56 protein-coding genes (2 of these 56 running past the window's edge) are annotated in these 55,172 nt (G+C 70.1%); 39 read left to right on the top strand and 17 right to left on the bottom strand.

Annotated features, from left to right (window positions below):
* The 7 genes from ACZ6O0_RS29585 to ACZ6O0_RS29555 all read left to right on the top strand — a co-directional run.
* Window positions 1–102, top strand: partial view of a hypothetical protein gene (locus ACZ6O0_RS29585; protein WP_465768267.1) — the 3' portion only. Its footprint begins 708 nt before the window's first position; 102 of the gene's 810 nt are visible here — the last part of the coding sequence; its start codon lies off the left edge, out of view; its stop codon occupies window positions 100–102.
* Window positions 81–1,694, top strand: a complete 1,614-nt coding sequence (gene murJ, locus ACZ6O0_RS29580) for a murein biosynthesis integral membrane protein MurJ (protein WP_465768266.1) — start codon at window positions 81–83, stop codon at window positions 1,692–1,694. The genes ACZ6O0_RS29585 and murJ overlap by 22 nt, the downstream gene beginning before the upstream one ends.
* On the top strand, window positions 1,691–2,716 hold the full coding sequence (locus ACZ6O0_RS29575) for a glycosyltransferase family 4 protein (protein ID WP_465768265.1): 1,026 nt from the start codon (window positions 1,691–1,693) through the stop codon (window positions 2,714–2,716). Before murJ ends, ACZ6O0_RS29575 begins: the two co-directional genes overlap by 4 nt.
* Before the next feature lie 21 nt (window positions 2,717–2,737).
* Complete coding sequence (locus ACZ6O0_RS29570; protein ID WP_465768264.1) at window positions 2,738–4,456, top strand: CTP synthase; 1,719 nt, start codon at window positions 2,738–2,740, stop codon at window positions 4,454–4,456.
* Window positions 4,453–5,103, top strand: coding sequence for an NUDIX domain-containing protein (locus ACZ6O0_RS29565; protein ID WP_465768263.1), 651 nt, complete (start codon window positions 4,453–4,455; stop codon window positions 5,101–5,103). The genes ACZ6O0_RS29570 and ACZ6O0_RS29565 overlap by 4 nt, the downstream gene beginning before the upstream one ends.
* Window positions 5,104–5,207: 104 nt before the next feature.
* A complete protein-coding gene (locus tag ACZ6O0_RS29560; protein WP_465768262.1) occupies window positions 5,208–8,585 on the top strand; it encodes a GH92 family glycosyl hydrolase in 3,378 nt (1,125 codons plus the stop codon).
* 11 nt (window positions 8,586–8,596) lie between these two features.
* Window positions 8,597–9,337, top strand: a complete 741-nt coding sequence (locus tag ACZ6O0_RS29555; protein ID WP_465768261.1) for a peptidylprolyl isomerase — start codon at window positions 8,597–8,599, stop codon at window positions 9,335–9,337.
* Here ACZ6O0_RS29555 and ACZ6O0_RS29550 read toward each other — a convergent pair.
* Window positions 9,320–9,937, bottom strand: a complete 618-nt coding sequence (locus ACZ6O0_RS29550; protein ID WP_465768260.1) for a hypothetical protein — start codon at window positions 9,935–9,937, stop codon at window positions 9,320–9,322. The two genes, ACZ6O0_RS29555 and ACZ6O0_RS29550, sit on opposite strands and share 18 nt — an antisense overlap.
* Before the next feature lie 111 nt (window positions 9,938–10,048).
* Here ACZ6O0_RS29550 and ACZ6O0_RS29545 point away from each other — a divergent pair, with 111 nt between their 5' ends.
* The 4 genes from ACZ6O0_RS29545 (at window position 10,049) to ACZ6O0_RS29530 (ending at window position 12,807) form a co-directional block, all read left to right on the top strand.
* A complete protein-coding gene (locus ACZ6O0_RS29545; protein WP_465768259.1) occupies window positions 10,049–10,909 on the top strand; it encodes a sulfurtransferase in 861 nt (286 codons plus the stop codon).
* A gap of 92 nt (window positions 10,910–11,001) precedes the next feature.
* On the top strand, window positions 11,002–11,235 hold the full coding sequence (locus tag ACZ6O0_RS29540; protein ID WP_465768258.1) for a hypothetical protein: 234 nt from the start codon (window positions 11,002–11,004) through the stop codon (window positions 11,233–11,235).
* A 13-nt stretch (window positions 11,236–11,248) separates the two neighbouring features.
* The gene (locus tag ACZ6O0_RS29535; protein WP_465768257.1) at window positions 11,249–11,512 is read left to right on the top strand and encodes a hypothetical protein; all 264 of its coding nucleotides are present in this window, start codon (window positions 11,249–11,251) and stop codon (window positions 11,510–11,512) included.
* On the top strand, window positions 11,512–12,807 hold the full coding sequence (locus ACZ6O0_RS29530; RefSeq protein WP_465768256.1) for an amidase: 1,296 nt from the start codon (window positions 11,512–11,514) through the stop codon (window positions 12,805–12,807). The genes ACZ6O0_RS29535 and ACZ6O0_RS29530 overlap by 1 nt, the downstream gene beginning before the upstream one ends.
* On the opposite strand, the gene ACZ6O0_RS29525 is transcribed toward ACZ6O0_RS29530, so the two are convergent.
* Together ACZ6O0_RS29525 and ACZ6O0_RS29520 are read right to left on the bottom strand one after the other, a co-directional pair.
* Window positions 12,796–13,794: an HAD-IIA family hydrolase gene (locus ACZ6O0_RS29525; protein WP_465768255.1), complete on the bottom strand. Its 999-nt coding sequence runs from the start codon at window positions 13,792–13,794 to the stop codon at window positions 12,796–12,798. The genes ACZ6O0_RS29530 and ACZ6O0_RS29525 overlap by 12 nt on opposite strands.
* The gene (locus tag ACZ6O0_RS29520) at window positions 13,791–14,678 is read right to left on the bottom strand and encodes a class I fructose-bisphosphate aldolase (protein ID WP_465768254.1); all 888 of its coding nucleotides are present in this window, start codon (window positions 14,676–14,678) and stop codon (window positions 13,791–13,793) included. Before ACZ6O0_RS29520 ends, ACZ6O0_RS29525 begins: the two co-directional genes overlap by 4 nt.
* Window positions 14,679–14,896: 218 nt before the next feature.
* Here ACZ6O0_RS29520 and ACZ6O0_RS29515 point away from each other — a divergent pair, with 218 nt between their 5' ends.
* From ACZ6O0_RS29515 to ACZ6O0_RS29500, 4 genes are read left to right on the top strand one after another with little or no spacing between them, the layout of a single operon-like run.
* A complete protein-coding gene (locus ACZ6O0_RS29515; RefSeq protein ID WP_465768253.1) occupies window positions 14,897–15,973 on the top strand; it encodes a class 1 fructose-bisphosphatase in 1,077 nt (358 codons plus the stop codon).
* A 9-nt stretch (window positions 15,974–15,982) separates the two neighbouring features.
* Window positions 15,983–16,858, top strand: coding sequence for a phosphoribulokinase (locus ACZ6O0_RS29510; RefSeq protein ID WP_465768252.1), 876 nt, complete (start codon window positions 15,983–15,985; stop codon window positions 16,856–16,858).
* A 35-nt stretch (window positions 16,859–16,893) separates the two neighbouring features.
* Window positions 16,894–17,901 (top strand): type I glyceraldehyde-3-phosphate dehydrogenase, encoded by a 1,008-nt coding sequence (gap, locus tag ACZ6O0_RS29505; protein WP_465768251.1) that lies wholly within the window; start codon window positions 16,894–16,896, stop codon window positions 17,899–17,901.
* 4 nt (window positions 17,902–17,905) lie between these two features.
* A complete protein-coding gene (locus tag ACZ6O0_RS29500; RefSeq protein ID WP_465768250.1) occupies window positions 17,906–19,141 on the top strand; it encodes a phosphoglycerate kinase in 1,236 nt (411 codons plus the stop codon).
* On the opposite strand, the gene ACZ6O0_RS29495 is transcribed toward ACZ6O0_RS29500, so the two are convergent.
* From ACZ6O0_RS29495 to ACZ6O0_RS29475, 5 genes are read right to left on the bottom strand one after another with little or no spacing between them, the layout of a single operon-like run.
* Entirely contained in the window at window positions 19,117–19,878 is a 762-nt protein-coding gene (locus tag ACZ6O0_RS29495) for a CbtA family protein (protein WP_465768249.1), read from the bottom strand. The genes ACZ6O0_RS29500 and ACZ6O0_RS29495 overlap by 25 nt on opposite strands.
* 10 nt (window positions 19,879–19,888) lie before the next feature.
* Entirely contained in the window at window positions 19,889–20,071 is a 183-nt protein-coding gene (locus ACZ6O0_RS29490) for a CbtB domain-containing protein (protein WP_465768248.1), read from the bottom strand.
* 14 nt (window positions 20,072–20,085) lie between these two features.
* Window positions 20,086–21,258, bottom strand: coding sequence for an MSMEG_0565 family glycosyltransferase (locus ACZ6O0_RS29485; protein WP_465768247.1), 1,173 nt, complete (start codon window positions 21,256–21,258; stop codon window positions 20,086–20,088).
* Between the two features lie 3 nt (window positions 21,259–21,261).
* A complete protein-coding gene (locus ACZ6O0_RS29480; RefSeq protein ID WP_465768246.1) occupies window positions 21,262–22,791 on the bottom strand; it encodes a hypothetical protein in 1,530 nt (509 codons plus the stop codon).
* Window positions 22,788–23,798, bottom strand: coding sequence for a carbamate kinase (locus ACZ6O0_RS29475; RefSeq protein WP_465768245.1), 1,011 nt, complete (start codon window positions 23,796–23,798; stop codon window positions 22,788–22,790). The genes ACZ6O0_RS29480 and ACZ6O0_RS29475 overlap by 4 nt, the downstream gene beginning before the upstream one ends.
* 118 nt (window positions 23,799–23,916) lie before the next feature.
* On the opposite strand from ACZ6O0_RS29475, the gene ACZ6O0_RS29470 reads away from it, so the two are divergent.
* Genes ACZ6O0_RS29470 through ACZ6O0_RS29460 form a run of 3 tightly spaced genes read left to right on the top strand, consistent with a single transcriptional unit; the run spans window position 23,917 to window position 26,306 of the window.
* Window positions 23,917–24,573, top strand: coding sequence for a hypothetical protein (locus ACZ6O0_RS29470; protein ID WP_465768244.1), 657 nt, complete (start codon window positions 23,917–23,919; stop codon window positions 24,571–24,573).
* 36 nt (window positions 24,574–24,609) lie between these two features.
* Complete coding sequence (locus tag ACZ6O0_RS29465) at window positions 24,610–25,773, top strand: MSMEG_0568 family radical SAM protein (RefSeq protein ID WP_465768243.1); 1,164 nt, start codon at window positions 24,610–24,612, stop codon at window positions 25,771–25,773.
* A complete protein-coding gene (locus ACZ6O0_RS29460) occupies window positions 25,770–26,306 on the top strand; it encodes an MSMEG_0567/Sll0786 family nitrogen starvation N-acetyltransferase (protein ID WP_465768242.1) in 537 nt (178 codons plus the stop codon). The genes ACZ6O0_RS29465 and ACZ6O0_RS29460 overlap by 4 nt, the downstream gene beginning before the upstream one ends.
* 1 nt (window position 26,307) lies before the next feature.
* On the opposite strand, the gene ACZ6O0_RS29455 is transcribed toward ACZ6O0_RS29460, so the two are convergent.
* Complete coding sequence (locus ACZ6O0_RS29455) at window positions 26,308–27,288, bottom strand: AIR synthase related protein (protein ID WP_465768241.1); 981 nt, start codon at window positions 27,286–27,288, stop codon at window positions 26,308–26,310.
* A gap of 77 nt (window positions 27,289–27,365) precedes the next feature.
* On the opposite strand from ACZ6O0_RS29455, the gene ACZ6O0_RS29450 reads away from it, so the two are divergent.
* Both ACZ6O0_RS29450 and ACZ6O0_RS29445 read left to right on the top strand, forming a co-directional pair.
* Complete coding sequence (locus tag ACZ6O0_RS29450; RefSeq protein WP_465768240.1) at window positions 27,366–28,784, top strand: YlbE family protein; 1,419 nt, start codon at window positions 27,366–27,368, stop codon at window positions 28,782–28,784.
* A gap of 5 nt (window positions 28,785–28,789) precedes the next feature.
* Window positions 28,790–29,584, top strand: coding sequence for an oxamate carbamoyltransferase subunit AllH family protein (locus ACZ6O0_RS29445; protein ID WP_465768239.1), 795 nt, complete (start codon window positions 28,790–28,792; stop codon window positions 29,582–29,584).
* On the opposite strand, the gene ACZ6O0_RS29440 is transcribed toward ACZ6O0_RS29445, so the two are convergent.
* Complete coding sequence (locus ACZ6O0_RS29440; RefSeq protein ID WP_465768238.1) at window positions 29,547–32,726, bottom strand: ATP-binding protein; 3,180 nt, start codon at window positions 32,724–32,726, stop codon at window positions 29,547–29,549. The two genes, ACZ6O0_RS29445 and ACZ6O0_RS29440, sit on opposite strands and share 38 nt — an antisense overlap.
* 154 nt (window positions 32,727–32,880) lie before the next feature.
* Between ACZ6O0_RS29440 and ACZ6O0_RS29435 the strand changes: the two genes are divergently transcribed.
* From ACZ6O0_RS29435 to ACZ6O0_RS29405, 7 genes are read left to right on the top strand one after another with little or no spacing between them, the layout of a single operon-like run.
* Complete coding sequence (locus ACZ6O0_RS29435; protein ID WP_465768237.1) at window positions 32,881–33,675, top strand: phosphosulfolactate synthase; 795 nt, start codon at window positions 32,881–32,883, stop codon at window positions 33,673–33,675.
* Window positions 33,665–34,594, top strand: coding sequence for an XcbA family protein (locus ACZ6O0_RS29430; protein WP_465768236.1), 930 nt, complete (start codon window positions 33,665–33,667; stop codon window positions 34,592–34,594). Before ACZ6O0_RS29435 ends, ACZ6O0_RS29430 begins: the two co-directional genes overlap by 11 nt.
* On the top strand, window positions 34,579–35,928 hold the full coding sequence (locus ACZ6O0_RS29425) for a lyase family protein (protein WP_465768235.1): 1,350 nt from the start codon (window positions 34,579–34,581) through the stop codon (window positions 35,926–35,928). Before ACZ6O0_RS29430 ends, ACZ6O0_RS29425 begins: the two co-directional genes overlap by 16 nt.
* Window positions 35,919–36,869, top strand: coding sequence for a 1-aminocyclopropane-1-carboxylate deaminase/D-cysteine desulfhydrase (locus ACZ6O0_RS29420; protein WP_465768234.1), 951 nt, complete (start codon window positions 35,919–35,921; stop codon window positions 36,867–36,869). Before ACZ6O0_RS29425 ends, ACZ6O0_RS29420 begins: the two co-directional genes overlap by 10 nt.
* Window positions 36,866–38,392 (top strand): lyase family protein, encoded by a 1,527-nt coding sequence (locus ACZ6O0_RS29415; RefSeq protein WP_465768233.1) that lies wholly within the window; start codon window positions 36,866–36,868, stop codon window positions 38,390–38,392. Before ACZ6O0_RS29420 ends, ACZ6O0_RS29415 begins: the two co-directional genes overlap by 4 nt.
* 55 nt (window positions 38,393–38,447) lie before the next feature.
* Window positions 38,448–38,774, top strand: coding sequence for a hypothetical protein (locus ACZ6O0_RS29410; RefSeq protein ID WP_465768232.1), 327 nt, complete (start codon window positions 38,448–38,450; stop codon window positions 38,772–38,774).
* A complete protein-coding gene (locus ACZ6O0_RS29405) occupies window positions 38,771–39,847 on the top strand; it encodes a type I glyceraldehyde-3-phosphate dehydrogenase (RefSeq protein WP_465768231.1) in 1,077 nt (358 codons plus the stop codon). Before ACZ6O0_RS29410 ends, ACZ6O0_RS29405 begins: the two co-directional genes overlap by 4 nt.
* On the opposite strand, the gene ACZ6O0_RS29400 is transcribed toward ACZ6O0_RS29405, so the two are convergent.
* Window positions 39,848–40,504 (bottom strand): helix-turn-helix domain-containing protein, encoded by a 657-nt coding sequence (locus ACZ6O0_RS29400; RefSeq protein ID WP_465768230.1) that lies wholly within the window; start codon window positions 40,502–40,504, stop codon window positions 39,848–39,850.
* Between the two features lie 148 nt (window positions 40,505–40,652).
* Here ACZ6O0_RS29400 and nthB point away from each other — a divergent pair, with 148 nt between their 5' ends.
* From nthB to ACZ6O0_RS29365, 7 genes are all read left to right on the top strand, one after another.
* Window positions 40,653–41,315, top strand: a complete 663-nt coding sequence (nthB, locus tag ACZ6O0_RS29395) for a nitrile hydratase subunit beta (protein ID WP_465768229.1) — start codon at window positions 40,653–40,655, stop codon at window positions 41,313–41,315.
* The gene (gene nthA / locus ACZ6O0_RS29390) at window positions 41,312–41,914 is read left to right on the top strand and encodes a nitrile hydratase subunit alpha (protein WP_465768228.1); all 603 of its coding nucleotides are present in this window, start codon (window positions 41,312–41,314) and stop codon (window positions 41,912–41,914) included. Before nthB ends, nthA begins: the two co-directional genes overlap by 4 nt.
* Window positions 41,911–42,285 (top strand): nitrile hydratase accessory protein, encoded by a 375-nt coding sequence (locus tag ACZ6O0_RS29385; RefSeq protein WP_465768227.1) that lies wholly within the window; start codon window positions 41,911–41,913, stop codon window positions 42,283–42,285. Before nthA ends, ACZ6O0_RS29385 begins: the two co-directional genes overlap by 4 nt.
* Complete coding sequence (locus tag ACZ6O0_RS29380) at window positions 42,266–42,724, top strand: OsmC family protein (RefSeq protein WP_465768226.1); 459 nt, start codon at window positions 42,266–42,268, stop codon at window positions 42,722–42,724. Before ACZ6O0_RS29385 ends, ACZ6O0_RS29380 begins: the two co-directional genes overlap by 20 nt.
* Window positions 42,721–44,043 carry an FAD-dependent oxidoreductase gene (locus ACZ6O0_RS29375; RefSeq protein ID WP_465768225.1) on the top strand — a complete coding sequence of 441 codons (1,323 nt, stop codon included), beginning with the start codon at window positions 42,721–42,723 and terminating at the stop codon, window positions 44,041–44,043. The genes ACZ6O0_RS29380 and ACZ6O0_RS29375 overlap by 4 nt, the downstream gene beginning before the upstream one ends.
* Window positions 44,044–44,053: 10 nt before the next feature.
* Window positions 44,054–44,311 (top strand): hypothetical protein, encoded by a 258-nt coding sequence (locus ACZ6O0_RS29370; protein ID WP_465768224.1) that lies wholly within the window; start codon window positions 44,054–44,056, stop codon window positions 44,309–44,311.
* 72 nt (window positions 44,312–44,383) lie between these two features.
* Entirely contained in the window at window positions 44,384–44,872 is a 489-nt protein-coding gene (locus ACZ6O0_RS29365; protein ID WP_360368282.1) for an MSMEG_0572/Sll0783 family nitrogen starvation response protein, read from the top strand.
* 61 nt (window positions 44,873–44,933) lie between these two features.
* On the opposite strand, the gene ACZ6O0_RS29360 is transcribed toward ACZ6O0_RS29365, so the two are convergent.
* From ACZ6O0_RS29360 to rpe, 3 genes are read right to left on the bottom strand one after another with little or no spacing between them, the layout of a single operon-like run.
* A complete protein-coding gene (locus ACZ6O0_RS29360; protein ID WP_465768223.1) occupies window positions 44,934–45,626 on the bottom strand; it encodes an HAD family hydrolase in 693 nt (230 codons plus the stop codon).
* Entirely contained in the window at window positions 45,623–47,533 is a 1,911-nt protein-coding gene (gene tkt / locus ACZ6O0_RS29355) for a transketolase (RefSeq protein WP_465768222.1), read from the bottom strand. The genes ACZ6O0_RS29360 and tkt overlap by 4 nt, the downstream gene beginning before the upstream one ends.
* Window positions 47,533–48,243 (bottom strand): ribulose-phosphate 3-epimerase, encoded by a 711-nt coding sequence (gene rpe / locus ACZ6O0_RS29350; RefSeq protein ID WP_465768221.1) that lies wholly within the window; start codon window positions 48,241–48,243, stop codon window positions 47,533–47,535. The genes tkt and rpe overlap by 1 nt, the downstream gene beginning before the upstream one ends.
* Window positions 48,244–48,379: 136 nt before the next feature.
* Here rpe and ACZ6O0_RS29345 point away from each other — a divergent pair, with 136 nt between their 5' ends.
* Entirely contained in the window at window positions 48,380–49,036 is a 657-nt protein-coding gene (locus ACZ6O0_RS29345) for a response regulator (protein ID WP_465768220.1), read from the top strand.
* The gene (locus tag ACZ6O0_RS29340) at window positions 49,033–50,184 is read left to right on the top strand and encodes a GAF domain-containing sensor histidine kinase (RefSeq protein ID WP_465768219.1); all 1,152 of its coding nucleotides are present in this window, start codon (window positions 49,033–49,035) and stop codon (window positions 50,182–50,184) included. The genes ACZ6O0_RS29345 and ACZ6O0_RS29340 overlap by 4 nt, the downstream gene beginning before the upstream one ends.
* Here ACZ6O0_RS29340 and ACZ6O0_RS29335 read toward each other — a convergent pair whose 3' ends face one another.
* Together ACZ6O0_RS29335 and ACZ6O0_RS29330 are read right to left on the bottom strand one after the other, a co-directional pair.
* Window positions 50,185–51,180, bottom strand: a complete 996-nt coding sequence (locus ACZ6O0_RS29335; RefSeq protein ID WP_465768218.1) for a class I fructose-bisphosphate aldolase — start codon at window positions 51,178–51,180, stop codon at window positions 50,185–50,187.
* A gap of 35 nt (window positions 51,181–51,215) precedes the next feature.
* Entirely contained in the window at window positions 51,216–52,115 is a 900-nt protein-coding gene (locus ACZ6O0_RS29330; RefSeq protein ID WP_465768217.1) for a LysR family transcriptional regulator, read from the bottom strand.
* Window positions 52,116–52,214: 99 nt separating this feature from the next.
* Between ACZ6O0_RS29330 and ACZ6O0_RS29325 the strand changes: the two genes are divergently transcribed.
* From ACZ6O0_RS29325 to ACZ6O0_RS29315, 3 genes are read left to right on the top strand one after another with little or no spacing between them, the layout of a single operon-like run.
* Window positions 52,215–53,663: a form I ribulose bisphosphate carboxylase large subunit gene (locus ACZ6O0_RS29325; protein ID WP_465768216.1), complete on the top strand. Its 1,449-nt coding sequence runs from the start codon at window positions 52,215–52,217 to the stop codon at window positions 53,661–53,663.
* Between the two features lie 18 nt (window positions 53,664–53,681).
* Window positions 53,682–54,107, top strand: a complete 426-nt coding sequence (locus ACZ6O0_RS29320; RefSeq protein WP_465768215.1) for a ribulose bisphosphate carboxylase small subunit — start codon at window positions 53,682–53,684, stop codon at window positions 54,105–54,107.
* A 3-nt stretch (window positions 54,108–54,110) separates the two neighbouring features.
* Window positions 54,111–55,088 carry an AAA family ATPase gene (locus ACZ6O0_RS29315; protein ID WP_465768214.1) on the top strand — a complete coding sequence of 326 codons (978 nt, stop codon included), beginning with the start codon at window positions 54,111–54,113 and terminating at the stop codon, window positions 55,086–55,088.
* On the opposite strand, the gene ACZ6O0_RS29310 is transcribed toward ACZ6O0_RS29315, so the two are convergent.
* A protein-coding gene (locus ACZ6O0_RS29310; RefSeq protein ID WP_465768213.1) for a hypothetical protein crosses the window boundary here: on the bottom strand, window positions 55,082–55,172 show its 3' end. The gene runs 488 nt beyond the window's last position; 91 of the gene's 579 nt are visible here — the last part of the coding sequence; its start codon lies beyond the right edge, outside the window — the gene reads right to left on this strand; its stop codon occupies window positions 55,082–55,084. The genes ACZ6O0_RS29315 and ACZ6O0_RS29310 overlap by 7 nt on opposite strands.

Here is a 55,172-nt window from a genome sequence, read left to right as displayed (position 1 = left end):
GTCGCGCTGAACCTGGCCAGCGAGAAGGTCAGCTTCACCAAGGTCATCGCGGAGACGCCGGTCCTGGACAAGATCGACCAGTGGGGCCGACGACCCAGGTGAGCGCGGACGGCTCGGCCGGGCGGCCGAGTGCGGGAGCTCGCGTAGCGCAGGCGGCTCTGCTCGTTGCCGGAGTGACTGTGCTCGCCCGCGTGGTCGGCTTCGGCCGGTGGCTCGTCTTCTCGAAGACCGTCGGGGCCGGGTGCCTCGCCGAGGCTTACACCACGGCGAATCAGCTGCCGAACATCCTCTTCGAGGTGGTGGCCGGTGGTGCGCTGGCGGGTGCGGTGATTCCGGTGCTGGCCGGACCGGTGTCGCGGGGTGATCGGGCCGCGCAGGGACGCATCATCGGCGCGCTGTTGTCCTGGTCCTTCCTGCTGCTGGCGCCGTTCGCCTTGCTGTCCTGGGTTCTTGCGTCCAGCTACACCGACGCGATGCTCGACCCGGGTGCGGACTGCGGTGGTTCGGCGGCGACCGCGACCCGGATGCTGATGATCTTCGTGCCGCAGGTGTTCGGCTATGCGATCGCTGTGATCGCGACGGCGGTTCTTCAATCCCACAAGCGTTTCGGGGCCGGTGCCTGGGCTCCGCTGATCTCCAGCCTGGTGGTTGTTGCCACCTACTTCCTGTTCGCGGCGGCCGCGCCGGATGCGGACACGGCCGGGCGCAGCGCCACCAATCTGCTGGCCTGGGGGACCACGGCCGGAGTCGCGGCGCTGGCGCTCACTGTGCTCGTGCCGATGCTCTTCCTGCGGTTGCCGATCAAGCTAACGCTCCGGCTGGACCCGGGCGTCGGTCCGGTGCTCCGACGGCTCGCCCTGGCCGGCCTGGCGGTTCTCATCGCGCAACAGCTCACGTTCGTGGTCACGACGTACCTGGCCAACCACAGAGGCGTGGCCGGCAGTATCGCGGTCTACACCTGGGCCAACGCGGTCTATCTGCTGCCTTACGCCGTACTCGCGGTGCCGATCACGACAGCCGTGTTTCCGCGGCTCGCTGCGGCCTATGACTCGGGGGAGCGGTTCGACGTCTACGCGGCTGCCTCCACGCGCGCAGTCATGCTGGCCGGTGGCGCGGGAGCTGCGCTGCTGGTCGGCACCGCGGTCCCAGTGGCGCGCATCTTCGCGTACAACGATGGCTCGGTGCAGGAGGCGCAGGCGTCGTCGCTGGGTAATGGGTTGATCGCTTTCGCCCCTGCGGCCATCGGCTTCGCGGTGCTGATGCACGTCGGCCGAGTGCTGTACGCACGGCATGCGGGCCGTGAGGTCGCGGTGGTGACCTCCGCTGCCTGGGTGCTGGTCGCGATATCCGGTGTGGTGCTCACAGCGTCCTGGGACGCGGTTCCGGCGTTGGCGGCTGCGATGTCGGTCGGCATGGTGGCTGGAGCAGTCGTTCTGTTGGCGGTGCTCGCGCGACAGGCAGGGCCGGGTGTGTTGGCCGGACTCCCGCGTGCCGCGCTGGCCGCGCTGGTCGGCGCCGTGCTGGCGGGTGCTGCGGGCTGGGCCGTCGCTCTGCCGGCCGAGGACGCCGGAGTGGGCTCAGCAGTCCTGTTCTCGCTGCTGTCCGGCCTGGCTGTGGTCATTGTGTACGCCGGCGTCGTGCTGGCCTTGGACCGCGCGGATGCCCGCGCACTGCTACGTCGGGAGATGCAATGAGGATCGGGCTGCTGCTCGCGGAGTCGCGGGGCGGGATCGGGCAGCACGTCGCCTCGCTGGTGCCCCGCTTCATCGACGCTGGGCACGAGGTGGTCGTGTGTGCGCCGCCGGGCACGGCCGAGCACTTCGACTTCGGCGCGGCCACCGTCGTGACGCAGGCGCCGGCGCTGCGTGGGTCGGACGTCATCCACGCACATGGCTACCGCGCCGGCATGGCGGCACTCCGGGACCGGTCGCATCTCCGGCCGCTCGTGGTCAGCTGGCACAACGCGGTCATCGCCCCCGGACCCCGTGGGCTCGTGATGCGGCTGGGTCAGCGCCTCGTCGCCAGGGGCGCGGACCTGACTCTCGGCGCCTCGACCGACCTGGTGGACCTGGCCAAGCGCCTGGGCGCCCGCAACGCCCAGTTGGCCCCGGTGGCGGCTCCCGCGGTCCCAGAGGCCCGTACGTCGCCGACCGAGGTGCGCAGGGCGCTGGGCCTCGACGATCACCCGCTGGTCCTCTCAGTGGGCCGCCTGGCCCCGCAGAAGGACTACCCGACGCTCCTGTCCGTCGCGGCTCGCGTGCACGAGTCCACCCCGGACGCGGTGTTCGTGGTCGTCGGCGACGGGCCGCTGCGGGAGAACCTGAAGGCGCGGATCGACGCCGAGCAGTTGCCGGTGCGGCTGCTCGGACATCGGTCCGATGTGGCCGATCTTCTCGGGGCATCCGATGTGTTCTTGCTCACATCGCACTGGGAGGCCCGGGCCCTGGTGATCCAGGAGGCGATGCAGGTCGGCGTACCGGTGGTGGCGACCGCGGTCGGCGGCGTACCGGAACTCGTCGAGGACAGCGCTGTCCTCGCGTTTCCCGGCGATGCGGACGGGCTCGCCGACGGGGTCCGGGCGGTCCTGGCCGAGCCCGCAACGGCGAACGCTATGCGGACGCGAGGCCGGGAGTTGGCCGCCAGATGGCCGGATGAGGACGCCGTGGCGAAGAATCTGCTGGACATCTACGCGGGTCTCGTCGCGACCAGGGGTTGACAAGAGGTAGGCTGAAGGCCCGTGGACAGGGCTTCGAACTTCCAGCAGACCAAGCACGTTTTCGTCACCGGTGGTGTGGCGTCCAGCCTCGGCAAGGGGCTGACAGCGTCAAGCCTCGGCAGTCTGCTGACGGCACGGGGCATCCGGGTCACCATGCAGAAGCTGGATCCGTATCTGAACGTGGATCCCGGCACCATGAACCCGTTCCAGCACGGCGAGGTGTTCGTCACCAACGACGGCGCCGAGACCGACCTGGACATCGGACACTACGAGCGTTTCCTCGACCGCGACCTCTCCCAGGTCGCCAACGTCACGACCGGCCAGGTGTACTCCAGCGTGATCGCCAAGGAGCGCCGCGGCGAGTACCTCGGCGACACCGTCCAGGTGATCCCGCACATCACCAACGAGATCAAGGAACGGATGCTGGCGATGGCCGGCCCGGACGTCGACGTCGTCCTGCACGAGATCGGCGGCACGGTCGGTGACATCGAGTCGCTGCCGTTCCTCGAGGCGGCCCGGCAGGTCCGGCACGACGTCGGCCGCGACAACGTCTTCTTCCTGCACATCTCCCTGGTCCCGTACCTCGCCCCGAGCGGTGAGCTGAAGACCAAGCCGACCCAGCACTCGGTCGCCGCGCTGCGCTCGATCGGTATCGCCCCGGACGCGGTCGTGTGCCGCTCCGACCGGCCGATCCCGGACGGCGTGAAGCGGAAGATCTCGCTGATGTGCGACGTCGACCAGGAGGCCGTGGTCGCGGCCCCCGACGCGCCGTCGATCTACGACATCCCCAAGGTGCTGCACGCCGAGGGCCTGGACGCGTACGTCGTCCGCCGGCTGAACCTGCCGTTCCGCGACGTCGACTGGACCCGCTGGGACGAGCTGCTGCGGGTCGTGCACCACCCGAAGGACGACGTCACCGTCGCGCTGGTCGGCAAGTACATCGACCTGCCGGACGCGTATCTGTCGGTCGCCGAGGCGCTGCGGGCCGGCGGCTTCGACAACGACGCGCGGGTGAACCTGCGCTGGATCGCCTCCGACGAGTGCGCCACCCCGGAGGCGGCCGCGCGGCTGCTCGGTGACGTCGACGCGGTCTGCATCCCGGGCGGGTTCGGCGTCCGCGGCATCGAGGGCAAGATCGGCGCGATCCGGTTCGCCCGCGAGCAGGGCATCCCGATCCTCGGGCTGTGCCTCGGCCTGCAGTGCATGGTGATCGAGGTGGCCCGCGACCTGGCCGGCCTGGTGGAGGCGAACTCCAGCGAGTTCGACCCAGACGCCGAGCAGCCGGTGATCGCGACGATGGAGGAGCAGAAGGACATCGTGTCCGGCTCCGGTGACCTGGGTGGCACGATGCGCCTCGGTCTCTACCCGGCGAACCTCGCCGACGGCTCGATCGTCCGCGGCCTGTACGGCGCTCCGTCGGTGCAGGAGCGGCACCGGCACCGCTACGAGGTCAACAACGCGTACCGGGACAAGCTGGAGACCGCCGGGCTGGTGTTCAGCGGACTGTCGCCGGACAACGAGCTGGTCGAGTTCATCGAGCTCGACCGCGCTCAGCACCCGTACTTCGTCGCCACCCAGGCGCACCCGGAGCTGCGGTCCCGGCCGACCAAGCCGCACCCGTTGTTCTCCGGTCTGATCGCGGCCGCCCTGGTTCGCCAGCGCGAGTCCCGGCTGCCGGTCGAGGAGCCCGCGGTCACGAAGAAGGCAGCCGCCGGCAAGACCGCGGTCAAGGCTCGATGAAGGAGCACCCCGAGCTGCGATTCGGCGCCGGACTGGCCGACGTTCGGGAGCAGTGGCCGGTCTCCTCGTCCGAGGTCGTGCACGAGACCGGCCGGGTGATCTCGGTACGGCGTGACACGGTCGCGCCGGCCGATGGCGACGCGTTCGTACGCGATGTCGTCGTACATCCGGGCGCGATCGGAGTGGTCGCGCTGGACGAGAACAACCGGATGCTGCTGGTCCGGCAGTACCGGCACCCGGTCGGCTACCGGCTGCTCGAGCCGCCGGCCGGGCTGCTCGACGTCCAGGGGGAGCAGTACCGCCTCGGCGGTGAGCGGGAGCTGTGGGAGGAGACCGGCACGAAGGCCGCCGACTGGCGGATCCTGGTCGACGTCTTCACCTCACCCGGTCTGACCAACGAGGCAGTCCGCATCTTCCTGGCCCGTGACCTGTCACCCGCCGACGAGTCCTACGACCGCCTCCACGAGGAGGCCGACATGGAAACTGTCTGGGCGCCGTTGATCGACGTCGTCGGCGCCGTCCTGGCCGGCCATCTCCAGAACCCCATCCTCGTGATGGGCTCGCTGGCCGCCTGGACCGCCCTCAACGGCCCCGGCTTCGACACCCTCCGCCCGGCCGACTCCCCGTGGCCGGCCAAAGACCGCTGAGGTTCCGGAACCTTCCGTAGTCCTTGACGTGCGTTCGGTAGCCAGGTATCTGTTGCTGACAACGATGTCACGCCGCCCTGTTCCGACGTCGAAGGTGGAACCCCATGTCGCGCCCCGCCCCGCGCCGTACTGCCGCTGTGCTTGTCAGCACGTTGACCGCCGCTCTCGCGCTCACCGCGACGGCCCGGGCCGTGCCCAGTCCGGCGCCGCCGCCCGCCGGCAGCACAGGTCGACCGACCACCGCCACTCCACCCGATCCGGCGGTCGCCGGACTGCGAGCGCCGGACGCCGTCGGGAGCAGCCGGATCACGAGCAGCTCCGCGGATCCGACCGAGCAGGTGGATCCGCTCATCGGGACGTCGAACGCCGGGAACGTGTTTCCGGGGGCGGTGGTGCCGTTCGGCATGTTCTCGTTCAGCCCGGAGACGAGTCGGGGGAACGCGTACCGGACCGCTGCGCCCGGTGGGTATCTGTACTCGGCCGGCAAGATCCGCGGCTTCAGCCTCACGCACATGAGCGGGACCGGGTGCGCCGGTGGATCGGGTGACATCCCGATCTTTCCGTACGTCGGCGACGTCACCACCTCGCCGCAGGCGGACGCCAAGGACGCGGTCTACGCAAGCACCTTCGACCACGCCAACGAGATCGCGAAGCCGGGCTACTACAAGGTCGGCCTCGACTCCGGTGCGACCGCCGAGCTGAGTGCGACCACCCGCACGGGATCGGCCGCGTTCACCTTCCCCGCCGACAAGGCCAAGACCCTGCTGTTCCGTACGTCGAACTCCGAGGTCGGCTCGAGTGACGCCGAGCTCAGCATCGACCCCGCCAAGCGGACGGTCAGCGGGTCGGTCACCAGCGGCAACTTCTGCGGCTATCTCGCCAGCGTCGCCCAGCGCAGCTACTACACGCTGCACTTCGTCGCGGAGTTCGACCAGCCCTTCAAGAACCAGGGCACCTGGACCGACACCACCGTCTCCCCGGGCAGCACCAGCGCCCGCGGCGGTACGACGTACGGGACCGACGGCTGGATGCTCGCGAACAAGGGCTCCGGCGGGTACGTCGGCTTCGACAGCGACAAGGTGACGATGCGGATCGGCATCTCCTACGTCAGCACGGCCAACGCCCTGGCCAACCTGCGTGCGGAGAACCCACGCGGTACGTCGGTCGCAGCCACGGCCGCGAAAGCCAAGCAGGCTTGGCGAAACCAGCTTGGCCGGATCGAGGTCACCGGCGGCACTACAGACCAGCGCACCACCTTCTATACCGCGCTCTACCACGCACTCCTGCATCCGAACGTGTTCAGCGATGTCAACCGCCAGTACTGGGGCTTCGACCAGAAGCCGCACTACCTCGCCCGTGGGCAGCAAGCGCAGTACGCGACCTTCTCCGGCTGGGACGTCTACCGATCGCAGCTGCAACTGCTGACACTGCTGGAGCCAGCCAAGGCCGGCGACATCGCACAGTCCTTGCTCAACCAGGCCGAGCAGAATGGCGGCATCTGGGACCGGTGGACGCATGCCGCCGGCAGTACGTCGGTGATGACCGGTGACCCATCCGCACCGGCCGTGGCCGGCATCTATGCGTTCGGCGGGACCAACTTCGACGCGCGGACCGCACTGCGCTCGTTGGTGAAGGCGGCGACCGTCCCGACCGCGAAAGACCTCAGCTCGGCCGGTAAGCCGGTGATGTCGATCGGACAGCGGCCGTCACTCGACAAGTACCTCGCACTGCACTACGTCCCTACCAAGTCCAACGCCTGGGGCGGTGCGGTCGAAACACTCGAGGACGTGACCGCCGACTTCGCAGTCGCCCAGCTGGCGCAGCGCACCGGTGACAAGGCGACGTACGAGCGTTTCCTGGCTCGGTCGCAGTACTGGCAGAACGTCTTCAACCCGGAGAACGGCGGCTACATCCAGAACCGGGACGAGAACGGCGCCTGGCCCGGCTTCACGCCGTCGACGTACGACGGGTTCGCCGAGGGCAGCAGCGCGCAGTACACCTGGATGATTCCGCACAACCGCGCCGGACTCGTGGACGCGATGGGCGGCGCGGACCAGGCCAAGCAGCGGCTGGACGCATTCTTCAAGAACCCGGACGGCACCTGGGCGCTGACCGGTGCGGGGGAGTTGCACGCCGAGATGGACAACGAGCCGTCGATCAACACGCCGTGGATCTACAACTACACCGGCCGGCCGTACCAGACGCAGGAGACGTTGCGTCAGGCAATGAACCAGCTGTGGAACACCAGCACCGGCGGCATCCCGGGCAACGACGACCTCGGCGCGATGTCGTCCTGGTACGTCTGGACCTCACTCGGGCTCTACCCGGACGTGCCGAGCCGTGCGGAGCTGCAGGTCGCGGCGCCGCTGTTCTCCCGCGCGGTGATCCACCGCGACGGCGGCCGGACCATCCGTATCAACGCTCCCGGTGCGGACGCGCCGTACGTGCAGTCCCTGAAGGTGAACGGGCGTACGACGACCAAGCCGTGGCTGCCCGAATCGTTCGTGCAAGACGGCGGGACGCTGGACTTCAAGCTCGGCACGACGCCCAACACAGCGTGGGGTGCGGGGGCCAAGGACGCACCGCCGTCGTGGCGCAGCGGTGAGATCCCGTTCCAGACCTCCACTGACACGAGCCGGGTGGTCGTCGCTCCGGGCACGACCAGCGCTCCGGTCGCGATCAAGGCGCACCGCTTGAGCGGCACCGCGCAGGACGTCAGCTACACCATCACTGCTCCGGCAGGCCTCACGGGAACACCGGCAAGCGGTGCGTTCCACGTCGACCAGGTCGGCAGTGCGGCCGTGACGATCACAGCACCCGCGGGTACGCCGGACGGCCGCTACCCGGTCACGGTGTCGTTGAAGGCGGCCGACGGTACGGTGCTGCCGCAGCTGGGCTTCACCGTGGTCGTCGGGCAGCCGAACTCGTTCTTCGTCCTACGCGAGGGTGTGGCGATCTCCGACGACGCCGGTGACCACACCGAGGCGGACTACGACGGTGGTGGCGTCAGCTACTCCCGCCAGGCGCTCGCGGCGGCCGGTCTGACGCCGGGTGGAGTGACCACCGTGCAAGGTCTGAGCCTCACCTGGCCCGATGTCGCGAACGGCGATCCCGACAACGTCCCGGCCGACGGTCAGTTGCTCAACCTGCCCGTCCCGGCCGGTACGACGAAGTTGTCGTTCGTCGGCAGTGCGGTCAACGGCAACCAGCAGACGACCGCGACGCTGAACTACTCCGACGGCAGCACCGAGCAGATCGACCTGTCTTTCAGCGACTGGACGCTCGGTGGGGGCGGCGACACGGTGCACTACGGCAACGTGATCGTCGCGACCACGCCGTACCGCAACGAGTCCGGCGGCGGGCGGGACAACGTCACCACGCACATCTTCGCCACCGCGCCGCTGGCCCTGTCCAAGACTCCGGTCAGCATCACTCTTCCGAAGAACCGCGACCTGCGGATCTTCACGCTGGCCACCGGCTGAGGGGATTCATGATGAGAGTTGCGAGTGTGATCGCAGGTACGGCGCTGACCGTCGCCGGCCTGCTGGTTGCGACCGGGCCCGCCACCGCGGTGCCCGCCGAGCAGTCCACCACGCCGCCGACCACCAGTGGCCCGTGCGGCTACACGTCCACTCCGGACGATCCGCCCGCGCGGCCGGTCTCGTTGCCTCCGGACCCGGAGCACACGCCGGACCAGGGGATCGTGAAGGTTCTGGTCGCCACCAACCAAGGGCCGATGCTGTTGTCGCTGGATCGGGCCAAGGCGCCGTGCACCGTGCAGAGCTTCCTGCATCTGGCCAAGAGCCGGTTCTACGACTTCACGACCTGCCACCGGCTCACGCTGTACCCGACCCTCAAGGTCCTGCAGTGCGGTGACCCGAGTGGCACCGGTGAAGGTGGGCCGGGCTACTCGTACAAGGACGAGCTCCCGACCGACCTGCCGAACTGGCCGGACGACCCCACCGGGACCCGCAAGGTCTACGCGCGCGGCACTCTGGCGATGGCCAACGCCGGCCCGAACACCAACGGGAGCCAGTTCTTCCTGGTCTTCGGCGACTCCCGCCTGCTGCCGAACTACACCGTCTTCGGCAGCGTGGACCGCCTCGGCCTCAAGGTCCTCGACCGGGTAGCGGCCGGCGGCATCGCGCCGACCCCGGACGATCCGGCTCCGGTCGACGGGGCGCCGCAGCGCACGACCGACATCCTGATCGCCCGCTCACTCGGCGTCTGGTAGCCCGGCTCCGATCGGCTCGCCGCCGTCCTCGGCGAGGGCGGCGGCGACCAGCCGGGCGTTCGCGGCGAACTCCTCCACGGGCACCTTCGGCAGCATGTCGTCCCACGCGGCGATCATTGCGCCGCGCAACTGCATCATCCCGAGCGGCCGCGCCAGGAACCACACGTGAAAGTGCTCGCTCCCGTCGCCCCACCGGTTGAAGTGCGTCCGTCCCACGGCGTCGATCCGGCGGATCGCGTTCGACACCCGCTGGATCATCAGGCCGAGCGTCGTCGTCAGCTCGGCCGGCAGGTTGTCGAGCCGGTAGTGCTCCCGCGGCTCGAGCAGCGCCACGAACGGCAGGCCGCCGGCCTCGAAGCCGGCTTTGAGCAGCCACCGCTCGTCCCGCCAGATCACGAACCGCTCCGGATCCGCACACGTCCCACACGGCTGACCGCCGTCCTCACCCCGCCGCGGCGGCTCCGGCAGGACAGGCTCGGCGAGTGGTACCACCTGCACGTCTCCCTCGAACGGGAAGAACGGCCCGCCCAGCAAGGGTTCGGCCGACATGCGTTCGCCGTACGGAAGTCTGCGGTGGTACTCGGACGGAAGCTCGGTCATGCCGACATTCTGGATCAGCCGGGGTCCGTCTCATTTTCGCGCCGCCCACCCGGTGGGCGGGCCGATCGTGCGTAGGCTAACGATTAGTACGCTAACTAATGAGGAGGAGCGATGGCGCGAGAGCACGTGCTGGTCGACGGCGACTGGCTCGAGAAGCAGCTGGACGACCCGGGCGTGGTGGTCTTCGAGGTGGACGAGAACAGCCAGGCGCACGCCGACCGGCACATCCCCGGTGCGCTCGCACTCGACTGGCGGACCGATCTGCAGGACCCGATCCGCCGGGACCTGATCGGCCAGGACGCGTTCGAGCAGCTGCTGACCTCGCACCAGGTGACGCCGGACGACACGGTGATCCTGTACGGCGGGGACAACAACTGGTTCGCGGCGTACGCGTATTGGTACTTCAAGCTCTACGGGCATCGCGACGTGCGCCTGCTCGATGGTGGCACGAAGCGCTGGGAGCTCGACGGACGGCCGCTGACCGATGCTCCGACCGTCCGCGAGCGCACTCCGCGGCCAGCCTCGTACCAGGCCCAGCCGGCGGACGGAAACCTGCGCGCATATCGCGACGACGTCATCGCCGCCGTCGGCCGCGACAGCATCCTCGATGTCCGGTCGCCGGCCGAGTTCAGCGGCGAGATCCTGGCGCCGGCGCACTTCCCCCAGGAGCAGCCGCAGGTTCCGGGCCACGTCCCCGGCGCGGTCAACGTGCCGTGGTCGCAGGCGGTGGCCGACGACGGCACCTTCCTCGGCGACGCACGGCTGCGCGAGTTGTACGCCGGAGCCGGACTGTCGCTGACCGGACCCGGCGGCGAGCCCGCTGCCGACATCGTCGTCTACTGCCGGATCGGCGAGCGCAGCGCGCACAGCTGGTTCGTGCTGCACGAGCTGCTGGACCAGCCGTCGGTGAAGAACTACGACGGTTCGTGGGTCGAGTACGGCTCGCTCATCGGCGTACCGATCGAGGTCTGACGCGGTCCCCGGCGGGCGTTGCAGGCAGCTGCAACGCCCGTGCAACGGGGCCACGGATCATCTGAGCACGACCCCTCATTCCGGGAGATCAGATGAGCTTCTTCACCGACGGACACTGGACGCCCGACATCGTCACCGCCTTGTGCCAGCAGCTTTACGCGCTCGCGCGACGTGAGGAGGAGGCGGCGGCGAACCTGGCCGCACGGACGCCGTACTGGGCGCCGTCGCCGGCGTCGGTCGAGGTCCACCGGACCGCGGCCCGGCTGCTCCGCGCCGATGCCGATCGCCTCGAGTTCGAATCCCGTCCCTGGGGTGTCCCGATCTGAGGAGGTGAGTCCCGTGCTGATCGAGAGTTCCGCGGTGGATCGGGTCGTGCTGACCTGCGAGTCGGCGAAGTGTGACGGCCGGCGGGTCGAGCACGACTCCGAGACGGTCGCGTACTGGGAGACGCCCGACTCCGGCACGCTGGTCACGCAGATGTCCTGCCTGCGCTGCAAGCTGGAGACGATTCTCCGGCGCTGGGTCGGCCCGGCCCGTCCGCCCTCCCACGATTGCGGCTACTACACGGACGCTTCCGGAGCCTGCTCCTACTGCACCTGCTGATGAGGGCGAACCGAACCTCGGTAGCCCTGGTCGGCGAGTGCCTGACCCGGATCGCCGAACTTGACGGCCGGTTGGGCGCCGTACTGGCGCTGAATCCGCAAGCCGCGAGCGATGCCGCCGCGGCGGACGAACAGGCAGGCGGTCCGTTGCACGGGATTCCGATCCTGGTGAAGGACGTGTTCGAGACGCGGGAGATCCCGACGACCTTCGGCTGTCAGGCCTTTCGCGACTACGTTCCAGAACGCGATGCAGAGGCCGTACGGCGGTTGCGCGCGGCCGGAGCCGTCATCCTCGGCAAGACCGCGACCCCGGACTTCGCGATGTCCTGGCTGTCGGACTCGTCGCTCGGCAGGACGGTCAACAGCCGGTCGGAGCAGCACGAGGCCGGCGGCTCGAGCAGCGGATCGGCGGTCGCCGTCGCGGCCGGGCTCGCCCCGATGGCGCTGGGGTCCGACACCGGTGGATCGGTCCGGGTGCCGGCCTCCTTCAACGGGGTGGTCGGGATGCGACCGACGACCGGCCTCCTACCGACGCAAGGGCTGTCAGCGCTGGTGTCAGTGCAGGACACTCCGGGTCCGCTGGCCAACTCCGTCGACGACGTAGCACTTCTCTTCGAGGTGCTGTCCGGCCAGAGCCTGCCAACGCAAGAACGGTCCCTGGAGACCTATCGGCTCGGGTTGCTCGCGCTGCCGGACGGTCCGGGGGAGTGGGACGGCTCGGACCAGGTCGCCGCGGTGATCGGCGACGCGGTCACTCGGCTGCGTGCCCATGGCGCTCGTGTGGTCGACAACGTTGAGGTGCCAGGGCTCCAAGGGCTTCTCCGCGACAGCTCGCCGTATCTGGTGGCGGCGCGGGCGGATCTCGATGCCTTCCTGGCGTCGAGAGGCGGCAGATCGTTCATCGAGCTGTACGACGACGGTGTGTTCCCCGACGCGCTGGATCTCGCCGAGCTGCTCGCGACCCGATCGTCGCCCGGCGGTCGTGCTCGGCTGCACGCCGCGCGGCGTAGGTTGCGAGACACGGTTGTGGCCGTGATGACTGATCGGGGCCTCGATGCTCTGGTGTATCCGACGGTGAGCGTGCCGGCTCCGCGGCGGGACCGGGATCGCGAGAAGCTTCCGAGCCGCCGGTTGCCCGTCAACACCTTGATCGCTTCCCAGGCGGATCTGCCCGCGCTGACGCTACCGGCAGGGCGAACGGACGACGGGCTGCCAGTCGGCCTTGAATTGCTGGGATTGCGGGACGCCGCTCTGCTCGGCCTCGCGCGCGTCGTCGAGCGTGCCTTAGATCCCTAGACGACGCTCGAGTGCGCCCCACGAAGAATCATCGGAGGCGAGCGGACGGCCGTGGTCGCGGGCGTGCCAGGCGGCCGACACGACCGCCTGCAGCAGCTGGTGCCGGTCGGCGGGACGTCGTACCGTCACCGCGCCGTCCGGCGAGATCGTGACCGCGTCGTCGGGTTCGGGTCGCCGGCTCAGGCCGGGCTGGAGGAGTCCGGAGAGGTCGAACGCGAAGTACGTCGGTCGCGCGTCCTCCTCGGCGAACGCCAGGTCACGCAGACTGCTCGCGCCACCCAGGACGAACATCGAGTCCACACCGGCGGACTTGGCGCCGACGATGTCCGTGTCCAGGCGATCGCCGACCATGATCGTGTCGGCGGGGTCGCACCCGAGCCGTGAGCAGGCCAGGTCGAACAGCGCCGTACCCGGTTTGCCCGTCACATAAGGGGAAACCGGCGTTGTAGCGCGGACCGCGCCGACGAAGGCGCCGTTGCCCGGCGCCAGGCCCCGTGCCGTCGGGACTGTCGCGTCCAGGTTCGTCGCCACCCAGAGCGCGCCGGCCTGGGCGAGGTAGCCGACCTCGGCCAGGTCGCGCCACGTCACGTCGAGCCCGGCGCCTTGCACCACCGCTTCGACCGGGTGCCCATCGGCGAGCTCGTCGGCCCGCACCGGCGTCAAGCCGACTTCGGCGAGTGCCTCGGGTACGCCTGGTCCGCCCACCGCCAGCACCCGCGCTCCTGGCTGAGTCCGTTCGACGAGGTACGCCGCGGCCGCCTGCGCACTCGTGACGACCGACCAGCCCTCGTCGCTGAGCCCGAGCTCGCGTAGATGGGCGCAAGCGGCGGCGGGGGACCGGGACGCGTTGTTGGTCGCGAACACCACCGGCACCTGGCCGGCGATCATCGAGTTCAAGCTCGGGACCGCGCCCGGCACCGCCTGAGGACCGCGGTACACCACGCCGTCGAGGTCGCAGATCACCCCGCGGTACCTGGCAAGGATCACGAACGCGCCCCACCGGCCGCGAGTGCGGCGGCGACGGATTCGCTGGCCCGCCGGCAGTTCTGCAGCAGGATGCGTCCACTCTCGGCCGCGTCCTCCGTGCGTACCCAGGCTTCCGCGGCCGCCGCGACCAGCGGACGTGAGAAGCCGAACGTCGTGCGCCACGAGTGGCCCGGGTCCGAAGCGATGGCCTCCAAGTGCGCGCACGCCTGGTCGAGCGGCTGACCACCGGAGAGCAGCAGTACGCCGGGAGTCCGAGCCGGAACGCCCTTGTCCAGCAGGGCAGCGGTCAGGCGAGCGACCTGCTCGGAGTCCACCGGCGCCGGGTTCGAGAGACCGGGCACGACCATGTTGATCCGCAGCAGCAGCCGGCGGGGATCGACGCCGACCCGGTCGAGCTCGGTCCGCAAGGCGAGCAGCGCGTTGGTCGTGACGGCCTGGTTGATGGTGATGCTGGAGGCACCGAGCTCCGGCATGGCGATCGTCAGGATGGGCAGGATCCCCGCGGCCTGTGCCGCGGCGGCTCCTCGTGCGAGTGTCTCCGCACTGATGTGAACGGAGCCCAACGGAACGTCAAGCGGTGAAAGGTTCTCGCGCCACTCGACGAACGACGCGCCGCGTCCGGCGAGGTGACCGAGCGGGATCTCCTGCGTCGTCATGCGTACGCCGATCAACGGCCGAAGCCCGTTGGGACGCAGCGCGGCGAACGCTTCGGGCGTGAGGAGCACACCGGAGACGTAGTCGCTCAGGCCTTCCGTGCGCAGGACGGCGTCGGTGAACCGGTGGGCGCGGTCCGTGCCGACGAGGGCTTCGGCGTACTCGTCCACGACGAGCACTCCCTTGGGCGGCTCGAGAATCGCGGCGGCGGTCTCGTCAATCGTGCGCATGTGCGGCCTCCCTACAACGGAACTGCGACGAACTGCAACGGATGTGGCGTTCCAGCGACGCTAGCCAGCGGCCTGCGCACTCCGATTCACCCTTGGGGCTGAGTGGGTGGGTGATCCCGCGGACGGCTACCACCCCCGCGGTCACCCCTCGGGTGGATGCCCGCGAGCGGTCGCGCTGGTGTGCTCGGAGCACAACACCCCTGCCGCGAGGAGTGCCCATGCTGACCGAACGCCTGACGCTGACGCAGTTCCTGACCGAGGACCGGCGTCGTCGCCCCGCTTCGAGCGAGGACATCGACGGGTTGATCGTCGATGTCGCCCTGGCCTGCAAGGCGATCTCGAAGCGGATCGCGTCCGGTGCGCTGGCCGGCGTCCTCGGTACTGCCGGGGCCACGAACGTACAGGGCGAGCAGCAGCAGAAACTCGACGTACTCGCGAACGACATCTTCCTGCGGACCACCGAGTGGGGCGGGCTGCTGGCCGGGATGGCGTCGGAGGAGCTGGAGGCGCCGTACCAGATCCCGGCCCGGCATCCGCGCGGCAACTGCCTGCTCGTCTTCGACCCGCTCGACGGGTCCTCGAACATCGACGTCAACGTGTCGGTCGGGAGCATCTTCTCGATCCTGCGCGCCCCGGTCACCGGTCCCGATGTCCAGGCCGGCGACTTCCTCCAGCCTGGTACGGAACAGGTCGCCGGCGGCTATGCGATCTACGGCCCGTCGACGCTGCTGGTGCTGACCGTGGGCACCGGCGTACACGCGTTCACGCTGGATCCCGACCTGGGCGAGTTCTTCCTGACCAGGCAGGACATCAAGGTGCCGGAGGCAACGGCCGAGTTCGCCGTCAACACCTCGAACCGCCGGTTCTGGGAGCCGGCCGTGCAGCGCTACATCGAGGAGTGCCTGGCCGGTACGACGGGCCCGCGGGAGAAGGACTTCAACATGCGCTGGGTCGCGTCACTGGTGGCCGAGACGCACCGGATCCTGACCCGCGGCGGCGTGTTCCTGTACCCGCGGGACTCCAAGGACCCCGCCCAGGAAGGCCGGCTCCGGCTGCTCTACGAGGCGAACCCGATCGCGTTCCTGATCGAGCAGGCCGGCGGCCGCGCGACAACCGGACGGGAGCGTGTGCTCGAGGTCAGGCCGTCGCAGCTGCACCAGCGGATCGGGTTCGTGTTCGGTTCCCGCGAGGAGGTCGAGCGGATCGAGCGGTACCACGCCGAGTCCACCGGCGACCCCGAGGACCAGAGCAACCCGTTGTACGGCTTCCGCGGCCTGTACCGCGCCACCGCCTGAGGAGGATCGATGTCAGCCAAGCACCCCGTCGTCGCGATCACCGGCTCGTCCGGCGCCGGCACCACCTCGGTGATGCGGACCTTCGAGCAGATCTTCCGGCGCGAGCAGGTGAACGCCGCCTTCGTCGAGGGCGACAGCTTCCACCGCTACGACCGGATGGGGATGAAGGACGAGATGACCCGGGCACTCGCCGAGGGCGATCACACCTTCAGCCACTTCGGGCCGGACGCCAACCTGTTCGAGGAGCTCGAGGCCCTGTTCCGCGAGTACGGCGAAAGCGGCGGCGGCCGGATCCGCAAGTATCTCCACGACGAGCAGGAGGCGGCGCCGTACGCACAGGAGCCGGGAACCTTCACGCCCTGGCAGGATCTCCCGGCCACCACGGACCTCTTGTTCTACGAGGGTCTGCATGGCGCGGTCGTCACCGAGAAGGTCGATGTCGCCCAGCACGCCGACCTGCTGATCGGTGTGGTGCCGGTGATCAACCTGGAGTGGACGCAGAAGCTGCACCGGGACAAGGACAAGCGCGGTTACTCCACCGAGGCCGTGACCGAGACGATCCTGCGCCGGATGCACGACTACGTGAACTACATGTGCCCGCAGTTCTCCCGGACGGACGTCAACTTCCAGCGTGTGCCGGTGGTCGACACGTCCAACCCGTTCATCGCGCGGACGATTCCGGCGCCGGACGAGTCGATGCTGGTGATCCGGTTCAAGGACCCGCGCGGGATCGACTTCCCTTACCTGCTGTCGATGCTGCACGACTCGTTCATGTCGCGCCCGAACACCATCGTCTGCCCCGGCGGAAAGATGGATCTGGCCATGCAGCTGATCTTCACGCCGATGCTCTGGCGGCTGCTCGAACGTCGCGCCAAGGCGCGCTGACGACCGTCGTTCCCCACTCAGGAGGTTCTGTTTTCATGACCGTTCGTGTCGGCATCAACGGCTTCGGCCGGATCGGCCGCAACTTCTTCCGTGCTGTCCGCGCCTCCGGGGCCGATATCGAGATCGTCGCCGTCAACGACCTGACCGACCGGTCGACTCTGGCGCACCTGCTGAAGTACGACTCGATCCTCGGCCGGCTGGACGCGGAGGTCCGCGCGGACGGCGACGCGATCGTCGTCGGCGACGCCCCGATCGTGGCGCTGGCCGAGCGCGATCCCGGCAAGCTGCCGTGGAAGGACCTCGGCGTCGACCTGGTGGTGGAGTCGACCGGTTTCTTCACCGACGCGAACCTGGCCCGCGCGCATGTCGACAGCGGTGGTGCCCGGAAGGTGATCATCTCCGCGCCGGCCTCCAACAACGACGTCACGATCGTCATGGGCGTCAACCACGACGAGTACGACGCCGCCGCGCACACCGTGATCTCGAACGCCTCCTGCACCACCAACTGCCTGGCGCCGATGGCGAAGGCCCTGCACGACGGGCTCGGCATCGTCAAAGGCCTGATGACCACGATCCACGCCTACACCGCCGACCAGAATCTGCAGGACAACATCCACCAGGATCTCCGCCGGGCGCGAGCCGCCGCGATCAACGTCGTACCGACCTCGACCGGGGCCGCGAAGGCGATCGGCCTGGTACTGCCCGAGCTGAAGGGCAAGCTGGACGGGTACGCGATCCGGGTCCCGGTGCCGACCGGTTCGGCGACGGACCTCACCTTCGAGGCGGCGCGCGACACGTCGGTCGAGGAGGTCAACGAGATCGTGCAGGCGGCGGCCGAGGGCGACCTCAAGGGCTACCTGCGCTACTCCACCGACCCGATCGTCTCCACCGACATCGTCACCGACCCGGCGTCGTGCATCTTCGACGCTCCGCTGACGAAGGTGATCGGCAACCAGGTCAAGGTCGTCGGCTGGTACGACAACGAGTGGGGCTACTCGAACCGCCTGGCCGATCTCGTGTCCCACGTCGGCGCGAGCCTCTGAGCCGATGGCAACCATCGACGACCTCAGCCACGCGCTGGGCGGACTGCGCGGCCGGCGGGTCCTGGTCCGGTCCGACCTGAACGTCCCGCTGGACGGCGGCACGATCCTCGACGACGGCCGCATCCGGGCCGGCGTACCCACGATCCGGCAGCTCGCCGACCGGGGCGCCCGAGTCGTGGTGGCCGCGCATCTGGGCCGCCCGGACGGATCGCCCGACCCGGTCTTCTCGTTGGCGCCCGTGGCCGAGCGGCTCGGTGAGCTGCTCGGCACGGACGTTGCCTTCGCGACCGACAGCCTCGGCGCGAGCGCGCAGGCAACGGTCGACTCCTTGACGGACGGCCGGGTCGCGCTGCTGGAGAACGTCCGCTTCAACGCCGGCGAGACCAGCAAGGACGCTGCCGTGCGCCGTGACGTCGCGGACCGCCTGGCGGCCCTGGCCGATGCCTTCGTGAGTGACGGCTTCGGCGTAGTGCATCGCAAGCAGGCCTCGGTGTACGACGTTGCGCACCGGCTGCCGGCCGCCATGGGGCAACTCGTCGCCACCGAGATCGGTGTCCTCGAACGGCTCACGCAGGCGCCGGAACGCCCGTACGTCGTTGTGCTCGGCGGAGCGAAGGTCTCGGACAAGCTCGGCGTCATCGACAACCTGCTCGGCAAGGCCGACAGACTGCTGATCGGCGGCGGCATGGCCTACACGTTCCTCGCCGCCCAGGGGTACGAGGTCGGCAACAGCCTGCTCGAGGCGGACCAGATCCCCACCTGCCGCGGCTACCTCGAACGCGCGGCGGACCAGGGCGTCGAGCTCCTGCTGCCCACCGACGTACTGATCACCGACCGATTCGCTGCCGACGCCGAGACCAAGGTCGTGCGGGCCAACGAGATCCCGGCCGATCGGATGGGGCTGGACATCGGTCCCGAGTCGGCGCAGCGGTTCGCCGCCGCCCTGCGTGACGCACGGACGGTTTTCTGGAACGGGCCGATGGGAGTGTTCGAGTTCGAGGCGTTCTCGTCCGGCACGCGAGCCGTGGCACGGGCGCTGGCCGAGAACGACGGGTTCTCCGTCGTGGGCGGTGGCGACTCAGCGGCCGCCGTACGGCTGCTGGGCTTCGACGAGACAGCCTTCGGGCACATCTCGACCGGGGGAGGGGCGTCGCTGGAGTACCTGGAGGGCAAGACTCTCCCCGGCATCGACGTCCTCGATGCCGGGGAGTTCGGTCAGCGACTGCTCAAGACCCTGTGAGTGCGGTTGTAGGCGGTGTGGTTCGTGCGGGCCAGCAGCGTGCCGGTCACCAGGCCCAGGGTCGTCCAGAGCAGGACCAGCGTGCCGAGTGACTTGATCCGGAACTGCCAGACCAGGCCGGCACCGACATCGGCGGGAATCGCGTCGGGACTCGCCGGGAGGCCGGCGAAGAGGACGACGCTGCCGACGACGAGTACGCCGACGACGCTCCAGGCGACGCGGGTGGTGGACCATCCGCGTCGCCGGGCCGTGCGGACGACAGCGACCACCGCGGTGACGGTCAACGCCGCGATGGCGATCGCGCACGCGTAGAGCAGCGTGCGCTGGGTGACCGTGTCCGGATCGCCGACAGCCGGCGGGTTCGCCGGGTACTTGAGGCCGGGTGCGAGGGCGAAGATCGCGAAGCCCCCACCGGCCACGACCAGGGCGCTGGCCAGCTCGCTCAGGTTCGACGAGCGACGGAAGCGGGTCAGGGCGACGGCATACAGCAACGACAGCAGGAGGGCCGCGACGATGACCGCCACGGCACCGCCGACCTGCTGCACCCCACGCGAGACGAGCTCGGTGTCGTGAGCCGATTCGCCGTGCGAGTGTTCCGTGGCGGTGCGGCTGTCCTCGACGGCGAGGGCGAGCCGGATGGTCGGTTCGACGACCAGGACGCTGAAGGTCGCGGCCACGGCGCCGGCGGCGAGGCCGCCGGCGAGCGAGGCGCGAAGTGTTGACGGCCAGAGGTTCATGTCGTCGTCCCTAGTGGCAGGGCACGCCGAGGATGTGGCGGCCGTCGTGGGTGAACTCGTGGACGTACGGCGCCAGGGTGGACAGCACCGCGCCGTTGTCCTGGAGCATGAGGTACAGAGCGATCAACGACACTACGGCGATGAGGTAGGCCCAGACCGGGATGCGTTCGGTGGCGGCCACGTTGCTCGACATTGGTCGTGCTCTCCTTACGGGTTGGATGACAGTGCTCGTCGGTAGACCTCGAGGTGTTGCTCGGCGGTGGCCGACCACGGGTACGCCGCGGCGACGGCCGGTCCACGCCGGGCCAGCCGCTCCCGGGTGGCCTTGTCGTCGACCAGGCGGGCCAGGCCGTTCGCGAGGGACACGGCGTCACCCGCACCGGTCATCAGTGCGTCCCGCTCGTCGGTGAGGAACTCGTGGAAGACGTCGATGTCGGATGTGACGACCGGCAGCCCGGCCGCCATCGCCTCGAGGACCACCAGGCCCCAGCCCTCCTTCATCGACGGGAACGCGAAGCCGTCGGCGGCGCCGAACCACTCCGGCAGCTCCTCGTCCGGGACCGTGCCGAGCAGGACGACGTCCGTACCGAGCCGCAGCCCGCCCGACTCGAGCGAGCTGAGCACGTTCTCGCGGTAGGCCCGGTAGTCCTGGAAGGAATGGCCGCCGATGATCGCGAGCAGTGGCGGGTTCGGGTGGGTGGCCTTCAGCCGGGCGAGCGCCTCGACGAGATAGGCGGTGCCCTTGCGCGGCTCGATACCGCCGACCGTCAGGAACACGAAGCGGTCCTCGGCGCCGATCCGCTGACGCAGCTCCTTGCGGCGCAGGTCGCTGATGCCGGCGCCGAACCGGTCGGTGCGGACGCCGTTGGTCACGATGCCGGCGTGCACCCCGTAGTCCTGCAGGAGTTTCTCCTGCCAGAGCCGGCTGACCACGAGGACGTCGTCGGGCTCGAGGATCGCGTTGCGCTGGCAGTCCATCAGCGCCTGGGTGGTGAAGTCGTCGACGTGGTGCACCGTGCGGATCAGGCGGAACGGCGTCCCCGCGTCCCGGACCCGGGCAGCGGCCCGGGCCGAGATGCAGTCCTGGCTGTGCACGATATCGAACCCGTCGCCGATCTCGGTGAGGTAGCCGGTCAGCGTGTCGATCGACTGGAACACGCGCTCCTCCAGCGTCGGCGCGGGCGGCGGCGCGTCGACCAGCCGCACCGGTACGTCGACCTCCCGGAAGAACCCCTTGCCCTGGTCGGACAGCGCCACCACGGTGACGTCGACCCCGGCGGCCTGCAGCGCTTCGGCCAGCTCCAGCGTGTGGACGACGCCACCACGAGGCTTGACCGAGTATGTCGTGAGCGCGAGACGCAGGCGATCCTCCACGGCCATCGCCTACAGCTCCGCCGCGACCAGCGCGGGGTCGCGCAGCGCGATCGCCGAGGCAGCCAGGGCGGCCCGGGCCGCCGTTTCGGTGACGATGCAGCCCGCGCGGCGCAGGGTCTCCTGCTGGGCCGCGAAGCCCTGTGGGTCGAGCTCGGTGCCGAGCACGTAGGCAACGACGATCGCGCCGGAGCTCGTCACCTTCTCGATCGCGGGCGCGAGCATGCCGGCCGGATCGTCGTGGGCGCCGTCACCGATCACGACGTCGAGCAGAACGGCGGCGACACCGTCGTCGTCGACCTGCCGCTCGAGGAACTCGATCCGGGCCTGCGGGTCGATCATCGGGTGCGGGCGGCCGACGGTGTACTCCTCCTCGCCCAGATCGAGGAAAAGATGCGAGTCGGGCTTGGCCGCGTCGACGGTGAGCGACTTGTCCAGCGGGACGTTCGAGTGGATCGGTCCGAGGTGGTCGGTGGCGATCGTCAGCGCCTCGTAGCAGAGCGTTCCGCCGCTGTAGAGCCCGACGACCTTGCGTCGCGTCGGTGACAACCCGGTGATCAGGCCGGCCACGTCTTCCGCCAGCCCCTGGACGACGTCCGGGGCCGAGCCACCGACCTTGGCGAGCGTCTCGGCGGCACCGCGTTCGAGGGTGTTGACCACCGTCACGTGGTCCGCCGTCGAGAGGCTGTCGCGCAGACCCATGAGCGCGGCGACCGTCGGCTTGGACGGCACCTTCAGCAAGCGCTCGGCCACCTCGCGGGACGGCGGCTTCGACACCAGCAGGATCGCCTCGGTCCGCTCGTCCGCGTCCAGCGCCCGCAGCGCCGACTCGGCCATCAGGCCGCCGACCTCGGGGGACAGGTCGCGGCCGCCGACGCCGATGACGTGCGAGACGCCGATGCCCCAGCGGTCCAGCAGGCTCATTACCTCCTGCGCGCCGGTCCCGGCGGCGGCGACGATGCCGACCGGGCCGGCACTGACCCGGTTGGCGAATCCGAGCCCGGCTCCGGCGATCATCGCCGTACCGGCGCCGGGGCCCATCACCAGCAGTCCGAGGTCCCGGGCGCGTTCCTTGAGCTCGATCTCGTCGGCGAGCGGGACGTTGTCGCTGAACAGCAGGACGTTCAGGCCCGCGGTGAGGGCCTTGTGCGTCTCCAGGGCGGCATACGCGCCTGGGACCGAGATGATGGCGACGTTGGCGTCCGGCCGCTCGGCCAGGGCCTGCCCCAGGTCCGTCGCGTTCGGCACGGCGTCGTCGTCGGCCTGCGCGGTGGCCGCGAAGAGTGCGGCCTCGGCGGTCTCGAGCGCTGCCGCCGCCGCGTCGTCGTCCTCGGCCCGCACGGCCAGCACGAGGTCGTTCGCGGCCGCGTCCGTCACGTCGCCGGCGATACCTTGCTCCGCGAGCGTCTCGAGGTTGGCGGGGGTGGCCATCAGGGCCCAGCCCCAGGACACTCCGGGCGATCCCAGGATCGCTCGGGTGGCCTCGAGGAGGCGGACGCTGTCCTTGTAGGAGTTCTTGCGTACGGAGACGCGGGTGCTCATCCGACCAGCTCCTTGGTGGTGGCAGGGGTGGGGACGTCCTCGGTCAGGATCCGAGTGCCACGCGCGCCCTCCACGACCCCGTGGGGTTCGTCGAGGGTGGCGTAGACGAGTTCAGGGGTGGTGATGGCCGCGAACCGCGGCTGCTCGGCCGACGTCGAGCCCTCGACGAACTTGATCGCGGCGCTCATCTTCGGGCCCATGCTCCCCGGCGGGAACTGACCGTCGGCCAGGTGCCGGCGGGCCTCGGTCACGGTCAGCTCGTGCACCGACCGCTCCTGCGGCGTCCCGAAGTCGAGCTTGACCGACGGGACGCCGGTGACCATGACGAGGGCGGTCGCGTTCGCCGCGGCCGCGATCCGCTCGGCGGCGAAGTCCTTGTCGATGACGGCGTCCACACCGCGGTAGGCGCCGTTCTCCTCGATCACCGGGATGCCGCCGCCGCCCGCGGCGACGACGATGTGACCGGACTGCGTCAGCGTCGCGACGGCGTTCGCCTCGAGGATCGCCTGCGGGGTGGGCGACGGGACGACCCGGCGGAAGCCGCGGCCGGCGTCCGGGATCATCGTCCAGCCGCGGGTGGCCGCGAACTGCTGCGCCTCGTCCTGGCCGAAGAACGGCCCGATCGGCTTCGTGGGGTTGGCGAAGGCGGGGTCGTCGCGGTCGACCACGATGTGGGTGATGACCGACACCGCGCCGGAGATCTCGCGGCCGCAGACCTCGTGCAGGGCGAGGCAGATCAGGCTGCCCAGCGCGCCCTGGGTCATCGCGCCGAGGGAGAACAGCGGCTGCGCCGGCACCAGCCGGGCGCCTTCCTCGTGCTGGATGGCGAGGTTCCCGACCTGCGGGCCGTTGCCGTGCACGATGATGATCTGCCAGCCCTTGCGCAGCAGCGACCGGACCGACTTGGCCATCGCCAGAGCGTTCGAGTACTGCTCCTCGAGGGTGCCCCGCTGGTCCTCGCGGGTGAGGGCGTTTCCGCCGAGGGCAATGACGGCGATATCGCTCATTCCGGCTCCCACAGTGTCCGTGCACGTCAGTCGTGCGTCCGCCTGATCGGATGCCACAACATAGCAGATGGACGTGTCGTATAGTAGATATCGAGTGGACCGACCAGGGAGCTGCGCCATGACCGACGAGATGACCGCCCGTGCCCTCCGATCGTCCTGGCGGGCGGCGGAGCAGTCGCTGTACTCCATCGGCGGCGGTGATGTGGAGCGCTACCAGCGCGCCGTCCGGCTGGTCCGCGCGGTCGTCGACGACCTGCTGGACATCACCTCGACCGATGCCCTGGCCGATCGGTGGCCGGAGGCCGGCGAGATCGTCGCCGGGGCGGTGGAGCGGACCGGCTTGACGCTCGGCTCGCTGCCGGTGGATCAGGTCGCGGGCGCCGCCTTCGCGCTGCGGCAGGCCGCGCTGCAGGCCGAGGAGGCCCGGCGGGCCCGGTCCGAGCTGATCGCCGCGGCCCGGGCGGAAGGGGCCGACTGGGTCGTCCTGCACGAGACCGGTGATCCGCTGGCCGGTTTCGCGGACCCCTACGGCTCCACCCGGATGCATCTCGAGTCCGGCCTCGCCATCGTCGCCGCAGTCCAGCCGGACCTCACCACAGGCGCCGCGGTCCACACGCTGACCGTCGTCCGGCTCGATCTGCGGACCGGCGACCTGGTGGACGACGACCCGGGTGTCGCCGATCTCGCCTACTCCGACAGCTCGTCGTTCCGCAGCGGGGAGGCCGCGTTGCGCGAGGTCGTCGAGGAGCTTGCCGCGGCCGAACGTATCGGATGATAGACGGACATATCCGTCAGGAGATATGGTGGCGCAATGACCCAGACCGCACAGACGCGTACCCCCATCGCCACGGTCGACGACGGCAGTCGGCTCAGTGACCTGATCCTCGAGCTCCAGGAGAAAGGGCTCGCGGTCAAGGGTCCGCTGGAGCGCCGTCCGGGCGGTGCCGGTCCGTCGGACGCGGGGATGATCTGGGTCGAGGGGACGCCCGTCACGGTTCCGGTCGACGCGGCGTACGTCGCGAACACGCCGTACTCGCTGGAGTCGGAGGACTCCGGTCACGGGATCTACCGCGACGGGGTGCGGCTGGCGTCCGCGACGCCGGCCGGGCGGCCACGCTTCTACGACATGGAGACCGCTGACGGTACGCCGTACTGGAAGCTGGCCCTGATGCACCTGGACTCGCTGGCGAGCACCGTGCTGCAGACCTGTGCGTACTGGGGTAACGACGACCAGTGCAAGTTCTGTGGCATCGGTGTCTCGCTCGCGTCGGGCAACACGGTCAAGGTGAAGCGGCCCGAGCAGCTCGCCGAGGTGGCCGTCGCCGCGCGCGACCTCGATGGAGCCGTGGACATCACGCTCACCACCGGCTCGACCTGGGGGAAGGACCGCGGCGCGTATTACGTGAGCAAGTGCGGTCATGCGATGAAGGAGGCCTCGGGGCTGCCGGTGGAGGTGCAGTTCGAGCCACCCACCGACCTGGCCGTCATCGACAAGGTGCACAGTCTCGGCATCGACTCCCTCGGCATCCACGTCGAGTCGTTCGATCCCGACGTGCTCGCGCGGGTCGCTCCGCCGAAGGCCCGCACGGGGATCGAGCGCTACTTCGAGACCTGGGAGTACGCCGTCGAGCGGTTCGGCGAGGGCCAGGTGTCGACGTACGTCATCCTCGGCATGGGCGAGGATCCACAGCTCACCCTGGAGGGCTGCAAGCGGGCGATCGACATCGGCGTCTACCCGTTCATCGTTCCGCTGCGCCCGGTCCCCGGCAGCCTGATGGCCGATTCCGTCCCGCCGGACCGCGCGTACACCGAGAGCATCGCCCGGGCGGTGGCGCCCGAGCTGGTCAAGCGGGGGCTGACCGCGGACAAGGTCTCGGCGGGCTGCGCACGCTGTCAGGCCTGCTCGGCGCTGGGCTCGCTGGAACGGACCATTCAGCTGGGCATGCCCAGCCTGCCGGTGCGCAGCGCATCATGACCACGCGGTCGGCCGAGATCGGCGTCTGGCGGGCCCTCGACCGTGATCTGGCCAAGCACTACGCGATCCGGCAACGGGTCTTCGTGCTCGAGCAGCGGATCATGGAGTTCACCGACCTCGATCCGCACGACCGGGACGCGCGCACCATCCACGTGCTGGCCGCGCAGGGCTCCTGCGCCGCGGGCACGGTGCGGTTGTATCCGCTGGACGGCGAGCTGTGGCAGGGAGACCGGCTCGCCGTCCTGCCCTCGCACCGGTCGTCGATGGTCGGCGCCGAGCTCGTCCGCTTCGCGGTCGCGACGGCCGGCGGACTGGGTGGCGCGCAGATGCTGGCCCAGATCCAGCTGCCCAACGTGCGCTTCTTCGAACGTCTCGGCTGGACGCGGGCGGGAGCGGTTGCGCCGTACTGCGGTCTCGACCACCAGCCGATGGTGTTCGACCTGACGCAGGCGCCGGACAAGACCTGGCCCGGCCGCCCCGCCGAGCTCCTGCTCGAGCCGCTCGTCGAGGTCCAGGACCTGCGGGCCGGCTGAATCAGCTCCAGAGGCCGGTGATCGTCTCGGTCGCCAGATCCATCAGGACCGCATCGTCGACGCCGTTCCCGATCACCAGTTTGCTGTCCGAGGTCACCTGACCGACCTCCGCGCAGACCAGACCGTGCCGTTCGAACACCGCGGCACAATCCGACGCGCGATCGGCCGGAGTCGTGAGCCAGAACGCGTACGTCGGGAACGCCACCAGCCAGCGCAACGGGTCTGTGTCTGCCGGCGTCGGCATCCGGTCGAGATCGATCCGCGCACCATGGCGGGTGAACTCCAGCAGCATGGCCAGCGAGCCGAGCGCGCCGGCCATCGACACGTCCTTCGCGGCGAAGGCCAGTCCGTCGTCGGCCACCTCGGCGAGCAGCCGGACATCGCGGGCCAACGTCGGGGCCTGCTCCGAGATCGACGTGAAGAACGGGAAGTCCGGGCGCATCGAGCCGTTCAGGCAGGCCACGAACAGCACCGCCTGACCGGGTCGTACGTGCGCCATCGACAACGGCGTCCGCACCTGTCCGAGCGCGAACGCCGACAACGACGTGTCCGCGTCGGCCCGGGTCAGGTGACCGCCGACGATCGGTACGTCGTACATTTTCGCCGCGTCGGCCATCCCGCGGAGCACCTCGGTCACGTCGGCGTCGCGGCCGACCACGGTGTTCACGATCGCTCGGGGGACACCGCCCATCGCGGCGACATCGTTGACGTTGGCAAGCACACTGGCGATGCCCGCACCGTACGGATCGTGCTGGACGAACGCGGGTGCGATCGCCTCGCCGCACACCACCACGCGGGCTCCGTCGAGCTCCACCACGGCACCGTCGTCACCTGGGCCGTGCAAGGGATCGTTCGTGTCGACAAAGCTCGAAACCTGGGCGATCGCGCCCTTCCCGGACACCCCCGCGTGCCGGCGGACGACTGCCACCACCTCGTCCACGGGAGGTGCCGTCGGGATGCTGGTGCGGGATGGACCGGTCATGGTTCGTATCGTATAGTAGATGCTCGTATCGGTCGAGAGATTTCCGCTCCGGCTGCCATCCCGCGAAAGGGCTCGTGATGAGTGAAGCTCCCGTCGTCGACCTGCCGGCCGCCGTTGACGTGGTCAACATCGGGCTCCCGTTGTTCGAGAGCGCGTTGCGCGACCAGGGCCGCCCGGTCATCGGTGTGGACTGGCGGATCCCGGCCGGCGGTGACGCCCGGACCGTGGCGGCGCTGGCGCGGCTGCTCGGCCCGCAGGCCGCCCGGATCGACAAGGCCAACGCGGAGGTGATCCGCCGGCTCAACGAGGGCGTGCCCTTGCTGGTCGGCATCGACCGCGCCGGTGCCGTCATCGAGGGCCTGGGAGAGCGCGACATCCTGCACTGCGGGCCGTCGATCGCCTGGGCGGAGATGCCGGACCCGCTCCAGCGCTCGGTGCGGGCCGCCGTGGTGGCGGAGGACTGGGCTCCTGACGTCGAGGCCGCGGGCCGGCTGATCGAGTCGGGCGAGGTGCGCCTCAAGCCGGCCAACGAGCACCGGACCGTGGTTCCGATGGCGACGTCGATCGGTCCCTCGGCCCCGGTGTACGTCGTGCAGAACGAGCTCGGCGGAGTCACGGCGTACTCCAGCATCAACCAGGGGTCCGGCGCGGTGCAGTGGTTCGGCGTCGACAGTGATGACGCGATCGCCCGGATCCGCTTCGTCCGCGACAAGGTGGGACCGGTGCTGGCGGAAGCGCTGGCGAACCACGGGCCCGTCGACGCGTTCGCCCTGGCCGCGCAAGGCGTTCCGATGGGTGACGACGTCCACATGCGGGTCCAGGCGACGACGAACCTGTTCCTGCGCGACCTGCTGCCGTACCTGGTCCGCGCCACGCATCCGGCGTCGGCCGAGGTGGCGACCTTCCTGAGCGGCAACCACCTGATGTTCCTCAACGTGGCCATGGCCGCGGCGAAGTCGCTGGTGGAGTGGGCCGGCGAGGTGCGCGAGTCGAGCATCGTGACCACGATGGCGCGCAACGGCACGACGTACGGCGTCCGGCTGGCCGGGGGCGGCGACGACTGGTTCCTGGCGCCCTCCCCGCCGATCCAGGACGCCTTGTACTACCCGGGTTTCGGGCCGGAGACCAGCGCGCCCGACATCGGTGACAGCGCGGTGCTCGAGCTCGTCGGACTCGGTGGTCCGGCGGCGGCCAACTCGCCCGCGGTGGCCGGGTTCCTCGGCGGCCGGATGTCCGACGCCATCGCCGCCACCCGGAGCATGCAGCGCATCTGCGCGGGCGAGAGTCCCCGGTTCCGCCTGCCGATCCTGGACAACGTCGGTACGCCGGTCGGCGTCGACGCCCGCAAGGTGGTCGAGCTCGGCATCACGCCGGCGGTCAACACCGGGATCATCCACAAGACCGCGGGCACCGGCCAGGTCGGTGCCGGCGTGGCCTGGGCGCCGATCGAGTGCTTCACCGAAGCCCTGCTCGATCTCGACCAGCGTCTCGCCTGACGGGCGTGACCGAGCACCTCGCGCCGATCGTCGCCGGGCAGGGCGTCGCGGCCGCTCATCCCGACGGTGCGTACGGAACCGTCGTCGGGACGTTCCGCCACGGCTGCTACGTGCAGGTCCACGGCGACATGTACGCCGTCGCCGGGCCGGCCGTCGCACCCGGGCCGATCCACCTGATCGTCGAGCCGGCTCCGGCGCACGTGCCGGAAGGGCTCGCGGTCTGGCGGGACGGCGGGCGGCTGCGCTCGACGGAGTGGCAGATCGACCTGGCCGGTGCACCGATCTTCGGGCCACCGAAGCCAGGTCTCCCGGAGTTGCGGCTGGCGACGGCCGCCCTCACAGCCATGCGCGATCGGTTGGTCGTTCCCGACGACTTGCGAAGCTCCTGGGAGCCGGTCCTGCGAGCCGTGGCCGCCGGCGATCTCGATGCCGCCAGGGAGCTGCTCGAAGGCAGAGGTGGCGGGCTGACACCGACTGGCGACGACGTCCTCGCCGGCGTGCTGCTCGTGCACGCGTGGAGTGGCGCGGATCCGGACGAACTGCTGCGCGTCGCGCGAACGGCGGCGACGACCAATCTCAGTCGCTCGTTCCTGGCCTGGGCAGCCCGCGGTCTGAGCCTCGCACCGGTGCACGACCTGATGGCCCGCGCGGCGGCGCACGACCAGCCGGGCTTCGATCAGGCGGTGGCCATGGTGTCGTCCATCGGTGGGTCGTCGGGCGTCGCGCTGCTCTGGGGCATCGGGCTCACCGCGGCCGGGACCGTCACGAGTTCGCGCGCGGCAGCCGGCCCGCCTGGGTGAAGCACGCCCTGAGCTGGCGGGGGAGCGTCGCCTCCAGGCGGCGCAAGGCGTCCCGTGCCTCGTCCGGGGCGCCGACCTCGCCGAGCAGCAGCAGGGAGCCGGTCTGCTTCGCCAGGGCGGTGGCCTCCTCGCCACGTCCCAGCAAGTGGAAAGCCAGCGCCTGGTACTTGATCGAGCTCGCAGCCCGCGCCGCCTCCAGCAGCTCCTCCGGATCCTCGAGTCCGATCCTGCAACGCACCTCGCGGACCCGGAGGTCCGCCCGCCACCGGAACGGCAGCCAGTGCTCGATCAGCCGGCTGGCAGCCTCCACCCGCTCGGCGGCGCGATCGAGCTGACCGTCCAGACGCTCGCTGTCCGCGAGCGAGCACAGCGCATGCAGCTCCTGCTCGATCTGCAGGCTGCCCGCCTCCACCTCACGGGACTGGCTCAGCGCCAGCTCGGACAGGTCGTGCGCGCGGTTGCGCTCACCGAGCTCACGCCACACCCAGGCCAGCGTTGTGTTCGTCCGGGCGCGGTAGAAGGAGACGTCGTACCGCTCGAGGATCGCTGCCTTGGTCTGCAGCACGGTCAGGGCGCCGGACAGATCGCCGGCGTTGCCCCGGGCCAGCCCGGCGAAGAAAAGGGCCCGTAGCAACGGATGGAACGCGCCGATGCTGTTCGACACCGCGACAGCGTCGTCGAGCACCTCGATGGCCTCGCCGTACCGGTCGGCGTGGGCGAGCAGGGCACCGAGACAACTCGACACCGATGCCTTGACTGCGCCGACCTCGTCGCCGTTCTCGTCGAGGGCACGCTCGTACGCGCGGTAGGCCGCGTCGAAGTCACCGGCCCAGTGCTTGGTCCGACCGAGGAGATTCCAGGCGCTCGGCCGGGCACCAGGCATCCGGGATGCTTCGTCCGCCCGCGCCACCGCTTCCTCGACATCACGCCGGTAGTACGCCGTCCAGCCGAGGCGCTCGACCGCGGTCGCCCGGAGAGAGCGATCGCCACGCGCGAGCGCGAGTGCCTCGGCTTCCTGGTGATCCTCGGTCGCGGCGTCGTAGGCACCGAGCTCTTCGTACGACGCGCCGCGGCCGATCAGCGCGAGTCCTTCGAGCTCCTGATCGTCGGCCAGGCGCGCAACGTCGAGGGCCGAGGTGAAAAGCCGGACTGCGTCGGCGTTCGCGAAGGAGCGCCGCGCCAGCGTGGCTGCCTCGTACCAGGACCTCGCCGCCGCGACGGTCATTCCGGCGCGTTGCTGGTGATGGGCCCGCAGCTCGGGCCGGGTCGAGAAGATCTCCGCCAGTTGCCGGTGCCGCAGCATCCGCACGGGTCCGGGCAGGTTGTCGTACAGCGCCTGGCCCAGGATCGGCGGCGAGGAGACGAACAACTCGTTGCGTGAGGCAAGCAGTCCGGCGGCCATCGCCTTCTGCAGCGTGGGCATCAGGTCGACCGCGGGACGGCCGACGAGTTGTTCGAGGGTGTCGAGGTCGAAGGCGGTCCCGATCACGGAGGCGGACTGGAGGAGCTCGTCGACGTCGTTGCCACTGCGCCGTACCCGGTCGAGCACCATCGAGCGCAGGGTGCCGGGGATGTCCGACTCGTTCTCGCCGCGGCCGAGGGCGGCGAGCACCTCGACGACGAACATCGGCTGGCCCTGCGTCAGCTCCCAGACGAACGCGCCCTTCGCCGGATTGCCCGCCTGCTTCGCGAGCAGGGCGACGTCGGACTCGGTGAGTGCGCCGAGCTCGACCAGCAGACCGTCGTCCGCCAGGGCGCGCAGCTCGGAGTCCAGCCGGTCGGACGGAACGGTCGCCACGACCAGGAGCGGCACCTCGTCGATCGTGTGCAGGAGCCATTGCAGGGCTTCGACCGTGGCCGCGCCGGCGAGGTGCAGGTCGTCGAAGAACAGCAATAGCGGCTGGTCCTCGGCCGTGGTCGCGAGCACGTGGCGCAGCGTGTTGAGGATCCGCCGGTGCTCGATCTCCGGACTCGCCCGCTGGTACTCCGTCACTCCCACGACGTCCCGCAGATCCGGCACCAGCTCCACGGCCGTATCCGTCCACGAACCGAGCAAGGCCGGCAGGACGTCGGGAGGAGTCGAGAGCAGGATCCGGCTGAGCACGGTGACGAGCGGCTGGAGCGGCGACGATCGTTCGCCTTCGAAGCAGTCGACCCGGATCGCGCGGGCGCCCGCGTGGTCGGCGTAGTCGGCGAGCTCCTGCGCCAGCGACGAGCATCCGGAGCCCGGGCTTCCGGTCACGAGGATCGCCCCGGCCTCGCCGGCCGTCGCGGCATGCCAGCGGTCGACCATCGCGGAGTACTCGTCCTGCCGTCCGATCAGCGTCGAGGAGCCGGCGACGGAGACCGCGCGAGGCGCGCGCACCGGTCCGGGGTCGGCGCCACTCACGATCGCGCTGAACAGGGCGTCAGTCTCGGGACTGGGCTCGACCTCCAACTCGTTGCGGAGCTCGAGGCGGAGTTCGTCGTACGTACGCAGTGCCGAAGCGCGATCACCGAGGTGCCACTGGGCGTTCATCAGCGCGCGGCCGGCCTGTTCGTCGTGGTGGGAGTGGGACAGCACCGACTCGGCCTGGGTGGCGATCTCGCTCCACATGCCGAGCTGGGCCTGGGCTTCCCAGCTCGCCCGGTTCAGCCGGCGGGTCAATGCGTCGACGTGCCGCTGCTGGTCCTCGGCCCAGCTTCGTTGGGCGACCGCCGGCGGAAGCTCGGGATGCCCACGGGTGAGCAGGCCGAAGGCACGCCGAGCCGCGGTGACCGTCACGGCCGGGCTCAGGGCCGCGCGTGCGTGCGCCGACTTGGTCAGCTCCTCCAGGAGAGCCAGGTCACTCGTCCAGGCCCGGCCGCAGTTGAACCGGTAGCCGGTCGACGAGTGGCCGGTGATGACGTCCGGTCCGATCGCCCGGCGCACTCTGCTCACCAGCGAGGCGATCACCCGGTCCGCGGTCAGCGGGGCGTCGTCGTCCCAGAGCGCGTCCACCAGGGCGTCGATGTCCACCAGCGCACCGCCCGCGGACACCAGCCGGCGCAGCAGGATCGCGGCCCGGCCCGCGGGCACGGGACCGAGCCGGCGCCCGTCCGCGTCGGTGACCTCCAACGGGCCGAGCACGAAGACGGTCGAGGGCGCCGTCGCACTGGACATCGGTGACGCTCCTCTCCCGGGACCGCCGGCGTTTCCGTCCGGCCCCTCCGGCTCTTTCCTTCCCGGACTGCCTGTCGTTTCCTATGATATAAATACATCACTGATAGTGGAGGATGTGATCCTCCCGGGCGAGTCGGTCGGAGAGGCGGGCGTCATGGCTGGTGCGGGTCCGAGCTTCCTGGTCCTGCCGGAGCGGCCCCCCAAACCCCGGTCGGCCGGGCTCACCCATGTGTTGGACAAAGGGTATTCCCTGGACCGCGTGGAGTCCGTCCTCAAGGTGTACTCGGGCTGGATCGACGTCTGGAAGTTCGGCTGGGGCACGGCGTACGTCGAGCCGGCGCTGGCCGAGAAGGTCCGGACCCTGCGTGACCACGAGGTCAAGCCGTGTACGGGCGGCACCCTGCTGGAGATCGCCTGGCTGCAGGACCGGGTGGACGAGTTCTTCGACTTCGCCACCTGGGCCGGTTTCGAGTGCGTCGAGGTGTCCCGGGGAAGCACGGACATGCCGCTGGCCGAGAAGCACCGGATCATCCGGCAGGCCCGGTCGCTCGGGTTCGAGGTCTTCGCGGAGGTCGGCAGCAAGAACCCCGGCGATCAGGTGTCCGCGACGCAGTGGACGGCCGAGCTCGAGGCGGATCTGGACGCCGGGGCTGCGTGGCTGGTGGCGGAGGGTCGCGAGAGCGGCACCGTGGGTCTCTACGACGGCGGCGGCCACCTGCGCGAGGACCTGCTCGACGCGCTCGCGTCGTCCGCCGCGGCCGGGCTGCTCATCTACGAGGCTCCGCAGCGAGCGCAGCAGGCGCACCTGATCCGGCGGCTCGGCCCCGAGGTGAACCTCGGCAACATCGCGCTCGACGACGTGATGGGCCTGGAGACGCTGCGCCGGGGACTCCGCTCCGACACGATCGGACTCGGTGCCGCGCTGGAGACCTCGACCCGTGCGCGCTGACGAGCGGTCCGCGACCCGCCCGACCGATCCGGCGGCGCCGAACGTCATCCCGTCGCGCTACCGCCAGGTCGCCGTCGCCGCCGTACCGAGTCTCGATCCGGCCTGGCTGGTCGAGCACTTCACCGATCGCGAGGTGTACTTCCGGACCCGGTTCGTGGTGGCCCGGCACGACAGCCGCGTGGCGCTGGTCGAGGTGGATCGCAAGCCGTCGGACGACCTGTTCACCCTGACGGTCTCGGCCCGCGTACTGGCCGGGCCTGACGACTGTGCCGTTGTGGTGGACGAGACCGTCGACACCGCGGTCCCGTCGCAGCTGGCGGCCGCCGCGGAGGCGTTTCCCGGCGTGAAGTGTGTGGTGGTCGAGGGCTCGTACTCCCACGTGAGCTTCATCCTCAACCCGGCACCGGTCCGGATCAGGCTGATCGACGTCGTTCCGCCGGGACCGGCCAAGTTGCTCGACCAGGTGCGCCGGGTGCTGGCCACGGCCGAGGATCTCCCGCCGCTGGTCGTCGTGCCCGAGCTCGTCGACAGTCGCCGGCTCCTTGCCGAGGCGTACGACGTACCTCCGCGGGACGTGCTGATTCCCTGCCGTGGTTCGGGGATGGACTTCCCGGGCAGCTCGGTGTCGTTCCTGGATGAGCGACCGCCCGTGCGGGACTGGACGTTGCTCGGGTGTGAACGCTCCAACCAGATCCACCAATGGTTCTACGGCAGCACACCCGAGCGGGTCGACATCTGTCCGCGGCAGTGGCTGACCTCCGACGGCGAGTCGACGCTGACCCGCTGCTGCCTGCTCCAGGAGGGCATCGAGAGCGAACGGACCGGAACGGTCGTGCCGTGGGGCGCCTCGCTGGCCGAGGTCCGCGCGGCGCTGGAGACGATCGTCGACCGGTCGGAGGTCGTATGGACGCACATCTGATTGACTCCGCGATCTTCGGGCACCAGTGGAGTACGGCGGAGAGTCGAGCGATCTTCGCCGAGTCCGCCCGGGTCGCGCGGTGGCTCGACATCATCATCGCCCTCGCCGAGGCACAGGCGGACGTCGGGATCATCCCGGCCTCCTCGGCGGCCGCCATCGCCGGACTGCGCGGCGTCGAGCTGGATCTCGCCGCGGTCGCGGAAGGCACCCGGACCACGTCGCACTCGACCCTCGGCCTGATCCACGTGCTGCAAGACTTGCTGCCCGCGGAGGCGGCCGAGCACGTGTACTACGGCACCACCGTGCAGGACATCTCGGACACCGCGCAGGCGCTCGAACTCGCCGAGGTCGGCGGACTGGTCTGGCGGGATCTCTGGGCGATCGAGGCCGACCTCCTGGCTCTGGCCGCGCGGCACCGCGAGACGCCGATGCTTGGTCGCACCCACGGTCAGCCGGGGGCGCCGATCACGTTCGGGTTCAAGGCGGCGACGTGGGCCGACGAGCTCGGTCGCAGTCTGGAGCGCCTTCGCCAGGGCCGCGATCGCTGGCTGGTCGCGGAGTTGGGCGGAGCGGTCGGCGTCCTCGGGTTCTTCGGGGAGCGGGCGCTGCCGCTGCGAGCGGCCTACTGCGATCGCCTCGGTCTGGCGGAGCCGGCCGTGTCCTGGCTGACGACACGGGACCGGCTCGCGGAGTTCGCGCAGGTGATGGCGTCCGCGGTCAGTGCGATGGCCCGGATCGCGAACGAGGTCTACGTGCTCGCGCGCGCCGAGCTGGGCGAGGTCCGCGAGCCGACGCCGGCGACCACGGTCGGCAGCATCTCGATGCCGCACAAGCGCAATCCGGAGGTGTCCGAGCAGGTCGTCACCCTGGCCCGGCTGGTTCGCTCCTCGGCGGGCGTGCTCGCCGAGACGTTGATCGGGGAGCACGAGCGGGACGGGCGCTCGTGGAAGACCGAGTGGGTCGTGCTGCCGGAGCTCGCGCACTACGTGCTGGCCGCGACCGGCATGACGAAGTCCCTGGTTCGCGGACTCGAGGTCGATCCCGCCCGGATGCTCGCGAACCTCGAGGCGACCGGGACCGCGTCCTCGGAGCGGCTGCTGAGTGTGATGTCGGCGCGGCTGGGCAAGCACACCGCGCAGGCCACGTTGCAGGACGCGTACCGGGACGCGATCGGCTCCGGCCGTTCGCTGACGGCCGTGCTCGAAGGGCAGATCGAGGCCGCCGAGCTGGCCGAGCTCGACCGGTTCGACACCGGCGCCGCGGCCGCGATGGCGGACGAGGTGGTGGCACGCGCCGTCCGCCGCCGCGCGGGGGAGCGTGCGTCGTGGCGCTAGCGGACCTTCCCCGGGTGCCGCTCGGGATCTTCCCGACCCCGGTGCAGCCGGTCGCGGACCTCGCGGGTACGCCGGGACTGCGCGACGTCCTCGTCAAACGCGACGACCTGACCGGGTTCTCGTGGGGCGGCAACAAGGTCCGCACGCTCGAATACATCCTCGGCGACGCGTTGGCTCTGCGGGCCGACACCATCGTGGTCGCGGGCGGTCCCACCTCCAACTTCGCCGCGCTGCTCGCCGTTGCCGCCGCTGGGCAGGGAATCCCCGTCGTGCAGATCTGCTACGGCAACGAGCGCGGCGGTGCTGCGGCGCTGGCCCTCTCGAAGCGGGCCGGTGCCTGCGTGGAGTTCACCGGCATCGCTGATCGCCGCAGCATGGACGATCGTGCGAACGAGTTGGCGCGTGCCCTGCGAGCCGAGGGGCGCCGGCCGTACGTCGTGCCCCGTGGTGGCGCCACACCCGTCGGCGCGTGCGGTTTCGCTGTCGCCGCCGTGGAGCTCGTTTCGCAGGTCACCGAAGCCACTGTGGTAATCCCGGTCGGATCCGGCGGCAGCATCGCCGGACTGCTCGCCGGCCTTGCGGCGACCGGTTCCGGCATCGACGTCGTCGGTGTGTCGGTCTCCCGGCCGGTCGCGGAGATCGAGGCGCAGGTCGCGACACGCGCGACGGAATGCGCCCGGCTGCTTGGCATCACTGGCCCGTTGCCCCGATGGCGCGTGGTCGACGGGCGTGGCCCCGGGTACGGCGGGGGATGGCCGGAGGCGGACGCGTTGGCGGCCGCGCTCCTGGAGCACAGCGGGTTCGTCGCCGACCCGGTCTACAACGCGAAGGCGCTGGTGTGGCTGAACGGTCACCGCGACGAGCTGCCCGGACCCGTCCTGTACTGGAGCACCGGTGGGGCACTCGCCGCCGCCGACCAACTCACGGAGGCAAAGTCATGACAGCGGTGAACCCAGGATTGAATTCTGGACGCCGGGTCGAAGGCCCGTCCAAGGACGGACCCGCGCAGCAACTCGTCGACGCCGGGTTCGCCTGGGAGATTGCCGACGCCCCGCTGCTGCACCACGGGCTGAACATGGCCGACATCGCGCACGTCCTCGACCTCCGCCACCGCCGCATCATCCCGGAGCACGCCGCCGCGGCGCTGCTCGGCGTACTGCTGGAGACGCATCGGACCAAGCCCGAGGACTTCCCGTACGACGCCGCGTACGGCGAGCCGTACAACTCCCGCGAGCGGCACTTCGTCGCCACGATCGGTGACGACGCAGGCTGGCTGCACGCGGGTCGGCCCCGGCGGGAGGCGGCCCGGGTCGCGCTGCGGATCCTGCTGCGCGGACTGACCGCGCGGCTCGCCGCCGGCGCGTCCGAGTTCGCCGCCACCACCTGTCGTACGGCGTCCCGGTACCGCGAGGTCTACATGCCGGACCAGACCTACCTCCAGCAGGCGCAGCCGTCGACGTTCGGCCACTACCTGCTCGGGTTCGTGCCCCCGGCGATCCGGGACTGCGAACGCCTGCTGGACGCCCTCGCCCAGGTCAACACGAGTCCCGGCGGCGCCGGTTGCGTCAACGGCAGCCGGTTGCTGGACGACCGCCGGGTGATCGCGGACCTGCTCGGCTTCGGTGACGTGATCACGCACACCCGCGACGCGATGTGGCAGACCGACACCTTCGTGGACGTGCTCAGTACGAGCGTCAGCCTGCTGTCCAACCAGTCCAAGCTCGCCGAGGACCTGGAGATCTGGTCCAGCCAGGAGTTCGACTACGTCGATCTCGCCGGGCCGTACACCCGGGCGTCGGTGCTGATGCCGCAGAAGCGCAACCCGTACGCCCTGTCGATCGTCCGTGGCGGTGGCGGCGTCCTGATCGGGCGGCTGACGGGCTTCCTGGCCGTTGTGAAGAGTCCGTCGGCCCGCAGCGACAACCTGATCTTCGCGTACGGCGAGATCCCGAAGGCGGTCGAGTTCGCGACCCGGATCACCGCGCTGATGGAGGGCGTGGTGGACACGCTGAGCGTCAACGAGGCCCGGATGTGGCAGCGGCTCGAGGAGGGGTACACCCAGGCCACGGACCTGGCCGAGTTCGTCATGCTGCGCTGCGGCCTCGACTACCGGGCGGCGTACCTCGTGGTGGGGGAGGTCGTCCGCGACGCCAGCCGGCGTGGGGTCCGCGGCGTCGACATCACCTCGGCGGACCTCGACCGCGCGGCCACCTCGGTGGTCGGGCGCGCGCTGGAGCTCGGCGCCGACGAGATCCGGACCGTCCTCGATCCGCGCGCCATCGTCGCCACCCGCAGCGCCCTCGGCGGCGCCGCCCCGGAGGCCGTCGACGCGATGACCGAGGAGTACCTGGCCAAGGCCGTGGACCTCGGCTACCGGGCCAACCACGAGCTGGAGCGGTACGCCGCGACCGAGGCCCGACTGCTCGCCGAAGCCGAGCAGGTCGCCGCCGGACGGGGTGCCTGACCGGCGTTGCAACGCCGTGCAACACCTGTGCAACAGCCCCCGGCAGTATCCGTTCATGGACACGTTCAACGCAGAAGCTGACTGCTGTGGATGCCGCTTCGAGCAGAGCGCGCCGGCGCACCACCGTCGGCTGCTCGCCTTGGAGACGCAGCCCATGACCTCCCTGGTGGAGCTCATCGAGATGGCCGCCACCTGGGGCGAGCTCGAGTACGGCGAGACCGAACCGGTGATCCCCCCGAGCGAATGGATCGATTTCGCCGCGGAGCACGCGTGGGTCGATGCGAACCGCGTGTTCGATGCGCTCGTGGCACTCTCCTCCCTGGTGCCACGGGCGCAGTCCACCGCCGCTGAGAAGCCCGTACGCATGCTGGTGTCGGTGTGAGCGGCGACCCGGGGACCGAGGTCCCCCGGATCGCGATCAACGGCCTCGGCCGGATCGGGCGCGCGCTGTTACGGGCGGTCATCGCCCGCGACTCGTTCGTCGACGTCGTCGCCGTCCACGACTTGACCCCGGCGGCCACGCTTGCCTACCTGCTCCAGCACGACACGGTGCACGGCCGGCTCGGCGTACCGGTGGTGGCCGAGGACGACGAGCTGATCGTGGGCGACCGGCGGATCAAGGTGCTGCGCGCGAACCATCCGGGGAACCTGCCGTGGTCGACGCTGGGCGTCGACGTGGTCGCCGAGTGCAGCGGGCACTTCACCAGCAGGGACCGGGCCGGCGGGCATCTGCGGGCCGGCGCGAAACGGGTGATCATCTCCACCCCGACCGACTCGGCGGAGGCGACGATCTGCCTCGGCGTCAACGAGGCGAGCCTGGACCCGTCCGCGCACCGGATCATCTCGAACGCGTCCTGCACGACCAACTGCGTGGCACCGATCTTCGCGATCCTCGACGAGGCCTTCGGGGTCGAAGGCGGCTGGGTCGACACCGTCCACGCCTACACCAACGACCAGCAGCTGCTGGACCTGCCGCACCACGACCTGCGCCGGTCCCGGGCCGCGGGCCAGAACATCATCCCGACCGGAACCGGTGCGGACACCGCGCTCGCCCGGGTCCTGCCACAGCTCAAGGACCGCGTGCACAGCGTCGCAGTGCGCGTTCCGGTGCCGGACGGGTCGCTCAGCAACGTCGTCGGCATGCTCCGCGGTCGAGCGACCACCGAGCAGGTGCGCGACGCGTTCATCCAGGCCTCGATGTCCGAGCGCTGGTCCGGCATCGTCGGCGTCAGCGACATGCCGATGGTCTCCAGCGACGTGATCGGCGACCCGCGGTCCTGTGTGGTGTCACTGCAGGACATCGAGTCGCACGGCAACGCCGTCCGGGTCTTCGGCTGGTACGACAACGAGTGGGGCTACGCGAACCGCTTGCTCGACCTGGTCGAGATGGTCACGCTGCGCACCAACGTCAGGCGCCCGGCGGCCGGCACGCCGCGATCCCTCCTGGTGCGGTAGTCAGCCGCGCCGTTCGGGGAGGGACACCCAGATGACCTTCGTGACCCGCGCCGAGGGGTTCCGCCACGAGTGCTTCTCCTCCGTGCGGAAGTGCAGCGAGTCGCCCGCGCCGAGCCGGTAGGTCTGTGCGGCCACCGTCAGCTCCAGCTGCCCGGACTGGACATGGACCAACGCCTCGCCGGCCGGGCGCCGGTCCTCCTCGGTCGACACCGCGCCCGCCGCGATCTCCGTGACGCTGGCGGCCAGCTCGAACGGCCCTGACTCCGCGGAGATCGAGCCGGCGACAACGTTGCCGTCGGGTGACGTCCGGACCCGCCGCTGGTTGCGCGGCGTGAAGCTCACCGGCGTGGCCGGGGCATCGGTCTCGTCGATGAAGTGCGCGACCGGCACCTGGAACGCCGCCGCGAGCTTGAGCAGCGTGGTGATGGTCGGGACCATCGTGCCCTGCTCCACCTTGTGGATCGCCGCCGGCGAGACGTCGGACCGCTCGGCCAGCTGCTGCAGCGACAGCCCGAGCCGGCCGCGCAGGACGCGCAGCCGCGGGCCGATGCCGGAGACGACCGCGGAGACGTCGGACTCCGACAGCGTCCGGACGTGCGGTGGCCCGGCCGGCGCGTCGTCGCGGACCCGTGCCGGTCGCTGGGAGGGAGGTGTCACCCGGGGCTCCTTCGTTCGCCGCCGAGTCGCATCGGCGTTTAGTAGACGCAGTATATCCGATGGTTGACGGATGCTCGTGTCGCCCATAGTGTACGAGTTTATCGGATAAGAGATTTCCCGTCATTCCCCCGGACCCGAGGAGTTGCTGGTGGACGGCATTCACGACATGGGTGGCACCCATGGCTGGGGCACGGTCGCGATCGACCCGGACGAGCCGGTCTTCGAAGAGGAGTGGCACGCCCGGACCTTCGCGCTCGGTCTTGCCTCGATGGGAGCGTCCGGGACCAACCTGGACGCGTTCCGGCACGCACTGGAGCGTCTGCACCCGGTGGACTACCTCGCCGATGGGTACTACGGGCGCTGGCTGGCCGCCGCGGAGCTGCTGCTGGTCGACAGCGGCGTTCTCGCGCCGGGTGCGGTGGAGGCCCGTGCGCGGCGCCTGGCCGGCGAGGACGTGACCGAGCCGGCCGACGTCGAGGTGCACAAACCGTCGTACGAGCGCGGTGGGCCCGGCTCGCTGCGGCAGATCGACGACAAGCCGGCCTTCGAAGCCGGTCAGCGGGTCCGGGTCCGTGACCTGTACAAGTCCGGCCACACCCGGATGCCCGCGTACGTCCGGGGCCGCACCGGTGTCGTCGAGGCTCGCCGTCCCGCCGCCGTGCTGCCCGACAGCACGGCCCATTTCACCGGCGAGGACGCCCAGCACGTCTACACCGTCCGCTTCGAGTCGACCGAGCTGTGGGGGCCGGACTGCGAGTCCTCGACCCTGTTCATCGATCTCTTCGAGAGTTACCTGGAGGAGAGCCAGTGAGTTCCGATCCCCGTTCCGTCGACCGGCCACCGGCCGCGCTGCGCGCCGAGGCGCTCGAGGAACTGCTCACCGAGCGTGGTCTGGTGAAGACCGAGGTGCTCGACGGCTTCATCAATCGCTACGTCAACGACGTCGGCCCGCTCAACGGCGCCAAGGTGGTGGCCAAGGCCTGGGTCGACCCGGAGTACCGCGAGCGCCTGCTCAAGGACGGCACCGGCGCCATCAAGGAGCTCGGCTTCGGCGGTCCGCAGGGCGAGCACATCGTGGTCGTGGAGAACACCGACGAGGTGCACAACCTCGTCGTCTGCACGCTCTGCTCCTGCTACCCGTGGCCCGTCCTCGGGCTCCCGCCGAACTGGTACAAGGACCCGGCCTACCGGGCCCGCGCCGTCCGGGACCCGCGGGCGCTGCTCTCGGAGATGGGCCTGGACCTTCCCGACGACGTCGGCATCAGGGTCTGGGACTCCAGCGCGGAGAACCGGTACTTCGTCCTGCCGCGCCGCCCGGACAACACCGAGGGGCTGTCCGAGGAGGAGCTCGCCGCCCTGGTGACGCGCGACGCCATGGTCGGTGTCGCCAAGGTCGAGGTGGCGGCATGACCACCGAGGCGACCGGCACGCTCGAGGACACCGTCGTCGGGATTCCCCGCTCGAACGGCGAACTCGTCTTCCAGCAGCCGTGGGAGAGCCGGGCCTTCGGGATCGCCGCCGCCCTGGCCGACCAGGGCCTGTTCTCCTGGAAGGACTTCCAGGCGAACCTGATCGCCGAGGTCTCCCGGCGCGCGGACGAGCCGGGGGAGTACAGCTACTACGACCGGTGGCTCGGCGCGCTCGAAGCACTGCTGACCGAGCGCGGTGTGGTGTCCGCGGACGACATCGACGTCCGCGCCGACATCCTGTGTCACCGGCCCGCCGGTCACGACCATCGCCACGACGACCATGACGAGGACCATGGCGACCACACGCACTGACGGCCAGGTGGTAGCCGGCCGCAGTGTCGAGGGAGTCTGGCACGGCGGCTACCACTGCTCCGTCGCGGCCGGGTCCTTCACGATCGAGGTCGACGAGCCCGAGGAAGTCGGTGGCACCGACCTCGGGCCGCAGCCGACCGACCTGTTCCTGGCGTCCGTCGCGTCCTGCTACACGCTGGCGATCAGCTACGCGGCGAAGAAGCGCTCGATCGACCTCACCGAACTGTCCGTCCGCGCCACCGGCGAGTACGACGGGCTGCAGTTCGGTGCCGTCCACGTCGAGGCCCGGATCGGCGCCCCCGAGGCCGAGATCGAGCGACTGATCGAGGCGGCCGAGCGGGTCTGCTACGTCACCAACACCCTCCGCTCCGGGGTCCGGCTGACCACCCAGGCGGTGTCCTGCACCGCTGTCCCTACTGACGGAAGTGAGTTCTCGTGAAGATCGTTGTGATCGGCGGCGGTGCCGCCGGGTTGGGGGTGGCCGGCGCCGCCAAGGGCCAGGACCCCTCGGTGCAGACCGTGGTGTACACCGAGTACGAGGACGTGGCGTACAGCCCGTGCGGGATCCCGTTCGTGCACGGCAAGGAGATCGAGTCCTTCGAGAAGCTGTTCCTCGCGACCAAGGAACAGTACGTTGCCCAGGGCATCGACGTGCACTACGAGACGACCGTCGAGAGCATCGATCCACGGTCGCGGACCATCAAGGTGGCCGGCGAGGGCGAGGTGGGCTACGACAAGCTCGTGCTCGCGACCGGCTGGAACTACGACACCCCGAACATCCCCGGCGCGGAGCTCGGCGGCATCTACCACGTCAAGAACATCCGCGCCGCGATGGAGTGGGACAAGTACCTGGACTCGGTCGAGTCGGCCGTGGTGGTGGAGTCCGGCCCGATCGCGATGGAGATGGTCTCGGCCCTGCAGCACCGCGGGATCAAGGTCACGCTGGTCGATCCCGGCCCGTGGCCGATGGCCGACGTGATCGACCCCGACATCGTCGAGCCGGTCCGCAAGGACTGGGAGGACTCGGGCGTCACGCTCAAGTTCGGTGAGCATGTGACCGCCTTCCGGGGCACGAACACGCTCACCCACGTGAGCACGACCTTCGGCGACGTCGAGGCCCAGCTGGCCGTGATCGGCAGCCACAAGGTGGCCAACACCGCGCTGGCCGGGTCGGCCGGGATCAAGCTGGGCAGCACGGGTGGAATCGCGGTCGACGCGCACATGCGCAGCTCCGACCCGAACGTCTACGCCGCGGGTGACTGCGCCGAGATCCCGCACGGGGTCTCGAACGTCCCGTTGCAAGGACTGTCGGGCAGCCACGCCTACGCGCAGGGCAAGACCGCCGGCATCAACGCGGCCGGTGGCAACCGCCTGCACAACCCGGTGTACGTGCCGTGGGGCATGCTCGCCGGGCAGTGGATGATCGGCGGCGTCTCGTTCGGCGAGACCCTGGCCACCGCGCTGGGCCTGCCGTTCGTGACCGGTGTCGCCGACGGCATCACCCGGGCCCGCTACTACCCGGGCGTGAAGCCGATCAAGGTCAAGCTGCTCGCGGACCCCAAGACCCGGCGGCTGATCGGCGCCCAGATGATCGGCGGCGAGGGGATCAAGGAGCGCGCGGACTTCCTCGGCATCGTGGCTCGCACCGGCGTCACCATCGACACGCTGGCCACGATGGAGAACGTCTACTCGCCGGCCATCGGTGCCCTGAACGAACCCATCGCGATGGCGGCCCAGGCCCTCGTCGCGAAGCTCTGAGGCGGCCGAGATGCCCTTCTTCCGCTGGCTCCGCTCGAACTCCGAGCACGCCCTGCTGCGGGACGCGCAACGCCGCGTCGCCGCCAAGTACGACGCCAATCCGCCGGCCCGCCCGCACGGACTCGAGGACCGGTGGTGGCGCCAGGTCTTCGCGCCCGTCTACCGGTTCCTCCCCTGGCGCCTGCGCCGGGCCGTCATGCAGGCGATGCCCGGCAGCCACCGGATGGGCTGGCCGAAGCCGGAGTACCTCCCGCCCGGCGACCACTGAACCCCTGTTCCCGACCGGGCGCAGGTCATCCCACCAGCTCCGTACCGTCAACACCTCGAAGGAGTCAGCATCATGCCGAAGACGGTCACCATCGAGCCGCCCCAAGAGGGCGACATCCTGTTCAACGTCGAGGAGAAGGTCTTCCCCGACTACCAGGCCAACGAAGGCGACAAGGCGTATGTCTTCATGCACACGGTCCCCTTCGAGGGCTCCGTCGGCCTGGTCAACATGCTCACGGCCACCCGGCTGCAGCGGAAGGGGTTCGACCTCACCTTCATCCTCTACGGTCCCGGCGTCCTGATGGCCTCGGCCGCCCGCGGCTACCCGGCTGTCGGCAACGAGGGCTTCCCGGGCAACCTCGGCTACAACAAGCAGCTGCGGACCCTGATCGACGAGGGGGCGAAGGTGTACGCGTGCCGGTTCGCGATGGGTGCCCTGTACGGGATGCGTGAGGACGACCTGATCAAGGGCGTCACCCCGTTCAACCCGCTCGACGTGCTGGACGCCAACATCCAGGCCTGGCGGGACAAGGCCCTGGTGCTCGCGACCTGGACGGTCTGAGCCGCACACGAACGATGCCCCGCAGCCGGCCGGCTGCGGGGCATCGTCATGTCCAGGGGGATCAGCGGCGAAGGCGCCGGCGGAACCACGCGACCAACCCGGGGTCGTCCAGCCCGTCGGCAACGAGTGCGGCGCCCGAGAGGTCGTCGTCCCGGGTGTAGTCGTTGTGGGCCGCAACGCAACGCAGTCCGGCCGCGACAGCCGCGCGTACGCCGTTCTGCGAGTCCTCCACCGCCACGGTTCGTTCGACCGGGCAGCCGGTCCGCCGCAGCACCTCCTGGTACGCGGCCGGACTCGGCTTGAGGTCCGGCACTTCGGTGCCGGTGACAACGGTCTGGAAGCGCGGGCCGAACACCCGGTCGAGCAGCGGCTCGACCCAGGCGCGCGTACCGGTCGTTGCCACATGCATCGGTACGCCGCCCGCGTCGAGCTCGTCGAGCAGCCGGTGGACCCCTGGCCGGGCCTGGATCTGCCCGGCCGCGATCAGGTCCCGCATGATCGCCGTCTTGCGGGCATGCAGCCGCTCCGCCAGCCGCTGAGCCTCATCGGTGGACCGGCCGGCGTTCTCGAACCAGAACGCCAGCCGCCTGACCCCGCCGGTGATCCGCAGCAGCCCGCCGTACGTCGTGATGTCCCAGCGATCCGGCAGTCCCGCCTCCTCGAAGGCGGTGTTGAAGGCGACCCGGTGGCCGTCGCGTTCGCTGTCGACCAGCGTGCCGTCGACGTCGAACACGACCGCGGCCAAGCGGTTCACCGCAGGTGCTCGTGGATCCGGGCAAGCACCGCGGCGGCGGTGAACCCGTGGTGGGCCATGACCTCGTCACCAGGACCGCACGTGCCGAACTCGTCGATCCCGATCGCGAGATCGACCAGGCCGCGCCAGCCCACGGTGGTGCCGGCTTCCAGGCTGACGGTGAACGCGACGGAATCCGGTACGTACGTCGACCGATCCATCGCCGAGACCACGCGAACGTCGTATCCGTCGGAGGCCAAAGCCTCCGCCACCTCGGCGGCCAGCGCGACCTCGGACCCGGTCGCCACGAGCTCGACCTTGACGCTCGAGTTGCGGTCGGCAACGGTCGCCGTCTGAGGCAGTGTCTGGCGGGACAGGATCAACGCCGTCGGCCCGTCGGTCCGCTCGAGGGCGAGTCGCCAGGCCTCGGCCGTCTCGGCGTCGTTGGCGGGACGCAGTACCTGCAGTCCGGGGATCACTCGCAACGACTCGATCTGCTCGACGGGCTGGTGGGTAGGACCGTCCTCGCCGACGGCGATCGAGTCGTGGGTCAGCACGTAGACGACCGGCTGCCGCATCAGGGCGGCCAGCCGGAGCGCGGGCCGTAGGTAGTCGGCGAAGGCCAGGAACGTACTGCCGTAGACCCGGAACCCACCGTGCAGGCTCAGCCCGTTCATGACCGCGGCCATGCCGAACTCCCTGATCCCGAAGGCGATCGTGGATCCCGAGTAGTCGTTGCGCGTCACCACAGCACTGCCGGTCGCGGTCCCCGTGGAACCCTCCAAGTCGGCCGATCCGCCGATGAGCTCGGGCATCAGTTCCGTCACAGCCTTCAGACAAGCCTGGGACGACTGCCGCGTGGCCCGGGGCTTCTCACCGGGCACCGTGAGCAGCGCGTCCCTGAGGCCGTCCGGCAGTTGGCGATCGAGACTGCGGTGGAACTCCGCCGCCCGCTCGGCCTCGAGGTTGGCGACAGTCGCCTTCCAGGCAGCGTGTTCGCGCGCGCCGGACTCGGCCAGCTCTTTGCAGGCCGCGCGTACCGGCTCCGGCACGCTGAAGGGCGGATGCTCCCAGCCGGCCAGCTGCTTGGCCTCCGCGGCCAGCTCCTCCCCGAGCGGGGAGCCGTGAGCTTTCGACGTACCCGCGACGCCTGGTGCGCCGTGGCCGATCATCGTCCGGACGGCGATCAGGCTGGGACGCGGGTCCGCCTTCGCGCGCGCGATCGCGGCGTCGACGGCATCGACATCGGTGCCATCGGCAACATCTTGCGTGTGCCAGCCGTACGCCGCGAACCGGGCGATCTGGTCGTCGCTGGACGAGCGGTCGACCGCGCCGTCGATGGTGATCGAGTTGTCGTCCCAGAGCACGACCAGCCGACCCAGACCGAGGTGCCCGGCCAGCGAGGCCGCCTCGTGGCTGATGCCCTCCATCAGACAGCCGTCGCCGACGATCGCGTAGGTGTGGTGGTCGGTGACCTCCGGGTAGCGCGCGTGCGCCATCCGCTCCGCGAGCGCCATCCCGACGGCCATCCCCAGCCCTTGCCCGAGAGGACCCGTCGTGCACTCGACGCCGGCCGTGTGGCCGAACTCGGGGTGTCCGGGCGTACGTGACCCGAGCTGCCGGAATCCGCGCAGCTCGGCCTCGGGCAGGTCGTAGCCGAAGATGTGCAGCAGCCCGTAGAGCAGCGCGGATCCATGTCCGGCTGAGAGCACGAAGCGGTCGCGGTCGGCCCAGTCCGGCGCCGCGGGATCGTGGCGCAGGTGCCGGCTCCACAGCGCCCACGCCATCGGTGCGGCGCCCATCGGCATCCCGGGGTGCCCCGAGTTGGCCGCCTGCACCATGTCGACGGCGAGGAAGCGCAAGGTGTCGACGGCCAGCCGGTCGGTCTCGACGGACGGCGTCGCCGACCGCTGCAGCAGATCGGTCATCAGGCGGCCTCCTCGTTCCGGGCGGCGTTCGCCGCGGCCGTGCGCAGCTGCCGGACGGCCGCTGCCTTCCCATCGGCGTGGGCGTACATCCATGAGCCGGAGATGAAGACGTCCGCGCCGGCCGCGGCCGCTCCCGTGATGGTCGCGTCGGTGATTCCGCCGTCCACCTCGAGCTCGATCGACAGACCGGACTCGTCGATCATCCGCCGCAGCCGCGCCACCTTCTTCTCCACCGCCGGGATGTAGGCCTGACCGCCGAAGCCGGGGTTGACGGTCATCGCCAGGACCAGATCGGTCTCCGACAGCACGTGCTCCACCACACCGGCCGGCGTGTGCGGGTTCAGCGCGACCCCGCTGCGTACGCCGAGATCGCGGATCCGGCCCAGGGTCCGGTGGAGATGGGTGCAGGCCTCGGCGTGGACGATGATCAGCTCACATCCCGCCTCGACGTACCGGGGCAGCAGTGCGTCGGGCTCCACCACCATCAGATGCGCCTCGAACGCGACCTGGCTGTGCGGCTGGGCGGCGGCGATGACGTCGGGCCCGAAGGTGAGGTTCGGGACGAACACCCCGTCCATCACGTCCCACTGGATCCGGTCGACGCCCGCGTCACACAGCGCGCGGATCTCGTCGCCGAGACGAGCGAAGTCCGCGGGCAGGACCGAGGGGACGATGAGCGGCGGGGGAACGCGCGGGGTGGGTTCGGACATGGGTGCGGCCTTCCTGGTCGGAGACTTCCAGCCCACCGCGTCGCGCCGGACGCGCACTCACCCGGCTGGGTGGACGAGTGGGTGAAATCCCCTGTGAACGCGAGGAATCCGGTCGTTGTCCGCTTACTCTTGGCCTATGCCGACCCCGCTGCGACTGGTCCTCGTCGACGACCACGAGATGGTGCTGCACGGCCTGGTCGCGATGCTGGGGCATTTCGCCGACGAGGTAGTGATCACCGGACAGGCGACGACGGCCGGGGCGGCGCTGACCCTCGTGGCCGAGGAGCGTCCCGATGTCGTGCTGTGCGACGTACGGATCGGGAAGGAGAGCGGCCTCGACCTGTGCCGCCAGATCACCTCGCAGTACCCGGAGACCAAGGTCGTGCTGCTGACGGTGTACGACGACGAGCACTATCTGTTCCAGGCCTTGCGGGTCGGTGCCTCGGGCTACATTCTCAAGCGGATCGACGGCCAGGAGCTGGTGGCACATCTGCGCCGGGTGCGTGACGGCGAGACCGTCATCGACCATGCGCTGGCGGGACGGGTGGCACTGTCCGCGGCCCGGCTCAGCGCGGGGGAGTTCTGGCCGGGCGCGCACCTCGGGCTCACCCAGCGCGAGTCGGAGGTGCTGGAGCTGCTCGTCTCCGGGCACTCCAACAAGGGCGTCGCGAGCAAGCTCGTCGTCAGCGAGGACACCGTGAAGACCCACATCCGAGGCCTGTATCGCAAGCTCGGTGTCTCCGACCGCAGCGGTGCCATCGCCGTCGCGCTCCGCGAGGGTCTGTTCCGTTGACCGGCGCCGCGCCCACCGCAGAAGAGCTTGCCCAGATCCTCGAGGCCGATGGCGTGCTCCTGCTCGCCAGTGACGGCCGGGAGCTGACAGTCGCCGACCTGTGGCCGCCGCACCCGTCGACCGCGGCCTTGAGCATGCCGGTGGGGTTCGGGGTGACCGGGTTGGTGGCTCGGAACGGCACGCCGGTCATCCTCGCGTCCGACTCGCCACGCAACGCCTTGCACCGCCAGTTGCTGCGCCTCGAGCCCCGGCAGACAGTCACCCGGATGTGCTTGCCGCTGCGCGGCCTGGAAGATCGCATCGTCGGTGTCCTGGCCGCGCATCGCAGTCCGCGTACGCCGTTCGGTCCCGACGACCTCGCCCGCGCCGAGCCGTACGCCGCGATGCTCGGGCTTCGCCTGCACGCCGAACAGCTGTGGTTCGCGGTGAACCGGCACCGGACCGAACGCGATCGTCTGATCAAGCAGGCGATCTCGGCCCAGGAGGCCGAGCGCCGGCGGATCGCCTTCGATCTGCACGACGGCGTGACGACCGCCCTGGCGTCGATGGCCTTCCACCTCTCGGCCGCGGACCTGACCGTCTCCGAGCTGGCGGCGCGCGACGCCGCGGCGGATGACGAAGTCAACCGGGCCCGGGCCGAGCTCGTCAGCGCCCGGGAGCTGGCCGATCTGGCCTACCACCAGACGCGGGCCGCGATCTCCGGCCTGCACAGCCTCGTCCTGGACGACCTCGGGTTGGTCGCGGCGATGGAGTCGCTGGTGCAGACCGCCGCCAACGGCGAGAGTGCGCCGTCGATCGATCTTCTGGTCGATCCCTCCGCCGCGTTGGACGACATCCCCGACCACGTTGCCGCCGCGCTCTACCGGATCGCCCAGGAGGCGCTGGCCAACGCGGTCAAGCACGCCGAGGCCGATCGCGTCGTGCTGTCGCTGCGACGCGTCGGCGACTCGATCGTGCTCGGCTGCGCCGACGACGGCAAAGGGTTCGACCCCGCGGAACGGCGGACCGTCCGCGCCGGTGACGCGGACGGCGCGCAGCACTTCGGGCTCAGCTCGATCGCGGAACGCTGTGCACTGATCGAAGCCTCGCTGCGGATCGAGTCGGTCCCTGATCGGGGTACGACGGTGCTGGTCGAGCTGCCGTTCTGATCAGCGGATCGCCTGGCCGGCCTGACGGCAGTTGTGCACCAGGACCTGCTGGGCGCTGGGCACGTTCCGGACGTCGCCACCCCACGTGCTCAGGGCTTCACTCACCAGCGCACGCCCGAAGGAGAAGGTGACCGGCCAGGCGCGGTCGCCGATCCGGTGCAGTTCGCGGAGCGACTCGCAGACATCCGCTGTCGGCTGACCTCCGGAGAGGAACGCGATGCCGGCCACGTCCGCGGGCACCGAGTCGGACAGGACGCCGAAGGTCGCGGCGGCCACGGTTCCGGCGGTCGCCGGTGACGCGTCGAGGCCCGGGGTGACGAAGTTCGGCTTGAGCACGATGCCGGACAGGTCGACGCCGGCCTGCACGAGCTCGTCGAAGAGGCTGCGCAGCGCCAGGCTCGAGGCCTGGGCGGACGCGCCCAAGTCGTGGTCACCGGTGCACAGGACCTCCGGTTCGACGATCGGCACGATGCCGTGCTGCTGGCAGAGAGCGGCGTACCGGGCGAGGGCGTGACCGTTGGCCCGGGCCGAGTACGGCGTGATCGTGGCGACGTCGAAGACAGCACGCCACTTCGCGAACGCCGCCCCGCGCTCGGCGTACGACGCGAGCCGGTCACCGAGACCGTCGAGGCCCTCGGTGATCAACGCGCCGCCGCCACCCGGCAGCTTGCTCGTCCCGGTGTCGACCTTGATGCCGGGCAGGATGCCCAGCTCGTGCGCGGCCTGCGGGAACGGGCGGCCGTCGCTGAGGTCCTGCCCGAACGTCTCGTCGCACCAGATCACCCCGCTCACCCACTCCGAGAGCCCTTCGGCGGTGATCAGCAGCTCGCGGTAGTCCCGTCGGGCGGTCTCGCTCGACGGGATGCCTTCCTGTTCCAGCCGGGACGACATGGTCCTGATGGATTCGTCGGCGGCCAGGATGCCGCGACCGGCGTGGGTCATCCGACGAGCGGTCTCGGTCAGGGTGGGGGCGTCGGTGCGCAGAGTCGTGGTCATGCAGGCCAGCATGCGTACGCCGGGCGGCGCCGTACTCACCCCTGTGGGCGAGACCGGGTGTGAAACGCCGCCGTACCGACCCGGTCGGGATCGCAGACGTGCCGCAGGAACAGCCGGCTCGCCGCGGTGGGATCCGCGGTCGTGCACAGGTGCCACGGCCGATCCACCGGCGTCCCGGGTACGGCGTACCGCGCGAGATCGCCGGCGTCGAGCTGACCGAGCACGGCCTCCTCGTGGACCAACGTCAGCCCGAGCCCCTGCCGTGCCGCGGCAACCGCTGCCCCTGACGTCCCGAGGGTGAGCAGGGGTGGCGCCGCCTGCAGCCGGGTCAGCAACGACAGCGTGGTGTCGCGCGTACCCGAGCCCTGGCCGGTGAGCAACCAGGTCATGGTGAGCGGGTCGTCGTCGCGGCCGGGCCGGCCGACGAGCACCAGCTGGTTGGCCCTGCGGGCGCGCGTGACCAGGCCCGATCCGCGCGGCGGACGTCCGGCCAGAACGACGTCGACGCCATGGTCCCGGGCGAGCGCGAAGAGCTCGTCGCGGGGGAGGACCGACAACGACAACTCGACCTGCGGATGCTCGTCGGCGAACGAAGCCATCAACCGGGGCAGGACATACTCGCTCGCGGTCGCCACCGCCCCGATCCGCAGCCGGCCACGATCGGCGTCGTGCACGGCGCCGGCCGCTTCGGCGAGCAGTCCCAGCAGCTTGCGCACGTACGTCGCGAAGGTCTCGCCGGCGTCCGTCGCGACGATGCCCCGGCCGGACTTGCTGAACAAGGCCGTGCCCAGCGCCGTCTCCAGCGCGGCGATCGCGGCCGAGACCGCCGGTGGCGTGACGTGCAGGGTCTCGGCGGCCGAGCGGATGCTGCCGCTCTCGTACACCGCGAGGAAGGTCTGCAACCGTCCCCACGTCGCTGCCACCGGAAGACTCATTGTGCACCTATCGCTTAATGATCAGCGGAGAAGTTTCAATTGTAGTTGATGTATCGCTCGGTGCACGCTGGTGACTCGAATCGCTGGAAGGAGCGGCCGATGAGCACGAGCGAGACCAAGGAACGCTGGGATCCGGGCGTCCAGAGCTACGCCGGTATGGGCTACTGGAACCCCGACTACGTCCCCAAGGACACCGATGTCCTCGCGGTCTTCCGGGTGTCACCGCAGGACGGCGTCGAGCCGATCGAGGCCGCGGCCGCCGTGGCCGGCGAGTCCTCGACCGCGACCTGGACGGTCGTCTGGACCGACCGGCTGACCGCGAACACGCACTACCAGGCCAAGGCCTACAAGGTTGACCCGGTGCCCGGCCGGCCGGGTGAGTACTTCGCCTACATCGCCTACGACATCGACCTGTTCGAAGAGGGTTCGATCGCCAACCTGACCTCCTCGATCATCGGCAACGTGTTCGGCTTCAAGCCGCTGAAGGCCTTGCGGCTGGAGGACCTGCGCATCCCGGTCGCGTACATCAAGACCTTCCAGGGCCCGGCGCACGGCATCGTGATGGAACGCGAGATGCTCAACAAGTACGGGCGTCCGTTGCTCGGAGCAACCATCAAGCCGAAGCTCGGCCTGTCCGCCCGCAACTACGGGCGGGTCGTCTACGAGGCCTGCCGCGGCGGCCTGGACTTCACCAAGGACGACGAGAACATCAACTCGCAGCCGTTCATGCGCTGGCGGGACCGCTTCCTCTACGCGATGGAGGGCGTGAACAAGGCGGTGGCCGAGACCGGTGAGATCAAGGGCCACTACCTGAACGTGACCGCCGGGACGATGGAGGAGATGTACAACCGGGCCGAGCTGGCCAAGGAGCTGGGCAGTGTCGTCGTGATGATCGACCTGACCATCGGCTACACCGCGATCCAGTCGATGGCGCTGTGGGCCCGGCAGAACGGCGTACTCCTGCACCTGCACCGGGCCGGGCACTCGACGTACACCCGGCAGAAGACGCACGGCGTGAGCTTCCGGGTGATCGCGAAGTGGTGCCGGCTGATGGGAGTCGACCACATCCACGCCGGAACCGTGGTCGGCAAGCTCGAGGGCGACCCGGCCACCACTCGCGGGTTCTACGACACGCTGCGGGACGACCACGTGCCGGCCAACCTCGGGAACGGGATCTTCTTCGACCAGGACTGGGCCTCGATGCCTGGAGTACTCCCGGTCGCGTCTGGTGGTATCCACGCCGGCCAGATGCACCAACTGCTCGACCTGTTCCGCGACGACGTCATCCTGCAGTTCGGCGGCGGCACCATCGGTCACCCGTTCGGGATCGCGGCCGGTGCCGAGGCCAACCGGGTTGCACTGGAGGCCATGGTCAAGGCGCGCAACGAGGGCCGCGACCTGCTTCGCGAAGGACCCGACGTCCTGCGGGTCGCCGCCAAGTCCTGCGCTCCGCTCGAGGCCGCGCTGTCCACCTGGGGCGACGTCACCTTCGACTACACGAGCACGGACGCCCCCGACGTCGTCCCGACCGCGACGGCCTCCGTCTAATCCCCGAGGAGCACGATCATGCAACTGCGTCACGGGACCTTCTCCTACCTGCCCGACCTCACCGACGACGAGATCGCCGACCAGATCCGCTACGCGCTGCGGAACGGCTGGCCGGTCTCTGTCGAATACACCGACGACCCGCACCCACGCAACGTGTATTGGGAGATGTGGGGTCTGCCGCTGTTCGACCTCCTCGAGCCCGACGGGGTCCTTGCCCAGATCAACGAGTGCCGGGCCACGTACCCGAACCACTACGTCCGGGTGCTCGCGTACGACGCCAGCCTCGGCCGGCAGACCACCGCGATGCACTTCCTGGTGCAGCGGCCCGCCGACGAGCCCGGCTTCCTGCTCGCCCGGGTCGAAGGCCCGGACCGGACCCAGCGCTACGCCCTGTCGCCGTACGCCACCGCGCGGCCGGCCGGAGCTCGCTACGAGGACGGATAACCGATGGAAACCCCGACAGGCTTCGGTTTTCCGCGTCCGGCCGCAGGCACCGCCGCGGCGGTGCCCGACGAGGCCGCGGAGCCGGTGGTGCTGGCGGACGATGCCGAGCTCGATCTCTCGGTCGACGAGGCCGTGGCCAGGGTCGAGGAGACCCTGGCCGGGATCGACGCGGAGCTGGTCGGTCTCGCCTCGGTCAAGCGCCGGGTCCGCGAGATCGCTTCGCTTCTCCTGGTCGACCGGGCGCGTGGCCAGTTCGGGCTGACGTCGTCGCGGCCGACGCTGCACATGAGCTTCACCGGCGGTCCCGGGACCGGGAAGACGACGGTGGCGCTCCGGATGGCCGCGATCCTGCACGCGCTCGGGTACATCCGCGCGCCGCGGGTGCACACGGTCACCCGGGACGATCTGGTCGGCCAGTTCATCGGCCACACCGCGCCGAAGACCAAGGAGGCGATCGCGCGGGCGGCCGGTGGGGTGCTGTTCATCGACGAGGCGTACTACCTGTTCCGGCCCGACAACGAACGCGACTACGGGCAGGAGGTGATCGAGATCCTGCTGACCGAGATGGAGAACGAGCGCGGCGACCTGGTGGTGATCTTCGCCGGCTACCCGGACCGGATGGCGACGTTCTTCTCGGCGAACCCCGGCCTGAGCTCGCGAGTGCCGCACCACATCGCCTTCGAGGACTACAGCCACGCCGAGCTGGTGCAGATCGCCGACCTGATGCTGACGTCGGAGAACTTCCGCTTCGACGACGCCGCGCACGCCGCGTTCTCGGAGTACCTGACCCGCCGGATGCGGCGGCCGCGGTTCTCCAACGCACGCAGTGTGCGCAACGCGATCGAGCGGTCCCGGCTCCGCCAGGCCCGGCGGCTGGTCGAGCTGCGCCGCCCGTTGCGCAAGGAGGATCTCGTCACGCTGACGGCCGACGACATCTACGGCAGCAGCGTGTTCCTGGCGGAGCAGGCCGAGTCTCAGTAGGCCACCGACGTGACCCTGCCCTCCACCTCGTCCCACAGCGCGTCCAGCTTCGCGCACAGCGTCCGTGCGACGTGGCCGGGAAAG

This window comes from Kribbella sp. NPDC048837, assembly GCF_055586945.1.
The sequence above is the reverse complement of the archived record's forward strand: the minus strand, read 5'-3'. Positions and strand labels throughout refer to the sequence as shown.

Bases quoted from the DNA above. Each gene is read 5' to 3' on its own strand.
- ACZ6O0_RS29480 (WP_465768246.1), bottom strand. From the start codon at position 22,791: ATGAGCACCCGCGTCTCCGTACGCAAGAACTCCTACAAGGACAGCGTC.
- ACZ6O0_RS29330 (WP_465768217.1), bottom strand. From the start codon at position 52,115: ATGAGTCTTCCGGTGGCAGCGACGTGGGGACGGTTGCAGACCTTCCTC.
- ACZ6O0_RS29435 (WP_465768237.1), top strand. From the start codon at position 32,881: ATGGCTGGTGCGGGTCCGAGCTTCCTGGTCCTGCCGGAGCGGCCCCCC.
- ACZ6O0_RS29325 (WP_465768216.1), top strand. From the start codon at position 52,215: ATGAGCACGAGCGAGACCAAGGAACGCTGGGATCCGGGCGTCCAGAGC.
- ACZ6O0_RS29575 (WP_465768265.1), top strand. From the start codon at position 1,691: ATGAGGATCGGGCTGCTGCTCGCGGAGTCGCGGGGCGGGATCGGGCAG.
- ACZ6O0_RS29440 (WP_465768238.1), bottom strand. From the start codon at position 32,726: ATGTCCAGTGCGACGGCGCCCTCGACCGTCTTCGTGCTCGGCCCGTTG.
- ACZ6O0_RS29490 (WP_465768248.1), bottom strand. From the start codon at position 20,071: ATGTCGAGCAACGTGGCCGCCACCGAACGCATCCCGGTCTGGGCCTAC.
- tkt (WP_465768222.1), bottom strand. From the start codon at position 47,533: ATGACCGATCTGCTGCAGCGGTCGGCGACGCCGTCCGTCGAGACCGAC.
- ACZ6O0_RS29320 (WP_465768215.1), top strand. From the start codon at position 53,682: ATGCAACTGCGTCACGGGACCTTCTCCTACCTGCCCGACCTCACCGAC.
- ACZ6O0_RS29540 (WP_465768258.1), top strand. From the start codon at position 11,002: ATGAGCTTCTTCACCGACGGACACTGGACGCCCGACATCGTCACCGCC.
- ACZ6O0_RS29550 (WP_465768260.1), bottom strand. From the start codon at position 9,937: ATGACCGAGCTTCCGTCCGAGTACCACCGCAGACTTCCGTACGGCGAA.
- ACZ6O0_RS29380 (WP_465768226.1), top strand. From the start codon at position 42,266: ATGGCGACCACACGCACTGACGGCCAGGTGGTAGCCGGCCGCAGTGTC.
- ACZ6O0_RS29565 (WP_465768263.1), top strand. From the start codon at position 4,453: ATGAAGGAGCACCCCGAGCTGCGATTCGGCGCCGGACTGGCCGACGTT.
- ACZ6O0_RS29530 (WP_465768256.1), top strand. From the start codon at position 11,512: ATGAGGGCGAACCGAACCTCGGTAGCCCTGGTCGGCGAGTGCCTGACC.
- ACZ6O0_RS29315 (WP_465768214.1), top strand. From the start codon at position 54,111: ATGGAAACCCCGACAGGCTTCGGTTTTCCGCGTCCGGCCGCAGGCACC.
- ACZ6O0_RS29515 (WP_465768253.1), top strand. From the start codon at position 14,897: ATGCTGACCGAACGCCTGACGCTGACGCAGTTCCTGACCGAGGACCGG.
- gap (WP_465768251.1), top strand. From the start codon at position 16,894: ATGACCGTTCGTGTCGGCATCAACGGCTTCGGCCGGATCGGCCGCAAC.
- ACZ6O0_RS29465 (WP_465768243.1), top strand. From the start codon at position 24,610: ATGACCCAGACCGCACAGACGCGTACCCCCATCGCCACGGTCGACGAC.
- ACZ6O0_RS29485 (WP_465768247.1), bottom strand. From the start codon at position 21,258: ATGGCCGTGGAGGATCGCCTGCGTCTCGCGCTCACGACATACTCGGTC.
- ACZ6O0_RS29450 (WP_465768240.1), top strand. From the start codon at position 27,366: ATGAGTGAAGCTCCCGTCGTCGACCTGCCGGCCGCCGTTGACGTGGTC.
- ACZ6O0_RS29415 (WP_465768233.1), top strand. From the start codon at position 36,866: ATGACAGCGGTGAACCCAGGATTGAATTCTGGACGCCGGGTCGAAGGC.
- ACZ6O0_RS29425 (WP_465768235.1), top strand. From the start codon at position 34,579: ATGGACGCACATCTGATTGACTCCGCGATCTTCGGGCACCAGTGGAGT.
- ACZ6O0_RS29455 (WP_465768241.1), bottom strand. From the start codon at position 27,288: ATGACCGGTCCATCCCGCACCAGCATCCCGACGGCACCTCCCGTGGAC.
- ACZ6O0_RS29335 (WP_465768218.1), bottom strand. From the start codon at position 51,180: ATGACCACGACTCTGCGCACCGACGCCCCCACCCTGACCGAGACCGCT.
- ACZ6O0_RS29560 (WP_465768262.1), top strand. From the start codon at position 5,208: ATGTCGCGCCCCGCCCCGCGCCGTACTGCCGCTGTGCTTGTCAGCACG.
- ACZ6O0_RS29495 (WP_465768249.1), bottom strand. From the start codon at position 19,878: ATGAACCTCTGGCCGTCAACACTTCGCGCCTCGCTCGCCGGCGGCCTC.
- ACZ6O0_RS29500 (WP_465768250.1), top strand. From the start codon at position 17,906: ATGGCAACCATCGACGACCTCAGCCACGCGCTGGGCGGACTGCGCGGC.
- ACZ6O0_RS29370 (WP_465768224.1), top strand. From the start codon at position 44,054: ATGCCCTTCTTCCGCTGGCTCCGCTCGAACTCCGAGCACGCCCTGCTG.
- ACZ6O0_RS29410 (WP_465768232.1), top strand. From the start codon at position 38,448: ATGGACACGTTCAACGCAGAAGCTGACTGCTGTGGATGCCGCTTCGAG.
- ACZ6O0_RS29475 (WP_465768245.1), bottom strand. From the start codon at position 23,798: ATGAGCGATATCGCCGTCATTGCCCTCGGCGGAAACGCCCTCACCCGC.
- rpe (WP_465768221.1), bottom strand. From the start codon at position 48,243: ATGTCCGAACCCACCCCGCGCGTTCCCCCGCCGCTCATCGTCCCCTCG.
- ACZ6O0_RS29520 (WP_465768254.1), bottom strand. From the start codon at position 14,678: ATGCGCACGATTGACGAGACCGCCGCCGCGATTCTCGAGCCGCCCAAG.
- ACZ6O0_RS29345 (WP_465768220.1), top strand. From the start codon at position 48,380: ATGCCGACCCCGCTGCGACTGGTCCTCGTCGACGACCACGAGATGGTG.
- ACZ6O0_RS29510 (WP_465768252.1), top strand. From the start codon at position 15,983: ATGTCAGCCAAGCACCCCGTCGTCGCGATCACCGGCTCGTCCGGCGCC.
- ACZ6O0_RS29365 (WP_360368282.1), top strand. From the start codon at position 44,384: ATGCCGAAGACGGTCACCATCGAGCCGCCCCAAGAGGGCGACATCCTG.
- ACZ6O0_RS29460 (WP_465768242.1), top strand. From the start codon at position 25,770: ATGACCACGCGGTCGGCCGAGATCGGCGTCTGGCGGGCCCTCGACCGT.
- ACZ6O0_RS29555 (WP_465768261.1), top strand. From the start codon at position 8,597: ATGAGAGTTGCGAGTGTGATCGCAGGTACGGCGCTGACCGTCGCCGGC.
- ACZ6O0_RS29385 (WP_465768227.1), top strand. From the start codon at position 41,911: ATGACCACCGAGGCGACCGGCACGCTCGAGGACACCGTCGTCGGGATT.
- ACZ6O0_RS29470 (WP_465768244.1), top strand. From the start codon at position 23,917: ATGACCGACGAGATGACCGCCCGTGCCCTCCGATCGTCCTGGCGGGCG.
- ACZ6O0_RS29545 (WP_465768259.1), top strand. From the start codon at position 10,049: ATGGCGCGAGAGCACGTGCTGGTCGACGGCGACTGGCTCGAGAAGCAG.